Below are 57,671 nucleotides of genomic sequence, written 5' to 3'. Positions count from 1 at the left end.
AGGACCACCACGACCTCGCCCTCCAGGACTGGTACGGCACGGCCGGCTTCGACCGGGAGGACGACGCCTGGCCGCGCCGCTGGGCCGAGGCCTACGTCGACTTCGCGGCCGGCGAGAAGCGGCCCTGGCTGCACGCCCAGGGGGTCCGCTTCTTCCCCGTCGTCGGCTGGGCGGAACGCGGCGGCTACGACGCCAACGGCCACGGCAACTCCGTCCCCCGCTTCCACATCACCTGGGGCACCGGCCCCGGCCTGGTCGAGCCCTTCGAGCGACGGGTCCGCGCCGGCGTCGCCCGCGGCCTGGTCCGGTTGGCGTTCCGCCACAAGGTCACCGGGCTCTCCCGCACCGGCGGCGTCCTGGACACCGTCACGGGGGAGATCCTGGAGCCCTCCGACGCCGTACGGGGCGCCGCGAGCGGCCGCGAGAGCGTCGGCGCGTTCTCCCTGCGGGCCCAGGCGGTCATCGTCACCAGCGGCGGGATCGGAGGCAACCACGACCTCGTGCGCAAGCAGTGGCCGGCCCGCCTCGGCACCCCTCCCGAGCGGCTGCTGTCCGGGGTGCCGGCCCACGTGGACGGTCTGATGCTCGGCATCGTCGAGGACGCGGGCGCCCGCCACATCAACAAGGACCGGATGTGGCACTACACCGAGGGCATCGGGAACTGGGACCCCATCTGGAACAAGCACGGCATCCGCATCCTGCCCGGACCGTCCTCGCTGTGGCTGGACGCGACGGGCAGGCGGCTGCCCGTACCGCTCTTCCCGGGCTTCGACACGCTCGGCACCCTCGACCACATCATGAGGACGGGGCACGACCACACCTGGTTCGTCCTCAACCAGCGGATCATCGGCAAGGAGTTCGGCCTCTCCGGCTCCGAACAGAACCCCGACCTGACCGGCAAGTCCATCCGTCAGGTCATCGACCGCGCCCGACAGGCCGTGCCCGGCCCGGTCAAGGCCTTCATGGACAAGGGTGCCGACTTCGTGGTCGAGCGCGACCTGGCCGCCCTGGTGCGCGGCATGAACGCCGTGACCGGCGAGGACCTGCTCGACGAGGCGACCGTGCGCCGCGAGGTCGTGGCCCGGGACCGCGAGATCCTCAACCCGTTCACCAAGGACCTCCAGGTGATGTCCCTCCACGGAGCGCGCAGGTATCTCGGCGACAAGCTGATCCGCACCGCGGCCCCGCATCGGATCCTGGACCCCAAGGCGGGCCCGCTGGTCGCCGTGCGACTCTCCATCCTGACCCGCAAGTCCCTCGGAGGCCTGGAGACCGACCTCTCCTCCCGTGTCCTGGGCGCCTCCGGCGATCCGCTCCCCGGCGTGTACGCGGCGGGCGAGGCCGCCGGGTTCGGTGGCGGCGGGGTGCACGGCTACCGCGCCCTGGAGGGCACCTTCCTCGGCGGCTGCATCTTCTCCGGCCGCGCGGCGGGCCGCGCGGCCGCCGCGGCGGTGAGCTGACCGGGGCGACGGGGCACACCGTCGGGCGGGCCGACCGGCCGACCCGCCCGACGGCCCCGGGGCGATAGGAACCCCCGACGGCCCCGGGGCGGCAGGGACCCGGGAAGGCGTGGAGGCGCAGCCCTAGGCCGTCGGCAACAACTCCAGCACCCGGAAACGCTCCAGCACCACCCGGGTGTCGTCGTCCACCGTGAACCCCGGGTCGCCGATCGCCTCCCGGATCGGCGCGCCGTGCCAGAACCGCTCGTGCGAGGAACGCCATTCGGCCACCGACGCGTACCCCTCGCCCTCGTCCAGCGCGTGTCCCAGGTCCACCTCGGCGAGCGCCACCACCCGCACCTCGGTCACCTCCACCAGCGCGACCGGGCGCTCCAGCGAATCCACCAACACCGAGCGGTCACCCGGCGCCGGCAAGGGTTCCCCTTCGGCCTCGTACTGGGGCAGCAGCCCGGTGGTCGTGGTCTTCGCCCCGCTGAGGACCGCGGCCACCAGGCTGTCCCGCAGCGGCCCCGGGAAACCCAGGAGGCAGGGAGGGAGATCGTCGTACGTCGTCATGCGTCCCACCCTATGCGCGGCACCCTCGACCCCGAACCGGGACCGACCCTTCAACTCCAGCCACCGTCAAACCAGTTGAAACCCGCCACCCGCCGGCCCGGACCTTGACGCGGAGCTGTGCGTACCGCTTTGCTGTGCGTGATCATCCGGCAACACACCGGTTCGATCCCCCCACCCACCCGCTCCCGTGTCCTGGAGGGAACCCGCGGATGTCCCCTCCGCCACCCCTCGGCCGCGCCCGCAAACGGGACGCCCAACTCTTCGACCCCGCCCTCTGTGACACGGAACTCGTCGAAGTCCGCGGCCAGTTCGGCCAGGGCCGGTGGGCCAAGGTGCGCACCCTCCTCGTCGACACCGCCGACGACTGGGACCGCCGGGGCCACCGCGTCGTCGTCCTCGCCGAGACGCCGACGGCCACCGCCTGGGCCCGCGAATGGCTGCTCGCCGAACCCGACAGCGCGGACGCGGCCACGCTCCTCGCCTGCGCCACCGTCTTCACCGCCCTGCGCCACAAAGGGACACCCGAGGCGGCGGAGGAGGCCTGCCGACGCGCGGCCTCACTGCTCCCCGCCGACCCGACCCCCTGGCTCGGGCTGCTCCTGCTCACCCGGGCCTTCGGCACCGACGAGGAGTTCAGCCGCCACTTCGACCAGGTCCGGGCCCGCCACCTGGAGCACCACCACGCCCACCACCTGATGGTCGCCAAGCTCGCCGAGCGCACGCCCGGCGGCGGCTCCGACCCGCTCCACGAGGTGTACGACTTCGCCGCCTGGGCGGCCGAGGAGTCCCCGGCCGACTCCCCGCTCGCCGTGCTCCCCGTCATCGCCCACGCGGAGCGCTACCGGGTGCTCGCCGCCCACGGCGGACCCGACGGGGCCGTCACCCACTGGTCCGGCCGCCGCGCCCGCCAGGTCCTGCGCTCCGCCTTCGACTGGTGGCTCGAATGGGAGCGGGACGACCACCCCCGCAATCGGGTGGACCTCAACTTCCTCGCCCACGCCAAGCTCTCCGAGGGGCGCTCCGCCGAGGCCGCCGCCCTCTTCCACCGGATCGGCCGCCACGCGACCCCCGCGCCCTGGTCGTATCCGGACCTCGATCCGCACAAGGCGTTCCTCGCCGCGCGCAGTGCGGCGCTGGGCACCGCTTAGCAGCACGACCCCAGTCCCCTCCCCGAAAGGACGCCGCCATGGCGACGGGCAGATCCGCCACGCTCACCGACCCCGCCGAGATACGCACGTACAAGGGCCAGGACCGGGCCCTGCGCGCCGGCCGCCTCGGCACCGCCGGCCTGCTGCTCTCCGTACTCGCCGCCAGCGCCCCCCTGATGGTGGTCGCCGGCGTCATGCCCACGATCTTCGGCGTCATGGGCATCGTCGGCCAGCCGCTGCTGTTCGTCGTGCTCGGCGCGGTCCTCGCGCTGTTCAGCATCGGCTACGCCGAGATGAGCCGGCACGTCCACAACGCCGGCGCCTTCTACGCCTACATCGCGCGCGGCCTCGGCCCCACCGCCGGCGCCTCCGCCTCCTTCGTCGCCCTCATCGCCTACAGCGCCATGCAGGTCGGCGTCTTCGGCATCCTCGGCTTCGAGATCTCCGGCCTCTTCGCCACCTACCTCGACATCGAACTCGCCTGGTGGATACCGGCCCTGATCGCGGTCGCGGCCACCGGCGCGCTCGGCTGGCTCAAGATCGACCTCAACGCCAAGGTGCTCGGCGTCCTGCTCCTCATCGAATGCGCGCTCGTCGTCGTCTTCGACGTCGCCGCCCTCGGCAAGCCCGGCCCCGAAGGCCTCTCGCTGCACGCCTTCGACCCCGAGACCCTCACGGGCGCCGGCCTCGGCACCGCCCTCTGCTTCTGCATCGCCGCCTTCGTCGGCTTCGAGCAGTCCCCGGTCTACGCCGAGGAGACCAGCAAGCCGCACATCGTCGTCTCCCGGGTGATGTTCCTCGCCGTCGGGTTCGTCGCGCTGTTCTTCGCGTTCAGCGCCTGGGCGCTCACCGTCGCCACCGGTCCCGCCGGCGTCGTCAGGACCGCCGCCGACGCCGGCCCCGGCCTGCTCTTCGAGCTCACCGAGAGCCGCCTGGGCGCCGGCTTCACCGACGTCCTGCACGTCCTCTTCGTCACCGGGATGTTCGCGGCGATGCTCAGCTTCCACAACGTGGTCGCCCGCTACGCCTTCGCCATGGGCCGCGAGGGCCTCCTTCCGGCCGCCTTCGGCCGTACCAACGCCGGCACCGGCGCCCCCGGCACCGGCTCGCTGCTGCAGACCGCCATCGCCGCGGTCGTGGTCATCGCCTTCGCCGTCACCGACGACGGACCGGCCGGCGACCCCACGGCCCCCGTGCTGCACCTGTTCACCTGGATGGGCAGCGTGGGCGCCCTCGGTGTGACGCTCCTCATGGCCACGGCCTCCTTCGCCGTGATCGCCTTCTTCGTCCGCCGCGGCACCGCAGGCGCCCAGGTCTGGCGGCTCGTGGCTGCCGGCGCGGCCGGTCTGGCGCTCCTGTTCATCGCCGTCTACACCGTCAAGGACTTCGGTGTCCTCGTCGGCGCCGAGGACGGTTCGGTGCTCAACTGGGCGCTGCCCGGCATCATCGGACTGGCCGCCGCGGGCGGCCTCGTGCACGGGCTGGCGCTCAGGTCCCGCCGCCCCGACGCGCACGCCCGGATCGGTCTCGGCAACGAGGCGTTCCGGCTCGACCAGGCTGCGGACCCCACCCCCGGGGACTGATCTCACCGCCACGCATTCGAGCTCCAAAGGAGCCCCCGACACCCCTTTCCAAGGTCGTCGGGGGCTTCTGCGCACATGGACCGGGTTTTGGCGGGTAGCGGAGCCTCATGGTCTCCTGGGGCGACCACACACGGACCGCGGCGCCGGCGACACCACAGAACGTCCCCGCGCGGCGGTTCTGACCTGCCTGTCCCACCCACGAAGGCGAAGTCAGTACATGAGTGACCGCACCTTGGCCGAGGCTCCCGCCGCCGCGCCCTCCCCGCATGTCGACGCCGGTGACGAGGGCTACAGCAAGGACCTCAAGTCCCGCCACATCAACATGATCGCCATCGGCGGGGCGATAGGCACCGGCCTGTTCCTCGGTGCGGGTGGCCGGCTGGCCGGCGCCGGGCCCTCCCTGGCCATCGCCTACGCGGTGTGCGGCGTCTTCGCCTTCTTCGTGGTGCGCGCCCTCGGTGAGCTCGTCCTGTACCGCCCCTCCTCCGGTGCCTTCGTCTCGTACGCGCGCGAGTTCATGGGGGAGAAGGGCGCCTACACCGCGGGCTGGCTCTACTTCCTCAACTGGTCGACGACCACCGTCGCCGACATCACCGCCGCCGCGACCTACGCGCACTTCTGGGCGATGTTCACCGACGTCCCCCAGTGGGTCCTCGCCTTCGTCGCCCTCGCCGTCGTCCTCACCGCGAACCTGATCTCGGTGAAGTACTTCGGCGAGATGGAGTTCTGGTTCTCCCTGGTCAAGGTCGCCGCCCTGACGATCTTCCTGCTCGTCGGCATCTACCTCGTCGCCACCAGCCACGAGATCGACGGCCACACCCCCGGCCTGTCCTCCATCACCGACAACGGCGGCCTGTTCCCCGTCGGCATGCTCCCGATGCTCCTGGTGATCCAGGGCGTCGTCTTCGCGTACGCCTCCGTCGAGCTGTGCGGCGTCGCCGCCGGCGAGACCGAGAACCCCGAGAAGATCATGCCGAAGGCGATCAACTCCATCATGTGGCGCGTGGGCATCTTCTACGTCGGCTCGGTCGTCCTGCTCGCCCTGCTGCTCCCCTACACCTCGTACTCCGAGGGCCAGAGCCCCTTCGTCACGGTCTTCGACAAGCTCGGCATCCCGGGCGCCGCGGGCATCATGAACCTGGTCGTGCTGACCGCCGCCCTGTCCAGCCTGAACTCCGGCCTCTACTCCACCGGCCGGATCCTGCGCTCGATGGCGATGTCCGGCTCCGCACCCAAGTTCACCGGCGTCATGAACAAGGGCAAGGTCCCCTACGGCGGCGTCCTGTTCACCGCGGCCTTCGGCGTCGCGGGCGTCGGCCTGAACTACTTCATGCCCAAGGACGCCTTCGAGATCGTCCTGAACTTCGCCTCGCTCGGCATCCTGGGCACCTGGGCCATGGTCATGCTCTGCTCCCTGCACTTCTGGCGCCGCGCCCGGCAGGGACGCGTCGAGCGCCCCGCCTACCGACTGCCCTGGGCCCCGTACACCCAGATCGTCACCCTGGTCTTCCTCGTCACCGTCCTCGTCCTGATGTGGTCCGACGGCGGCGTGGGTCGCACCACGGTCATGTTCGTGCCCGTCATCGGCGCGGCCCTGGTCGGCGGCTGGTTCCTGGTCCGCCGCCGCGTGGCGGAGATCGCCGCCGCCCGCCGCTGACCCGCCCGACCCGCCCGCGCGGCCCCCCGCACCGGAGTTCCGACCCGGCGCGGGGGGCCCGCGCGCTTTCCGGGGGAGCGGCGGCGACTTGCTTCCTCAAACATGGGATGTTCCCATGTTCCAAGCGACGGAATCGAGAGGACCGGACCATGCCGCTGCGCAGCACCCCCCGCGCCACCCTCGTCGACCAGGTCATCACCCAACTGGAGACCCTGATCGCCGACGGCGAGTGGCCGGTCGGGACCCGGATCCCCGCCGAGCCCGTACTGATCGAACAGCTCGGCGTCGGCCGCAACACCGTCCGCGAGGCCGTTCGCGCCCTCGTCCACACCGGACTCCTCGAACCCCTGCGCGGCGACGGCACCTACGTCCGCGCCAGCAGCGACTTCGGAGCCGCAGTCCAGCGCCGCCTGCGCCGCTCCGGGGAACTGGAGGTCTACGAGGTCCGCTCCGCACTGGAGAGGGACGCCGTCCGCCACGCCGCGCTCCGCCGCACCCCCGAGGACGTCGCCGCCCTGCGCGAGGCCATGGCGGAGCGCACCCGGGGCTGGGAGAGCGGCGACACGGACGCCTTCGTCGACGCCGACCTCGCCTTCCACCGCGCCGTCGTCGCCGCCGCCCACAACAGCGTGCTGACCGACCTCTACGAACACTTCGCGAGCGCGCTGCGGGCCGGCGTCCACTCCGTCGTCAACGCCCCGGTCCCCGATTCCGTACGCCACCAGCTCGATGCGCACCAGGCGATCGCCGACGCCATCGAAGCCCGGGACCCCGACGCCGCGGAAGCGGCGGTCACCACCCACCTCGCCGAAGGCGTGGCCGCCCTGACCGGGCGCCGGCCGGACGCGCGGCCGCACACGCAGCACACTTCAGGAGCACCACGTGAGTAACAGCGCCGCCACCCGCGCCGGCCGACCCGCGATCCCCGCACCCCCACCGCCGCCCGTCCCCGTGCCCCCGCCGGGCACCGCGGGCCGCAGGGCCCTCCTCCTCGCCGCGGGGGTCGTCCTGCTGGCGCTCAACCTGCGCCCCGCACTGGTCGCCGTCTCACCCCTCGCCGACACCATCCGGGTGGACAGCGGGATGTCGGCCGCCTCGGTCAGCCTGCTCACCGCGCTCCCGTTGCTCTGCTTCGGCCTGCTCGCGCCCCTCGCCCCCCGGATCGGCCGCCTCCTCGGCACGGAACGAGCCCTCCTCGCCACCATGGCCCTGGTCTGCGCGGGCACGGCCCTGCGCATGCTCGACAGCGTGCTCGCCCTGTTCGCCGGGACGCTCGTCATCGGCGCGGGCATAGCCGTCGCCAACGTCCTGCTCCCCGGACTGATCAAGCGCGACTTCCCCACCCGCACCGGCCTGATGACCGGCCTGTACTCCATGTCCCTCTTCGGCGGCGCCGCCCTCGCCGCCGGCATCACCCTGCCCGTCCGCCAGGCCGGAGACATGAGCTGGCGGACCACCCTCGCCTGCTGGGGCGCGCTCGCCCTGGTCGCGCTCCTCGTCTGGCTCCCACAGACCCGGGCCCGCACCCGGACCGCGGCGGCCACCGCCCGCGCCGCGGCCCACCCGGTACGCGGCCTGTGGCGCTCCCCGCTCGCCTGGCAGGTCACCGCCTACATGGGGCTGCAGTCCCTCGGCTACTACGCGGCCGCCGCCTGGCTGCCCACCCTGCTCACGGACGCCGGGACGAGCCCCGCCAACGCCGGATGGATGCTCTCCTTCTCCTCGCTGCTCGGCATCGCGGGTTCCTTCCTCGCGCCGGTCGTCGCCGGCCGCAGGATCGGTACGGGAACCCTCGCCGTCCTCGGCGCCGTCCTGTGCGCCCTCGGCTTCACCGGGCTCCTCGTCGCCCCGATCGCCGGCGCGTACCTCTGGATGGTCCTGCTCGGCCTCGGCCAGGGCGTCGCGATCAGCCTCGCGCTCCTGTTCATCCTGCACCGCGCGCCCGACGCCCGGCACACGGCCCAGCTCTCCAGCATGGCCCAGTGCCTCGGCTACACCCTGGCCGCCACCGGTCCGGCCGTCCTCGGCGCGATCCACGACGCCTCCCACACCTGGACGCTCCCGCTGATCCTGCTCCTGGTCCTGCTGGTCCCGCAGATCGCCGCCGGTCTCGGCGCCTCCCGCCCCCTGCACGTGGCCGGCCGCCCCTGACCGGAACGCGGGCGACCGCGCCGGACACCACGGCGGTAGCGTGCTCCCATGACGCGATGGCTACCGGCGCCCCCTCCGCGGGACGAGCAACCCCCCTTGTCCGCGCTGGAGATCACGGAGACCGAGTGCCGCAGGTGCGGGACCTTGATCGCGGGGCTCAACGGTCGGTACGCCTGCCCGCTCTGCGGTTGGGTGAACGACCACGCGGACAGCGATGCCGCCCTGCCCACGGCCGAGGACGACTCGGACCACCCTGCCAAGCGCCGTCGAAGGACCCGGCGACCGCGCGGGGACTAGGTGTATTGCCCCGGGAGGTTGTGGATGGGTGATGCAGGTCTCGGCTGGGGCATCTTGAACGGGTGAGGGCCTTCCGGGTTCGGTGTGGATTGCGACGTCTACACCGACCGAAAGGCCCTCGTGTCCCACCGTAATGCACCCCTGACCGAGACCGGACGCCTGCGCCTTGCCCGCTGCGTCGTCGAGGACGGCTGGCCGCTACGCCGGGCGGCCGAACGCTTCCAGGTATCACCCACCACCGCCCAGCGGTGGGCCGCCCGCTACCGCCGACAGGGCGAGGCCGGGATGGCCGACCACTCCTCGCGCCCGCACCACAGCCCGAAGCGGACACCCACCCGCACGGAACGCCGGATCATCAAGATCCGTCTCCTGCGCCGGTGGGGACCCGCCCGCATCGCCCACCACCTGCGGCTGGTCCCCTCCACCGTCCACCGCGTCCTGACCCGCTACCGGATCGCCCGACTGACGCACCTGGACCGGACCACCGGCCGCGTCATACGCCGCTACGAACGCGAACGCCCGGGCGAACTGGTCCACGTCGACATCAAAAAGCTCGGCAACATCCCAGACGGCGGCGGCCACAAAGCCCTCGGCCGGCCGGTGGGCCGCAAGAACAGGTCCGGCGTCGGCTACCAGTACATCCACACCGCCGTCGATGACCACTCCCGCCTCGCCTACAGCGAGATCCACGCCGACGAGAAGAAGGAAACCGCCACCGCCTTCTGGCAGCGCGCCCAGGCCTACTACGCCGGCGCCGGGATCACCGTCGAGCGCGTGCTGACCGACAACGGTTCCTGCTACAAGTCCCACGCCTGGCGCGATGTGCTGGCAGCGGCCGGGATCACCCACAAGCGAACCCGGCCCTACCGGCCCCAGACCAACGGCAAGGTCGAACGACTGAACCGGACCCTGCTCGACGAGTGGGCCTACGCCCGCCCCTACCGCTCCGAGCAGGAACGACGCGACGCCTTCCCCCAGTGGCTACACACCTACAATCACCACCGCGGACACACCGCACTCGCAGGCAAACCACCCGCCAGCCGCGTCCCCAACCTCACAGGGCAATACAACTAGGTCGTCCCTTTCGGGCCCTGCCGTGGTCCACGTGATCCCGCGGCCGGGCCCGCGGCCGGGCCCGCGGCCGGCACCGTGGGCCCGACGCGCGGGCCGCCCTGGAGAATCTCCGGGCCCCTGGACACGTGGTCGGTCACGCCACGGCCCGAAAACGCAAAGAACCCCACACGAAGTGGGGTTCCTGCTGGTGTCCCAGAGGGGACTCAACTTGAACCCTGTTCTCGCCAGGTACGTCCGCGAACACGCAACTCAAGGCTAGAGCGGAGTCCGTGGCTGCGGCCACGGGATCGGCAACTACGGCCAGGGCCACGCGGCCCGGCCACGCCCCGGCGTCCTCACCTGGGCGTCGCGGCACCCCTCAACAACTAAACAGAGAACACACCCATGCAACCACCTACACAGCTAGGAGGTGATCTTCAAAGCGGCCCGCAGTCAGCGGACGCTACGAATCTCCCTCGCAACACGATCCTCATTGGGGATGTCCGCGAGCGTCTGGTCGACCTACCAGCCGCGTCCGTGGACACCATCATCACCAGCCCGCCGTACTACGGCGTCCGTGACTACGGCCATGAGCAGCAGCGCGGAGCCGAATCGGACATAGACGGCTGGGTGAACGGCCTTCGACTCGTCGCCCGTGATCTGGCCCGCGTCCTGCGTCCACACGGTTCGCTCTGGTTGAACCTCGGTGACAGTTACTCCCGCCGCCCCGCCGAGGGTGCCGCGCCAAAGAGCCTACTCCTTGGCCCTGCGCGGGTGGCGTTAGCCCTGGTCCGTGACGGATGGACGCTCCGCAACGAGGTTATCTGGGCCAAGACCAACCCCATGCCCTCGTCGGTCACCGATCGGCTGACGACGACGCACGAGTTGATCTACTTCTTCACTCGTTCGCCGCGCTACTACTTCGATCTCGACCCGATCAGGCGTCCGCTCGTCACCGGCAAGCGCCAGAACCCCAGCACCGCACCGAGCAGCTATCCGCCTGCTGGCATCGGGGCGGTGAACCGCAAGGGCTGGACGCTCAACGACAACCGCGGGCTTTCCCGCCTGAAGACCTCCGGCCTGTCAGGGCATCCGCTCGGCAAGAACCCTGGCGACGTCTGGACGTTGCCGACCGCAGGCTTCCGAGGCGGCCACTTCGCCGCCTTCCCAATGAGCCTGGTGGAGCGTCCACTCCTGGCGACCACGCCAGAGCGGGTCTGCCCGAAGTGCGGCGAGCCGTGGCACCGCGCCCTGGAACGCCGGGACGGCCGTCTACTGGCTGTCGGTGCGTTGGAGCCAACCTGCCTGTGTGGCGTTGACGGCGTGCCGGGTGTCGTACTCGACCCGTTCATGGGGACTGGTACGACCGCGCTGGCCGCCGAGAAGCACGGCCGCGACTGGATCGGCATCGAGCTGAACCCCAAGTACGCCGAGATGGCCGAGGACCGGCTTCGCGCCGAGCGTACGAAGCGTCAACCGCGGAAAGCAGCCTGACACCTCCCCGGTGTCATGCGGCCGTCGTCGTCATCTCGGCTCAGAGATGGCCGGCCGCACCAACACTGAGGAGGCTTCCGTGACCACGGAACCCCGCAACGGCGGCAGCGTGAAGACCCTGGGCATCAAGGTGCCCGACGCCCTTCACGCGCAGTTCGCCCTCGTCGCCCAGCTCGACGGCATCTCCCTGGGAGACGCCGCTATCCGCGCGGTCGAGCTGTACGTCACCACCAAGAAGGCGGAGCCCGACTTCGCCGCCCGCGCCAAGGCCGCGCTCGAAGCGATCGAGCGCGAGGCAGCCGCCCGGCGCGGCGCAATCCAGGGCCTGTTCGGGACGGAAGACCCGACGGCCGAAACCGCCGCCGAGACCACCACGTCAACGCGGCGCCGCAGCCGTGAGGCTTCCAAGTAAGGACGGAAGCCCCTGCTGACCCGGAGCGGAGTGGCGGCCAACCGGCCGCCCTCCGCTCCACACATCACCTGCACATCAGACCGTTTCCCGACTCAACGCGGGCGGCGGCCTGGTGTGGAACGGACCGCCCACCAGGCAACAGCCCAACGGTCCAGAAGCGAGCGGCAATCTTGATTACCGCCATCGTCATACCCGTCGATCCGGGTCAGCCGATCCGGCTCCAGCAGCTCGAAATAAGCGACATCGACGCCTACCAGCAGATCGTGGGAGGCAACCTCCAGATCGTCGGTCTCGAACGGCCGCCGGCCGGGATGTACCTCAACGAGTCCGGCAAGCTGAACCGGATGCGCGTCAACCACCGAGCAACCACGCTCGTGTGGGTTCACAACTCCGCGTTTCGGAATCACGACGTGATCGTGGGACCGGCGCTCATCGTCGGTCCGCCGAATCGCCACGGTGACGACACCTCGGCCCCGCAGGACCTCACCGACCTGCTGTTCAACAGCGAGCGCTACAGGGTCCAGCTGTGGACTGGCGGTGACTCTCGGTGGACGAGCGACCCGGAAGTGTTTACCGACTGGACGGAGGCGTACCGCTACGCCTTGCAGCAGGTCGAGACGCAAGAGGGCGCTCAGGAAATCCGAGTCGTCGCCGAGTTGGCCGATGAACTGCGCGAGCAGTGGTTCAAGCTCGGCATCGAGAACCCGTGGATCAGCTCCGCGGACGACCCGCCGTTCACCCGAAACAGCTTCGCCGGCTGCTACAGCGTCGAGGAGCTGGAGCAGAACATCGGGCACGGCAACTGGGCGATCGGCACCGCGTTCTACTACCGCGACCTGTGCTTCATCAATCAGGTCGAGGGTGGTGACGAGTGGTTGACCATTCGGCATGGGATTGCGTTCGAGTCCATGACGTTGGAACCGAGCATCGAGGAAGGAAAGTTCGCTTCACTCGTACGACGACTGCTGGCTGCCTCTAAAGAGCAGTGCCAGCAGTTGGAGTACTGAACAACATCGTCGCGCTGATCTGAGCGCATAGGATGATGACAAGCCGCCCCGGCTCGCCCTCCTCTTGGAGTGGTCGAGTCGGGGCGACACTGATGTACCCATCCGAGCAGGCGCGCGATACGCTAATCTTATTTTTCGCAGCCGAGTCAGCAACGGCCTTTCAGCCGTCGGTATTGGACCCTAGCCGGGGATGGAAATCTTGGGCAGGATTGCCTCAAGCGCGTCACACAGGACCATGCGCTCGTCCAATTCCTTCACGATGCGGCGTTGCTCAGCCAGGGGTGGCACCGGGATGGGCATCTGCCTAAGCGTCCCTAGATTCAAACCCACGTAGGCGATACCTCGCAGGTTCGCCTGAATGAGCTTCCAGAAGTATCCAGAAGAAAACACGCACACTAGGAAGTCGGGGTCGACCTGATCGCCGACAGGAACCACAGCAACTTCTCGGGCAACATTGTAGCCAGCGATGCTCTCAGGAATTCGGGCGACCCCACCCAACGTGCCTCGCACGTTGATCACAACCTCGCCGCCAACCAGGCGAGTACGCACGAAATCCTTCTCGATCGAAGGGTCAACGCGACGCACAGTTCTAAGTTCAAGCCTGCGAAACTTGACGTCACTGCACCTGAGAGTTGGCACGCCTCCGGTGGTTGGCTCCGGACCAAGTTTGATCACACCATACGAGATATCCCGATCAGGCTCTAGAACCTGCTTGACCGTGGCAGCACACCAGCCTGCCGGAAGACCAAACGGCAGATCCGGGGCACCGGAAGTGTCCAAGCCGGCGGCAGGCGTCTCAGATGGGTCTTGCCGGACGAGGAGCCCCCGGACAGCAAGATCAAGAAGGGCGGTCTTGAGGCGCTTGACGTCCTCGACACTGGTTACAAGGCTGTCCATATTGGACAGTGCAAATTCGGCGTCCCCTTTCGCCATATCGTCGAACGCAACCAACGAGAGCTTATTTCGTACGGCATTAGCCGAGGCCTGTGACTCCAACAATTGGTCCAGGATGGCGAACCGCTCGTGGACCGCGTCGACGATGCGGCGTTGTTCTCCCAGCGGCGGCACTGGCACCGGAATGGAGCTCAGTCGAGTCTGGTTCATTTTCGGCTGGGCGGTCCCGGTGACATAAGGCTTGAGATCGATACTGTTCAGAAACAGAGCCAGGTACGCCATGGTCTCGGGGTGGACTGTGTCCACGACGTGGGCATGGTTGTTAACCCAATACTTCCCAGTGGCTACGAAAGCGATTGGAGTCGACCGGTTCACCAAGTTAGCGCCATCTTCGCTGACAAGGAGCAGGTCGCCATCAAATAGAAAGTCATCTACCGAATCGATCACCCCCGATGCGCCGTAGTAGTCGTATTGGCCGCGTCGACCCTCGCGCTCAGCAACGCTCAAGGGAACTCGCACGCCGTCCAGGTTGAAGACCAGTTCGCCGAATGGAGCCCAGGTCCAATGCTCTGGCACGGGGAAGGGCTCCGGCAACTTGGCAGCTTTTTTACGAGCCGCCTGCCGTTCTCGCTTACGGCGAGAAATGGCGACCTTCGACGGCATCTCCAAAAGGGCCACGGTGACTTCTGTAAGAAAGTCACTCCCCGTCCCCTCTGATCCGTCCCTTTTGGTCAGCAGACCCCTGATGGCCGCATCGGAGATGACCTGACGCAGCCTCTTCATGCCACCTGGCATGGCGATGAAGGCTTCGAGATTGTCCGACATTGCCGCCAGATCAGCGAGAGCCTCAGTCATTATTGAGGGACTCCTCCAGAAGGGCGCGAAGCTCCTTAATGAGCGTCTGCACCATAGATTGCTTTGCTTGGTAGGCGGTGAGCAGGTCCAGAGCGGACTCGTTGTTCGCCTCTACAGCCGACGGGTTCTTAACGTCCAAATTGTAGTTGCGCGCCTTGATGTCTTCGACCGAAACACGCCACGCGTTGGCAGATTCAACACGATCAAACCACCACGCCTTCTCGCTATCGAACTCCTCGATGCGGATCGGCTTGGTCTTGTTATAGCCCTTCGCTCCCTCAGGCAGCGAGTGCTCATAGAACCAGGTCTCCTGTGTCGCCTGGCCCTTCGTAAAAAACAATAGGTTTGTAGCGATGCTGGTGTAAGGCGCAAAAACGGAGGACGGCAGACGCACAATGGTGTGCAAGTTGCACTCATTGAGCAACTGCTCCTTAATTCGTGTCTTCACCCCCTCGCCGAACAGGGAACCGTCAGGCAAGATGATGCCCGCGCGCCCTCCCGGCTTCAGCAGCCGCATGATTAGCACCAGGAACAGGTCGGCGGTCTCCCGTGTGCGGACGTTCTGCGGAAAGTTCTGCTCAACACCAGGCTCCTCGACGCCACCGAAGGGCGGGTTGGTGACGATCACGTCCACGCGATCCGCCGGGCCGTAGTCCCGGAGCGGTCGCGTTAGGGTGTTGGCGCGGCGAACAGCGGTCGGCGCATCGATCCCGTGCAAGATCATGTTCGTCAGACAGAGCAGGTGCGGTAGCTGCTTCTTCTCGATACCCCGCAACGAGGCCTGCAGGAGCGCTTCGCCGTCGGGCGTCTTCACTTGCCCCCGCAGATGGTCGATGGTGTTGGCCAGGAAGCCGCCGGTGCCGCAGGCCGGGTCCAGCACGGTCTCGCCGAGCTGGGGATTCACCATCTCCACGATGAACTGCGTCAGCGCTCTCGGCGTGTAGTACTCACCAGAATTGCCCGCGCCCTGAAGGTCCTTCAGCAGCTTCTCGTAGAGATCGTTGAACTGGTGCTGGTCGGCCCGCACCGTGAAGTCAATCGAGTTGATCTTGTTGATCACCTGGCGGAGCAGCGTGCCGCTCTTCATGTAGTTGTACGAGTCCTCGAAAGCCTCGCGCACGATCAGGGTGCGCGGGTTGGTGCCGCCACTCAGCTTGCGCAGCGCCGGGAAGAGGTCGTTGTTGACGAAGTCGTTGAGGCCATCACCGGTGAGGCCTTCTTCGTCGCCCGCCCAGGCCCGCCACTGGTACTGCGCTGGGATCGCCGGCACGTAGCCGTCGGTCATCAGCTCCAGCTCCTGCTCGGTGTCGTCCAGGATCTTGAGGAAGATCATCCAGACGAGCTGGCTGAGGCGCTGCGCATCGCCGTCCACACCCTGGTCTTGCCGCATGACGTCTTGGATGGACTTGATGAGCGTGGACGAAATCACTGCGCCTCCTGGTACAACTGCTGCTCAAGGTCATGCACGGCCTTGAAATAGGTCTCGCGAGTTCCGAAGGATCGTATGAGCTCCATGGGGCCGCCCATCGAGCGGAAAGGCTCCACCCGCAGCACTCCGATGTCCTCCAACGAGCGCACGCCGGACTCGACGTACTTTTCCAGTAGCGCCTCCAACACGGAGCGCATCTGGCCCTGATACTTGCCAAGGTAGCCGTTCGCGTGGACTGCTGCTGCCCGCTGCCGACGCTCGATCGGCTGACGTTCATAGGCAACATCGAGCGCCATGTCGAATGGATCAAGCGCCAGGCCTGACTGTTCCACCAGGTCCTCCAGCGGCATGCCGGCGTCCACCAGCTCATCGAGCAGGGCTGCTCGCTGATCCGCAGCCGACCAGGCGCTCACGAAGGCATCCGCGGTCGGGTACCGCTTGAGCAGGCCGCTGCGGACGAAATCCTTGAGGCTGGAGGTGAGCGGCTTGCCGTCAGTCCCGAGCATCTGCACCTGTTCGCCGATGATCGTCACGGCCTGGCCACTTACCACGATCCGCTTGCGACGGACGTTGCGCGCTCCCGGCCGTTCGACCCACTGCTCCGGACCTTCGTCGTCCTCGCCTTCGCCCGCGGTCTCGTCGACGTCGTCCAGCTCTTCGACGGCATCGCTCATATCGCCGTCGGGCGGCAGTTCGTAGACCTTGACCGGGTCGCCGTCGAAGCCCTCGTCGGCAAACAGCTTGGTGACGTTCTTGAAGTCCATGATCACGAAGAACCACTTGTCGTAGTCCGTCCGTACCCGGGTACCGCGGCCGATCATCTGCTTGAAGTCGGTCATGCTCTCGACCCGGCTGTTGAGCACGATGAGCTTGCAGGTCTGGGCATCGACGCCGGTCGCGAGGAGCTTGGATGTCGTGGCGATCACGGGGTACGGCATCTCGGGGTCGATGAAGTTGTCGAGTTCCTGCTTGCCCTGCTGGTCGTCGCCGGTGATCTGCATGACGTAGCGGGAGTCCTTGCGGACCTCATCGGCGTTGAGGTTGGCCAGTATCCGGCGCATGCGGTTGGCGTGCGGGATGTCCTGACAGAAGACGATCGCCTTGGCGTAGCGATCCGTGCTCTTCAGGTACTCGGTGATCCGCTCGGCAACCCGCTTGTCGCGCTCCGGGAAGACGATCTCATCATCGATGTCCTCGCCTGTGTAATGCCGGTCGGGGATCAGGTTGCCAGCGTCGTCACGCTGCCCCTCCTCAGGGCGCCAGCCGAAAGTGTCGACGTCCAGCGCCGTGCGGATGACCTTGTACGGTGCCAGGAAGCCGTCGTCGATGCCCTGCTTCAGCGAATAGGTGTAGAGCGGGTCACCGAAGTAGTCGCTGTTGCTGACGGTCTTGGTTTCCTTCGGCGTAGCCGTCATGCCCAGCTGAACGGCGGAGCCGAAGTACTCCAGGATGCCGCGCCAGACGCTGTCTTCGCGGGCGCTGCCACGGTGGCACTCATCGACGATGATCAGGTCGAAGAAGTCCTCCGAGAACTGCTTGTAGACGTTGTCGATCTCCTCAGTACCGGTCACCGCCTGGTACAGCGACAGGTACAGCTCGAAGCTCTTGTCAACGACCTTGCTGCCCCCGCCGTCCGGGTCGTCGGCGTTCGCCACCTTGGAGATGGTGCCGCGCGAGGCGCTGAGCTTGGCCATGCGCCCCTTGAACATGGCGAAGTCGTTCATCATGGTCTGGTCGATCAGGATGTTGCGGTCGGCCAGAAACAGCACGCGGGCCTGGCCCTTGTCCGGGTTGATCGCCCGGAAGGACTCCATGAAGCGCCAGATGATCTGCGCGGCGGTGTAGGTCTTACCCGTCCCCGTGGCCATGACGAGCAACAGCCGCTTCTGCTCCTTGGCGATCGCTTCCATCGTGCGATTGACCGCGATCCGCTGGTAGTAGCGCGGCCGACGTCCCGACCCGTCGTCATGGAACTGACCTGCGATCACCGGCTCGTCGGCGTCCTCGATGCCCTTCCACTGTTTGTACAGCTGGTAGAGGGCTTCAGGAGAGGGGAACTGCTCCAGCGGGATCTCGACTTCGACATCGGGCCGGCTGCCAGTGCGGTCGTGCCACACGAAGGAGTCGCCGTTGCTGGTGAAGACCGAGGGTACGTCAAGCTGCTCGGCGTACTCGATCGCTTGCTGCATCCCGTCGCCCGGCTCGTGGTTGTTGTCCTTGGCCTCGACCACGGCGATCGGGAGGTTGGGACGCCATTCCAGCAGATAGTCGACCTTCTTGGGCTTCTTGCGCACACCCTTCTTGCCGACCACCTGGATGCGTCCAGCCGAGAAGTAGTAGTACTCCTCGCGGAGCGACGTCAGGGGCCAACCGGCGGTACTCAGGGCAGGCGTGATGTACCGGGTACGGATCTCCGTCTCGGTCAGCTGGGACTTGTCTGAATCGCTCACGGGGAGATTCTACGGACCACCACTGACAGTCACGAGGGTGGCGCACGACCCGGCGTCCTGGGTGCGCCGTGGAGCCAGACCGGCGGTGCACATCCCTGGCGGCTGGTGGCCCCCGACCTCCAGCCTTCTCCGTTCCCTCCTTTTACTTGCTCCATCTCCTCTCTTGTCGCTACGCTCTCGTTCGAGAGAGGAGTCCCATGACGGAGACAATCGAAGTGGACCCACAGACCTACCGGTCGCTGGAGTTCGCGGCCCGTATCAGCGGCTGCACGGCGGGCGAAGTGGTGGCACGGCTGGTGGCGGAAGCTAGCATGCCGGCACCCTCGGCCAAGGAGGGTTCGGAGCAACCGGAGGCGGCGAGCGGCGTGACGGTCTACGCCGACTACGAGGGCCACCGCACGCAGGGCAGCTACGACCCGAGGACGACGCGCATCGACATCACGTCGGGGCCGCTCGGTGGGCAGAGCTTCAAGACGCCGACCGGTGCCGCTCGCGCCGTGGTGGCGCACTACAAGCCTGGTGTCAGCCCTAACCGCAACGGCTGGTCGTTCTGGATGCTGGACGACGGCTCTGGGAAGTTCCTCCAGAGCATCCGGGGAGCGTTGTGACCAGCGAGGCGGAGCGGCAGTTCCATCGCGCCATGGTGCTCGGCGTGGCACGCCTCAAGCAGGAGATCAGCTACAACGCGACCCGCTTCATAGAGATGGTCGGCGACTTGGGCGGCGCCGAAGCAGCCCGCCAGTTGCTACGCGGACGGGACGCCTCGGACGGCTTCACCACCCTCTGGGAGCACGGACGACTGGAGATGAGCGTCGAGGCGTTCGTGCTGCTGCCGTGGTACCGGGAGCTGTTCACCGAGGAGCAGCTGGAGACGGCCGAGCGGCGGCTGCGTGAGCACCGCTTCGACGTCGAGCGGTTCCTGCGCGCATCCATACAATCACCCCCGGCGTGGGTCGCGTCGGGCACAACCCAGGCTGGCTGATCCATGCCCGCTACCTGCGTCTTCTGCGGCTCCGCCGATACCCTTACCGGCGAGCATGTGCTTGGAGACTGGCTGAGCAAGATCGGCCTTGACCTTGATCCGGTGCCGCACGGCGCTGGTTGGCTGAACCGCATCGGGCGCGAACTCGGCGTGCGCCCGCCGTTCCGCCAGAAAGTCCGAGACGTCTGCGGCGACTGCAACCACGGCTGGATGAGCCGCCTCGAAGTCGTCGCGCAGCGCGTCCTAACCCCGCTCATCGTCGGCCAGTCCGGCCGCCTCGAGGCGGCGGACCAGGGTGCAATCGCGGCGTGGGTACAGAAGAAGAAGGCCGAACAGCTCGGCGCGGTCATCGTGGCCGAGTTCGTAGACGCGGCCGAGTCCGCCAAGACCGCCGATCGTCCCGAACTGCAAGCGATGCTCGGCTTCATCCGCGAGCTGGGCGTCATCAGCTACGTGATCGTGGACAAGGTTGACCGGCTTGCCCGCAACCGTGAAGACGACGTGCTGATCAACATGGCCGTCCGTAAGGCCGGAGCACAGTTCGTCTCCTCCAAGGAGAACATCGACGAGACGCCCTCGGGCAAGCTCCTGCACGGGATCATGGCGAGCATCGCCGAGTTCTACTCGGCGAACCTGGCCAGCGAACCCAAGAAGGGCACGAGGCAGAAGGCCAAGTCCGGCGGCACTCCAGGTCATGCACCGCTCGGCTACCGCAACGTCCGGGAACGCATCGACGGGCGCGAGATTCGCACGGTCGCTGTCGATCCGGAGCGGGCGCCGCTCATCCAGTGGATGTTCAGTGCCTACGCCACCGGGGACTGGACCATGCGCCAGCTCACCGCCGAGCTCAACCGGCGAGGGCTGCGCATCCCGGCCACCAAGAAGCTCGCGGAACGTCCGCTGCGCTACCAACACGTCGACAAGATGCTCGTCAATCGCTACTACATCGGCTTCGTCAGCTACGAGGGCATCGAGTACGACGGCCGGCATCCGGCGCTCATTGACACGGCTACCTTCGAGCAGGTGCAGGACGTCCGGACCGCTCGCGCTGCGGCGCGGGAGAAGGTCCAGAAGCACCCGCACTACCTCAAGGGCTCGATCTTCTGCGGCCGTTGCCGTGGTCGGTTCGGCGTCATGAACGCCAAGAACCGCTGGGGCACGGTCTACCCGTACTTCTACTGCCTGGGCCGAGCCAAGAAGGAGGACTGCACCCAGTCAACGATCCTGATCGCTGACGTCGAGGTGGCTGTTGCGGACTACTGGTCTCGCATCCAGTTGTCCGAGAGCCGCATCACCGCGATCCGTGAGCAGGTCATGGCCGCGCTCGTCGGCCGCCAGCACAGCAACCGAGCCGAACTCGACAGACAGGAGAAGCGCCGGAAGACACTGCAAAACCAACAGCTCAAGCTGATCGAGATGCGCTACGCCGACGCCATCTCGCTCGAACACCTGAAGTCTGAGCAAGAGCGCATCACCCGCGAGCTTGCCCAGGCACAACAGATGATCGACCAGTGCTCGACTGAGATCGAGGCCGTCATGAAGGTGGTCGAGGAGGCACTGCTGCTCTGCGCCAACGCGCACCGGCTGTACCTCAGCGCACCGCCTGATGTCCGCCGACAGCTCAACCAAGCCGTCTTCGCCCGCTTCTGGATCATGGATGACCAGGTGTAGGGTGCGGACCTGACTGAGGGCTTCGCCCACCTGCTCGACCCTGGGATTGCCGCAGGGCTGACAGAGCCGAGCGAGGACGAAGCCGCGAAGATCGAAAACCGTTCACGCCCCGACAAGGGGCAGGGGCGGTCCACTGGGGCACACCGCGCCAACCTGGAACTGGTGCGGCCCGAGGGCGCCATACAGCGCCCGAACGGCCCACTTCCCGCCGATACGACGAACCCCGGACCCAACTGGGACCGGGGTTCAAACATGACCGTTTTGGTGTCCGAGGGGGGACTTGAACCCCCACGCCCGATAAAGGGCACTAGCACCTCAAGCTAGCGCGTCTGCCATTCCGCCACCCGGACAAGGTGTCTGTCTCGCGTCCCTCGCGGGCCGTTCCGACGTGGAAAACATTACCAAACATTCCGGGGTCCTCGATCACACCCCCCGGTGACCGGGGATCGCCCTTGGGGACGGCGGCCGGTGGGGCGAGGATGGGGGGAGGAAGTCGGCACTGATCAGTGGGAGGAAGCAGCGTGAGCGAATCGAGCGCGGGCAGGACCGTCTCCGGTGAGGACGAGGTCGTCGACCTCTGCCGTGACCTCATCCGGATCGACACCAGCAACTACGGGGACCACTCCGGCCCCGGTGAGCGGAAGGCGGCCGAGTGGGTCGCGGAGCAGCTGGCCGAGGTCGGGCTGGAGCCGCAGATCTTCGAATCGCACAAGGGGCGGGCCTCCACCGTCGCGCGCATCGAGGGCGAGGACCCCTCCCGGCCGGCGCTGCTGATCCACGGCCACACCGACGTCGTCCCCGCCAACGCCGCAGACTGGACGTACGACCCGTTCGCGGGCGAGATCGCCGACGGGTGCCTGTGGGGGCGCGGCGCGGTCGACATGAAGGACATGGACGCGATGACGCTGGCCGTCGTGCGCGACCGGATGCGCAGCGGCCGCAAGCCCCCGCGCGACATCGTGCTCGCCTTCCTCGCCGACGAGGAGGCGGGCGGCGTCTACGGGGCCCGGCACCTCGTCGACAAGCACCCCGGCCTCTTCGAGGGGGTCACCGAGGCGATCGGCGAGGTCGGCGGCTTCTCGTTCACCGTCAACGAGAACCTGCGCCTGTACCTGGTGGAGACCGCCCAGAAGGGCATGCACTGGATGCGGCTCACGGTGGAGGGCACCGCGGGCCACGGCTCCATGACCAACAACGACAACGCCATCACGGAACTGTGCGAGGCCGTGGGTCGGCTGGGTCGCCACCAGTGGCCGGTGCGCGTGACCAAGACCGTGCGGTCCTTCCTGGACGAACTCTCGGACGCGCTCGGCACCCCCCTCGACCCCGACAACATGGACGCGACGCTCGCCAAGCTCGGCGGCATCGCCAAGATGGTCGGGGCCACCCTGCGCAACTCGGCGGCCCCGACGATGCTGGGCGCCGGCTACAAGGTCAACGTCATCCCCGGCCAGGCCACCGCGCACGTGGACGGCCGCTTCCTGCCCGGTTACGAGGACGAGTTCTTCGCGGACCTCGACCGGATCCTCGGCCCGCGCGTGAAGCGGGAGGACGTCCACGCGGACAAGGCCCTGGAGACGGACTTCGACGGAAAGCTCGTCGACGCCATGCAGACCGCGCTGAAGGCGGAGGACCCGATCGCCCGCGCGGTTCCGTACATGCTCTCCGGCGGCACGGACGCCAAGTCGTTCGACGACCTCGGAATCCGCTGCTTCGGCTTCGCCCCGCTCCAACTGCCCCCGGAGCTCGACTTCGCCGGCATGTTCCACGGCGTGGACGAGCGGGTGCCGGTGGACGGGCTGAAGTTCGGTGTTCGGGTGCTCGACCGATTCATCGACAACGCCTGAGGCGCCCAATTCGGGTAGGTGTGCGGACGTCACCGAGAAGAGTGAATGCACTCATACGCTCGTAGCCCCGGTGATCCTTCCTCGTTACAGGTGGTGCGGTCCGCGGCTGGGACCGCACTTGCCTACTAGGAGGAACAATGCTCAAGAAGGTTGTCGCCGCTGCGGCTGCCACTGGTGGTCTCATTCTCGCGGGTGCGGGCATGGCTGCCGCCGACGCGGGTGCCCAGGGTGCGGCCATCGGTTCGCCCGGTGTCCTGTCCGGCAACGTCGTCCAGGTTCCGGTCCACGTGCCGGTCAACGTCTGCGGCAACACGATCAACGTGATCGGTCTGCTGAACCCGGCCTTCGGCAACACCTGCGTCAACGCCTGACGTATCTGAAGTCCCGGGCCCCGGAGCGCTTTCCAGCGCTCCGGGGCCACCGGGCTTTCCGGGCCCGATCTCGATCATGCGGCCCGGCTTCCGACATCTCGGCGCGGCAGGCGGGGGAGCCTGCAGGGCCTGCGCGTCGACCGAAACGTGCACAACAGGGGACGAGTACAGATGCGACGACCGGTAGTACAGGTCACCAGGAAGACCCTGATCACCATGGCGGCCGCGGGAGGTGTTCTCGCGCTGGGTGGAGGTGTCGCCCAGGCGGACGCCGGAGCGTCCGGCCATGCCGCGAACTCCCCGGGCCTGCTGTCCGGGAACAACGTCCAGGCGCCCGTGGACGTACCGGTGAACGCCTGCGGGAACACCGTGAACGTGGTGGGGGGCCTGAACCCCGCCTTCGGCAACCGCTGCGAGAACGCCGGCAAGCCGACACGGCCGAGTCACCCCGGAAACCCCGGTCACCCTGGAAACCCGGGTCACCCCGGTCACCCGGGCCACCCCGGAAACCCCGGTCACCCGGGCCACCCGGATGAACCGTGCGACGACGACGAGCCGGGCAACCCCGGAACACCTGGGAACCCGGGCACGCCCGGAAACCCCGGGACCCCGGGTAACCCCGGGACGCCCGGCAATCCGGGTACGCCCGGCAATCCCGGGACCCCGGGCAACCCCGGCACGCCCGGCAACCCCGGAACGCCCGGCAACCCCGGAACGCCTGGGAACCCCGGAACGCCCGGCAACCCCGGCACTCCAGGTAACCCCGGGACCCCTGGCAACCCGGGCACGCCCGGTACCCCGGGTAACCCCGGCACCCCGAGCACGCCCGGCAACCCCGGGACCCCGGGCAACCCCGGTACTCCCGTGAAGCCCGGCCAGGGCCAAGGGCTTGCCGCCACCGGCGCCGGTGACGTCCTCAGCGCCGGCGTTCCGCTCGCGGGCGGCCTGTTGCTGGCCGGCGCCGTGCTCTACCGGCGCGCCCGCAACGCCGCCTGACGGTCGCTCACGACGCGGGTCCCGCCCCCGGGGCCCGCGTCACCACGTGGCGCGGACCTGACGGATGATCCGGCGGCGCAACCGCACGCGGCGACTGCCGTCCCGGTGCAATGTCAGTCGGTCCAGCTCCCAGTGCCCGTACTCGGCATGGTCGGTCAACAGGCGGGTGGCCTCGTGGCGAGGAACCCCGCGGGGCACGTACACGTCGACAAATTCGTATTCCGGCATCGCATCTATTGTGCGGGCAGAGCCCTGCTACGGATAGCGTCTGCACTATGTCTGATGCCGCTCTGCCCACTGTTGCCGAGGTACGTGCCGCCGCCGAGGCGGTCAAGGCCGCGCTCGACCGTCACCTCGCCGCGGTCGAGAGCAGGATCGGGGACGAGGACCCGGCCGTCTACGCCGCCTTCAACGAACTCGCCGCAGCCGCCGAGGAGTACGACGAGCTCCTGTACGACCGCTACGACGAGGTCACCCCCTTCGAGATCCCGACACCCGAGGACGGTGTCCCGTACACCGGCCCCGCCGAGCCCGCCGCCTTCAGCGTGCTCATCCGCCGCGACTACGCCGTCGTGGAACCCCAGCGACTGATCGCCCAGGCCGAGCGTGTCGCCGCGCACGACCGGGACGCCGAGCTGGTCGACGACGGCGGCACCGCGGCCGCCCTCGGCGTGCTCTTCGGGGAGTACGAGCCCGACGAGATCGCCTCCCGCTACAAGGAGTTCGGCCTGGAGGAAGGGGACTCCACGCTGTGGCTCGCCGCCTCGGAGGAGATCGCCGAACCGGGGGAGTGGTTGGACACCCCCTTCGGGCACACCGACCCACAGGACGTCCTGCACCGGTTCGACGTGAGCGCGGTCTTCGACGAGGAGCCGGACGACTTCGAGGACGACGAGGCCGAGGAGGTCACCGCGCCGGGCCTGACCCCGGCCTGATCCCTCGCCCCGCACGTCGGTGTGCCCCCGCCCGGACCCGGGCGGGGGCACACCGACGTCACCCGCGCTACCGCGGTTGCTCGGCCGAGGCCGCCAGGGCCCGCAGCAGGCCCGTCAGGCGGGTCGTGCGCGGCTTCGGCAGCCCTTGGGCCACCGCCGCCGGCAGTGCCTGGTCGACGCCGTGCACCACGGACAGGTGCCGCTCGGCCCGCCCGAACGCCGTGTACACCCAGTCCCGCGACAGGGCCTCCGCCGCGTCCCCCGGCAGAACCACGACCACCGCGGGCCGGCGCGTGCCCACGGCCTGGTGCGCGGTCACCGCCCAGCCGTGCCGGACCCGCGACTCCACCTGCTCCTGCGGTACGACGATCCGCTCGCCCGAGGCGTCCAGGTGCAGCCCCTCGGCGTCGGCCGACACCACCCGCGCGGGCAGCGCCCGCCCCGGCGAGGGCACGTACACCACCCGGTCGCCGGGGTCGAAGCCGCGGAAACGGCCGGGGCCGGGGTTCAGCCGCTCCTTGAGCGCGATGTTCAGCGCCCTGGTGCCCGCCGAGCCGCCGTGGCCGGGAGTGATGACCTGTACGTCGTCCGCCTGGACGCCGAACGCGCGGGGCACCGACTCCGCCACCAGCTGAACGGTCCGGTGCACGGCCTCCCCGGCGTCGCGCACCGGGACGATCACGACCTCCTTGCCGGGAGCCTCGACCTGGTTCAGCTCCCCGATCCCGATGCCCGAGACCAGCTCGCCGAGCGGACCGGGGTCCGGGACGCGGGAGACCGACTGCGGGCAGGCGCGGGCCGCGAGCACATCCGCGAACACCCGCCCCGGCCCGGCCGAGCCGAGGACGCCGGGATCCCCGGACAGCACCAGTCGGGCGCCGTCCGGCACCGACTCCACCAACGCGGCGGCGGTCTCCACGTCCAGCTGGGGGGAGTCGAGGACGATGAGCAGGTCCAGCGCGAACTGTCCGTCCGCGTCCCGCCCGGGCCCCTCGGCGCCGGCGAGCAGGCCCGCCACGGTAACGGCGCCCTCGTGCGGCGCGTGGGCGGCCAGGCACGCCCGCAGCCCGAATGCCCGTGCGGCCGCGAGCAGGGCCGCCGGTTCGGCGCGGGCCGCCTCGCCACCGGTGTGGGTGACCAGGCCGTGACCGGAGACCGCCCGGATCAGATCGGCGCCCGGTCCGGTGGCGGCCTCCTCCCAATCGGCCGCCCCGCCGAAGGTGTTGGCGAGCCGGGCCAGCCCGTCGGCCAGGCTCTCCTCGGCCAGGGCGCAGCCCTCCAGACCGAAGAGGACGCGCACCGGGGGCTCCTCGCCCTCGGCGTACTCGGTGCCCGGCGGGTCCAGCGGCTCGTTGAACACCAGCACCGCGGCGTCCCCGACGGCCTGCTCCAGCGCCTCCCCGGCGTCCGGGACGCCGTACTGGGACAGCGCCTTCTCCAGGACCGGCGCCTCCAGCGCGGTGTGTCCCTTCAGGGCGGCCTGCTCCAGCAGCCAGCCCACCAGGGCGGCACTGCGGCGCTCGTCGGCCGGGCCCGCCTCCGGGCCCAGCAGGGCCCGGGCGAATCCGTCCGCCTGGGTGGGACGCACCCCGGCCACCGACAACAACGACCAGGGGTCCTCGGCGAGCCGCTCGGCCGCGCCCTCGCCGAGCACGGCGGCGGTCTGAGCCGCCAGGGCCTCGGGAGCCCCACCGCGCAGCAGGACGGCGCGTACGGCGTCGACGTCGCCGACGGCGACCGCCGCGACGGGCGCGGGCGTGCGGGGCTGCGGGGGAGCGGCGGCCGGAGCCGGGCGCGGCGCGGTCGGGGCATCGTCGAAGTACACGGGAGCGGGCTTCTCGCCGCTCTCCACGGCCCGTACGGCGGCCAGCAGGTCGGCGGCCGTGCCGCTGAGCTTCGCGCCGGCCTCGATCGGTGCCTCGCGCTCCGCCTTGCGCCGGGCGATCCGCTCCCGCTCGACCTTCTGCGCGGCCAACTCCGCCGCCGCCTCGCTGAGCCCGGGCTTGGCCCCTTCCTCGTCGCCGGCGGCCGCGTCCCCGGCCGGCGTCGCGTCCGGCTCGGCGTCACCGCCACCGGCATCGTCGGCGTCGGACGCCGGGGCCTGCGGCTCGGCAACATCGTCCTCCGCGTCCTCGGCCGCGTCCTCGGCCGCGTCCGTCACCGGCGTCACCGGCGTCACCGGCGGCACCGGCGGCACCGGGGCGTCGGCCTCGGGCCCGTGGGCGTCCTGTTCGGCATCCGGTGCGGCCTCCGGGTCCGACGGGGGCTCGGACGGTGCCTCGGGGGCCTGATCCGCCTCCGGCGGAGCGACGCCGTCGGAGCCGTCCGTGGGCTCGCCCTCCGGGCCGGGGGCGGCCAGTTCATCCGCGGCGGCGGGCTCGGGGGCGTGACGGTCCGTACTCACAGCGTGCTCCAGTCCTGATCGGGGTAGCGGTGCACGGGCGCCGACACGTCGTCCAGCGCACGGCAGATCTCCTCGGGAAGACTAAGGGCCTCCACCGACAGCGCCGCGCCGAGCTGCTCCGCCGTCCGCGCGCCGACGATCGGCGCGACGACTCCCGGCCGGTCCCGGATCCACGCCAGCGCCACCTGGAGCGGGGTCACCGCCAGCCCCTGCGCCGCCGTCGCCACCGCGTCCACGATCCGGCTCGCGGGATCGTCCAGGTACGGGTCCACGAAGGCCGCCAGGGTGTCCGACGCGGCCCGCGAGTCGGCGGGCGTCCCGTCCCGGTACTTGCCCGTCAGGACCCCGCGCCCCAGCGGCGACGAGGGGAGCAGGCCCACACCCAGGTCCAGCGCCGCCGGCAGCACCTCGCGCTCCACCCCCCGCTGGAGGAGCGAGTACTCCATCTGGGTCGACGCCAGGCGGGTCCGCAGGCCCGGCGCCGCCAGCTGCCAGGTCGCCGCCTTCGCCAACTGCCAGCCGCTGAAGCCGGCCACCCCCGCGTACCGCGCCCGCCCGCTGCTCACGGCCAGGTCCAGGGCCTGGAGGGTCTCCTCCAGCGGGGTTCCCGGGTCGAAGGCGTGCACCTGCCACAGGTCCACGTAGTCGGTGCCCAGGCGGGCCAGCGAATCGTCCAGCGCGGCCAGCAGGTGGCCCCGCGAACAGTCGAAGCGCCGATCCGGGTCCCGTACGGACCCCGACTTGGTCGCGATCACCAGTTCCCGCCGCGGCGCCGCTCCGCTGATCAACTGCCCCAGGAGGTACTCCGCCTCCCCGCCCCCGTACACGTCGGCGGTGTCGACGAAGGTGCCGCCCGCCTCCCAGAAGGTCTTCAACTGCTCGGCCGCGCCCGCCTCGTCGGGTCCTTCGGCGGACCGTCCCCAGGTCAGGGTGCCGAGGCCGATCCGGGAGACGCGCAGTCCGGTGCGGCCGAGATGCCTCTGCTCCATGAGCGCTGAGACTACTGGGGCACTGACGCGGGGCACCGTGGCGCGCTACAGTCCCCCGCAGACCAACGTTACTGATCGGTAAACCGGTAAGGGGACGACACATGCGGCTCGGCATCAATCTCGGTTACTGGGGTGCGGGCATGGACGCCGACAACCTCGCCGTCGCCCAGGAGGCCGACCGCCTCGGGTACGACGTCTGCTGGGCGGCGGAGGCCTACGGCTCGGACGCGGCCACGGTCCTGGCCTGGGTCGCGGCCCAGACCGAGCGGATCGACGTCGGCTCGGCCATCTTCCAGATCCCGGCCCGCCAGCCCGCCATGACGGCCATGACCGCCGCCACCCTGGACTCGCTCACCAAGGGCCGCTTCCGACTCGGCCTCGGGGTCTCCGGACCGCAGGTCTCGGAGGGCTGGTACGGCGTGAAGTTCGACAAGCCGCTCGCCCGGACCCGCGAGTACGTGGAGATCGTCCGCAAGGCGATGAGCCGCGAGCGGCTGAGCTACGAAGGACAGCACTGGACCCTCCCGCTGCCCGGCGGCCCCGGCAAGCCGATCAAGCTCACCGTGCACCCGGAGCGCGAGCACATCCCGCTCTACATCGCCGCGATCGGTCCGAAGAACCTGGAGCAGACGGGCGAGATCGCCGACGGGGCCCTGCTGATCTTCCCGGCGGCGGAGCACCTGGAGGAGACGGCGCTGCGACACATCCGCGCGGGCCGCGAGAAGGCGGGCCTGACGATGGACGGCTTCGACGTCTGTCCGACCGTGCCACTGGCCATCGGCGCCGACGTGGGCGGACTCGCGGACATGTTCCGCCCGTACACCGCGCTGTACGTCGGCGGCATGGGCAGCGCCAAGCAGAACTTCTACAACCAGTTGGCCCAGCGCATGGGCTACGAGAAGGAAGCGGCCGAGATCCAGGAGAAGTACCTGGCCGGCGACAAGGCGGGCGCGGCGGCCGCCGTCCCGCACTCGCTGATCGACTCGACCACCCTGCTGGGCTCCGTGGAGCGGATCGCGGACGGGATGCGGGCCTACGCGGAAGCCGGGGTCACGACCCTGACGCTGGCCCCGGCCGGATTCACGCTGGACGAGCGGATCACCGCCCTGCGCGCCGGGACCGAGGCGCTGGAACTGGCGGGTCTCGCCTGAGGCGAGGAGTCGGAGGTTCTGCGGCCGTGGTGGGGGCTCGGGGGGTCTTCCCCGCCACGGCCGACACCGCCAACAACGCGATCGGCGGCCCCCTGGTTACGCCCTGCGGGCATCGCCTTCGGTTCGTTCATTCGGCCGAGCGGCGCGACGCATCGGTTGCCCGTCCGCTCCATCCGCATTTGACTCGTTACATGCTCTCTGCCCGCAGCCTGTTCCAGGAGATCGTCGACCACGACGACTCCTTCCAGCTGTTCTGCTCCATCGCCGCCAGCGGGGAGTCCCAGGGCGGCTGGGAGAACGCCCGGATCGCGGCGCTCGTGCCGGCCGGCATGCGCGATCTCGCCCCCAAGATCACCCGCCACGGCGCCGACGAGGACAAGCACGGCCGGATCTTCCGGGCACTGCTGCGCAAGCGCGGCCTGCCGGCGGTTCCCGTGCCGCCCGAGACCGACTACACGATGCTGCTGGAGCGGCGCGGCATCGGGCTCGCCCACGACAAGCTGCGCCGCGACGAACCGCTGACCGAGGAGGACATCGTCGTCTACCTCGCGCACAGCCGGGTCACCGAACAGCGCGCCGCGGACCAGATGGTGATGTTGGCCAAGTGCTTCGGGGACCACCCCGAGATCGGCAAGGCCATCCGCATGATCAGCAACGACGAGGACAACCACCTCGCCTACTGCCACGAGGAACTCCTGAGGCTCGCCCGCGAGGGCCACGCCCGGACCATCCAGCGGACCCTGCGCACCAGCGCGCTCGCCGAGATCGGCGTCTACCGCGACGTGAGCCTCGCCGTGATGGCGCACATGGGGCGGATCCTGCGCTGGCCGGCGCCCAAGTCCGCCGCGCTCGCCGCCGGCATCCGCGGCATGTACGCGTACGAGCGCTTCGGCGGCTGGCACCGCATGATCGACCTGCGCCTGCCCGAACGGCGCGACGCGCTGGGCGGCGAACCCGCCACCGCACCCGAGTTCGCCTGAGCGCCCTGGCGCCGCCCCGCGGGAGACGGCCTACAGCCAGCCGCGGCGCTTGAACATCCGGTGCAGGCCCAGGCACAGCACCGTCATGATCACCAGCAGTACCGGATAGCCCCAGCGCTGGTGGAGTTCCCACATGTGGTCGAAGTTCATGCCGTAGACCCCCGCGACCATCGTCGGGACGGCCGCCATCGCCGCCCAGGCGGAGATCTTGCGCATGTCGTCGTTCTGTCGGACACCCATCTGCGCCAGGTGCGCCGCCAGCGCGTCCGACAGCAGCCGGTCCAGGCCCTCGATGTACTCGTTCGCCTTCGTCAGGTGGTCGGCGACGTCACGGAAGAAGGGCTGGGCGTGGTCGTGCACGAACGGCACGCTGCCGAAGGCGAGGCGGTCCATGGGCTGGAGCAGCGGACTCGTCGCCCGACGGAACTCCAGCACCTGCCGCTTGAAGCCGTAGATCCGGGCGGCGGTGTTCTTCGTGTCCGTCACGTTCGGCGCGAACACCTCCGCCTCCAACTCCTCCAGGTCGGACTGGAGCTCGGCCGCCACCTCGATGTAGTGGTCCACCACGGCGTCGGACACCGCGTACAACACCGCCGTCGGCCCGTGCCTGAGCACCTCCGGCTCGTGCTCCAGCCGGTGTCGGACGGCGGCCAGCGCGGCCCCCTCCCCGTGCCGGACGGTGACCACGAACGAGTCACCGATGAAGACCATCAACTCGCCGGTGGTCACGGTGTCCGTCGCCTCGTCGTACATCACCGGCTTGAGGACCACGAAGAGCGAGTCGTCGTACACCTCCAGCTTCGGCCGCTGGTGAGCCCCCAGCGCGTCCTCCACCGCCAGGGGATGCAGGCCGAACTCCTGGCTGACGTGCTCGAATTCCTTCTCCGTCGGCTCGTGCATGCCGACCCAGACGAAGGCGTCGCCGTCGGCCCGGGCCTCGTCCAGGGCATCCGAGAAGTCCTTCGGGGCCTGGGAACGGCGGCCGTCCCGGTACATCGCGCAGTCGACAATCACTCGGGGCATTCTTCCCTGCGCCCACCCCGCCCGCACACACGCGCCACCGCTTAGGCTGGGCGCATGGCCACGCTGATCCTCGTACGACACGGGCGGTCCACCGCCAACACCGCAGGCTTGCTCGCCGGATGGACCCCGGGAGTGGCCCTCGACGAACGCGGCGCCGAACAGGCCGCCGCGCTGCCCGGGCGACTCGCGGGCGTGCCCCTCGCGGCCGTCGTCAGCAGCCCGCTCCAGCGCTGCCGGGAAACGCTGGCCCCGCTGCTCGCCGCACGGCCCGGGCTGACCGAGCACACCGACGACCGGATCGGCGAGTGCCACTACGGCGACTGGTCCGGCCGCAAGCTCTCCGAACTCGCCGACGAACCCCTGATGAAGATCGTCCAGCAGCACCCCTCGGCGGCGTCCTTCCCCGGCGGCGAGTCCATGCGGGCCATGCAGGCCCGCGCCGTGGACGCCGTGCGCGAATGGGACGCGCGGATCGAGGAAGAGCACGGCGGCGACGCCGTCTTCCTCATGTGCTCGCACGGGGACATCATCAAGTCGCTTGTGGCGGACGCCCTCGGCATGCACCTCGACCTCTTCCAACGGATCCACGTCGACCCCTGCTCGGTCACCGCGATCCGCTACACCGCGACCCGACCCTTCGTGTTCCGACTCGGCGACACCGGCGACTTCGGGTCATTGATCCCGCGCGCGTCCGCCGAAACCCCGCAGGATCCCGAAGCCGACGGGAACGCCGTCGTGGGGGGCGGTGCGGGCGCGGCCTGATCGAACGGCGCAGTAGGGTGGACGGGCCAACACAACTGCACAGCACCGCCCCTCCCCCCGCCGCCGAACCTTGGAGACTGGACGTGCCCCGTCAGGTTTTCCTTTACGACCCGCCGGACCGCTTCGTGGCCGGCACGGTCGGTCTGCCTGGACGTCGTACGTTCTTCCTCCAGGCCTCCTCGGGCCCCCGGGTCACGAGCGTGTCCCTGGAGAAGACGCAGGTCGCGGCCCTGGCCGAGCGGATGGACGAACTGCTGGACGAGGTCGTGCGCCGCACCGGCGGCAACGCCCCCGTCCCCGCCGTCGCCTCCACCGAGGCGCCCGACACCGCACCGCTCGACGCCCCCGTCGAGGAGGAGTTCCGCGTCGGGACCATGGCGCTCGCCTGGGACGGCGACGAGCAGCGCATGATCGTCGAGGCCCAGGCGCTGGTGGAACTCGACGCGGACTCGGAAGAGGATCTCGCCGAGGCGGAGGAGCGCCTGCTCCAGGACGAGGAGAACGGGCCCCCGATGCTCCGCGTCCGCCTGTCCGGCAGCCAGGCGCGGGCCTTCGCCAAACGCGCCCTGGACGTCGTCAACGCGGGCCGCCCGCCGTGCCCGCTGTGCAGCCTGCCGCTCGACCCCGAAGGGCACGTGTGTCCGCGCCAGAACGGCTACCGGCGCCAGGCGTGAGCCCCGTGACCCCGATCGAGGAACTGCTCACCCGAGGTGAGCTGACCGTCCGCGCCCGCATCGCCGAGGCCTCCAACGCCGTCCTGTTCTGCACGGTGACGCACGAGGGCGAGAGCGTCGACTGCGTCTACAAGCCGATCAAGGGCGAGCGGCCGCTGTGGGACTTCCCCGACGGCAACCTCGCCCAGCGCGAGCGCGCCGCCTACCTGGTCTCCGAGGCCACCGGTTGGGGACTCGTGCCGACGACCGTGCTGCGCGACGGCCCGTACGGCGAGGGCATGGTCCAGCACTGGATCGATGCCGGGGAATCACCGGAGGCGGAGCTCCTCGCGCTCGTCGAGGGCGAGGAGGCGGGGGAGGGCTGGAAGCCGGTGGCCTTCGCCGAGGTGGGCGAGGGCCGCACCGCGCTGCTCGTCCACGCCGACGACCCCCGGCTGCGCCGGCTCTCCGTTCTCGACGCCGTGATCAACAACGGCGACCGCAAGGGCGGCCACCTGCTGCCCGCCCCCGACGGGCGGCTCTACGGCATCGACCACGGAGTGACCTTCCACACGGAGGACAAGCTGCGCACCCTGCTGTGGGGGTGGGCGGGGGAGTCGCTGACGGACGAGGCACGGTCGGCGCTGGCCTCCCTGGCCGATCAGCTGGCCGACGGAGGCCCGCTCGCCACCCGGCTGGCCGAACTGATCACCGCCGCCGAGTTGGACGCCGTACGGGCCCGTGTGGCCCATCTGGTGCGCACGGGGACCCACCCGAAGCCGTCCGGGCAGTGGCCCGCGATCCCCTGGCCGCCGGTCTGAACAGGCCGGCGCGACATGCATGGAACCGGCCAGATCGCAAGAGTGTCGATCAAGCCAACAGTGCAGGTCCGGTTCGTTTCCGGAACACCAGTCCGGTTAGTCTCGAAGCATGCATGCCTGGCCCGCTTCTGAGGTCCCCGCCCTTCCTGGCAAGGGCCGCGACCTCCAGATCCACGACTCCGCGACCCAAGGGACGATCACCCTCGACCCCGGTCCCGTCGCCCGTATCTACGTCTGCGGAATCACCCCGTACGACGCGACCCACATCGGTCACGCGGCGACCTACAACGCGTTCGACCTCGTCCAGCGCGTGTGGCTCGACAACAAGCGGCAGGTCCACTACGTCCAGAACGTCACCGACGTGGACGACCCGCTGCTGGAGCGGGCGCTGCGGGACGGCCAGGACTGGACCGAACTCGCCGAACGCGAGACGGCCCTCTTCCGCGAGGACATGACCGCCCTGCGGATGCTGCCGCCCCGGCACTACATCGGCGCCGTCGAGGCCATACCCGGCATCGTGCCGCTGGTCGAACGGCTCCGGGAGGCGGGCGCCGCCTACGAACTCGACGGCGACGTCTACTTCTCCGTGGAGTCCGACCCCCACTTCGGGCAGGTCTCCCACCTCGACGCCGAGGCGATGCGGCTGTTGTCCGCCGAGCGCGGCGGCGACCCCGAGCGTCCCGGCAAGAAGAACCCGCTCGACCCGATGCTGTGGATGGCCGCCCGCCCGGGCGACCCGAGCTGGGACGGCGGCTCGCTGGGCCGCGGCCGACCCGGCTGGCACATCGAGTGCGTCGCCATCGCCCTCGACCACCTCGGCATGGGCTTCGACATCCAGGGCGGCGGCTCCGACCTGGCCTTCCCGCACCACGAGATGGGCGCCTCGCACGCACAGGCCCTCACGGGCGAGTTCCCGATGGCCAAGGCGTACGTCCACGCCGGCATGGTCGCCCTCAACGGCGAGAAGATGTCGAAGTCCAAGGGCAACCTGGTCTTCGTCTCCGCGCTGCGCCGCGCCGGCGTCGACCCGGCGGCCATCCGACTCGCGCTGCTGGCCCACCACTACCGGGCCGACTGGGAGTGGACGGACGAGGTCCTCGCCGAGGCCGTCGCCCGCCTCGAACGCTGGCGCGCGGCCGTGTCACGCCCCGACGGCATCCCCGCCGACACCCTCGTCGAGGAGGTCCGCGAGGCCCTCGCCGACGACCTGGACGCCCCCGCCGCGCTGGCCGCGGTGGACCGCTGGGCCGAACTCCAGATCGCCGCGTCCGGCGACGACGAATCGGCCCCCGGTCTGGTCTCCCGCACGGTCGACGCCCTGCTGGGCGTGGCCCTGTAGAACCCGGGGGAGCACCGCTCCCCGACAACGAAGCGCGCCCCGACGCAACCGTCGGGGCGCGCTTCGCTCGTTCACCGCACTCCCGGCGACAGGCGGGTCAGGCCTCGGGGGTGTCCTCGTCCGCGTCCGGTGTGTCGGGCGCCTCGGGCGAGCCCGCCGACTCCTCCGGTCCGGGCCTCGGCTTCGGCTGCGGACGACCGCCTCCCGAGAGGTCGCGGAAGTACGAGCCGGTGTCGCCCGCCGTGCCCGGATCGGCCGCCGGATCACGGCGCCGCAGGTACCGCTCGAACTCCCGGGCGATGGCGTCCCCCGAGGCCTCCGGCAGGTCGGCGGTGTCCCGCGCCTCCTCCAGCGTCTGCACGTACTCGGCCACCTCGCTGTCCTCGGCGGCCAGTTGGTCCACGCCCAACTGCCAGGCCCGCGCGTCCTCGGGCAGTTCGCCGAGCGGGATCCGAATGTCGATCAGATCCTCCAGCCGATTCAGCAACGCCAGCGTCGCCTTCGGGTTCGGCGGCTGCGACACGTAGTGCGGCACCGCCGCCCACAACGACACCGCCGGCACGCCCGCGTGCGTACAGGCCTCCTGGAGCACGCCCACGATCCCGGTCGGACCCTCGTACTTGGTCTCCTCCAGGTCCATCGTGCGCGCCAGGTCGGCGTCGGACGTCACCCCGCTCACCGGGACCGGCCGGGTGTGCGGGGTGTCGCCGAGCAGCGCCCCCAGGATGACGACCATCTCCACGCCCAACTCGTGGGCGAAGCCGAGGATCTCGTTGCAGAACGACCGCCAGCGCATGGACGGTTCGATGCCCCGCACCAACACCAGGTCGCGCGGTTTGGCGCCGCCGATCCTGACCACCGACAGACGCGTCGTGGGCCAGGTGATCTTCCGTACTCCGTTGTCCAGCCAGACCGTCGGCCGGTTGACCTGGAAGTCGTAGTAGTCCTCGGCGTCCAGAGCCGCGAAGACCTCGCCCTTCCACTCCCGGTCAAGGTGCGTCACCGCACCGGAGGCGGCGTCACCCGCGTCGTTCCAGCCCTCGAACGCGGCCACCATGACCGGGTCGATCAGCTCGGGCACGCCCTCAAGCTCGATCACCCAGGTCTCCTTCCGAAGTTCCCTTGCGTACGTGGGTCAGCCTAAGCCTTGAAACGACACCAACCACAGCCCACGACAGAGGGGCGGTTCCCCTCGGAACCGCCCCTCTGCCCACCTGCCGAGCAGGCTAAGCCTTGTCGCCCAGCATCTCCTGGACACGGGCGCGCACCGCGTCGTCGTCCAGGCCGCGGACCGTCACCGTGGTACGGCGACGCAGCACGTCGTCGACCGTCTCGGCCCACTCGTTGTCACGGGCGTACGCGACCTGCGCCCAGATCTCCGGACCGTCCGGGTGGATGCGCTCGGCGAGCGCCGCGTCCTCGTTCGCCAGCCGCGCGATGTCGAAGGCCAGCGAACCGTAGTGCGAGGCCAGGTGCCGGGCGGTCAGCGGGTCCATCCGCGTCCCGGGCTCCCGGTCCACCAGCAGCCGGTGCGCCACCGCGTTCGGGTTGGCGACACCGGGCAGGGCGATCCGGCGCACGAGCGACTTCAGCGGCTCCATGTCCTCGGTCAGCGGGCTGCCCGGGAGCTTCGCCAGCTTCTCCATCACGACACGGCCGATGTGGCGGTAGGTGGTCCACTTGCCGCCGGCCACCGACAGCATGCCGCCCGCGCCCTCGGAGACCACGGTCTCCCGCTTGGCCTTCTCCACCCCGCCGGGGCCGCCGGGCAGCACCCGCAGGCCCGCGAAGGCGTACGTCATCAGGGAACGGTCGAGGTCCGCGTCCTTCACGGAGAACGCCGCCTCGTCGAGGATCTGCTGGATGTCGGCCTCGGTGGCGCGCACGTCCGCGGGGTCGCCCTCGTACACCTCGTCGGTGGTGCCGAGCAGCAGCTGGTCCTCCCACGGCAGGGCGAAGGTGATGCGGTACTTGTCGATCGGGGTGGCCATGGCGGCCTTCCAGGGCGACTTGCGCTTCATCACGATGTGCGCGCCCTTGGACAGACGGATCGACGGCATCGAGTGCTTGTCTTCCATGCGCCGCAGGTGGTCCACCCACGGGCCGGTGGCGTTGAGCACGACGCGCGCGTCGACCCCGAACTCGGTGCCGTCGAGACGGTCCTTGAGTTCGGCGCCGCTGACCCGGCCGCGCGTCATGCGCAGACCGGTGACCTCGGCGTGGTTCAGGACGACCGCGCCCGACTCGACGGCCGCGCGGACCGTCATGACGGCCACGCGGGAGTCGTTCATCTGGTGGTCGTAGTAGACGGCGACGGCCTTCAGGTTGTCCGTCTTCAGACCCGGGTTGTCGGCGACGGCACGGGCCGGGGATATGACCTTGCCGATGCCGTCACCGAAGGCGGACAGCGCCGAGTACGCGAACACGCCCGCGCCCAGCTTCGCGGCGCCGACCGGGCCGCCCTTGTACACCGGGAGGTAGAACGTGAGCGGGTTGACCAGGTGCGGGGCCACGTCCTTGGCCAACACCCGGCGCTCGTGGTGGTTCTCGGCGACCAGCTTGACCGCGCCGGTCTGCAGGTAGCGCAGACCGCCGTGGACGAGCTTGGACGAGGCGGAGGAGGTGGCGCCGGCGAAGTCGCCGGCGTCCACCATGGCGACCCGCAGCCCCGACTGCGCGGCGTGCCAGGCCACCGAGGTGCCCAGGATTCCACCGCCGATGACCAGCAGGTCGTACGTGGCCTTGGCCAACTGCTCGCGGGTCTCGGCGCGGCTCGGGTTCGAACCGGCGGTCGGGTGCGTACCCAGGGCGGGAACGCTCTGCGGGCTGCTCATATCGCTTGACTCCTACTTACTCGTCGATTGCGCCGGCTGAGCGGTCAGCTGGCGTCTTCGTCGTCGACCCAGCCCATGGACCGCTCGACGGCCTTGAGCCAGCTCTTGTACTCGCGGTCCCGCTGTTCGGCGGGCATCCGCGGGGTCCACTCCGCCGCGCGGCGCCAGTTGGCGCGCAGGGCGTCGGTGTCGGGCCAGAAGCCGACGGCGAGGCCGGCGGCGTAGGCGGCGCCGAGGCAGGTGGTCTCGGCGACCATGGGGCGCACCACCGGTGCGTCCAGGAAGTCCGAGAGCGTCTGCATCAGCAGGTTGTTGGAGGTCATGCCGCCGTCGACCTTGAGGGCGGCGAGCTCGACGCCCGAGTCCTTGGTCATGGCGTCGGTGATCTCACGGGTCTGCCAGGCGGTGGCCTCCAGGACGGCACGGGCGATGTGCGCCTTGGTGACGTACCGGGTGAGGCCGGCGATCACACCGCGGGCGTCGGAGCGCCAGTACGGGGCGAAGAGGCCGGAGAAGGCGGGCACGAAGTAGGCGCCGCCGTTGTCCTCGACGGAGGAGGCCAGGGTCTCGATCTCGGCGGCGGACTTGATCAGGCCCATCTGGTCGCGCATCCACTGGACGAGCGAGCCGGTGACGGCGATGGAGCCCTCCAGCGCGTAGACCGGCTTCTGGTCGCCGATCCGGTAGCCGACCGTGGTCAGCAGGCCGCTGTAGGAGTTGATGATCTGGTCGCCGGTGTTCATCAGCATGAACGTGCCGGTGCCGTAGGTCGACTTGGCCTCGCCCTCGGCGAAACAGGTCTGCCCGAACAGGGCGGCCTGCTGGTCGCCGAGCGCCGAGGCGACCGGGACGCCGGCGAGGACGCCCTCCTTGACGTGGCCGTAGACCTCGGCGGAGGACCTGATCTCGGGGAGGACGTTGGTCGGGACCCCCATCGACTCCGCGATCTTCGGGTCCCACTCCAGGGAGTGCAGGTTCATCAGCATGGTGCGCGAGGCGTTGGTGACGTCGGTGACGTGCACACCGCCCTGGGCGCCACCCGTGAGGTTCCAGATGACCCACGAGTCCATGGTGCCGAAGAGGATGTCGCCTGCCTCGGCGCGCTCGCGCAGGCCCTCGACGTTGTCGAGCAGCCAGCGGACCTTGGGGCCGGCGAAGTACGAGGCGAGCGGGAGGCCCGTCTCGCGGCGGAAGCGGTCCTGGCCGACGTTGCGGCCGAGCTCCTTGCACAGGGCGTCGGTGCGGGTGTCCTGCCAGACCAGCGCGTTGTGCACCGGCTCACCGGTGTTCTTGTCCCACAGCAGGGTGGTCTCGCGCTGGTTGGTGATGCCGACGGCCTTGACGTCCGCGGCGGTGATCTCGGCCTTGGCGATGGCTCCGGCGACGACCTCCTGGACGTTGGTCCAGATCTCGGCGGCGTCGTGCTCGACCCAGCCCGGCTTCGGGAAGATCTGCTCGTGCTCCTTCTGGTCGACCGCGACGATGCGGCCGTCGCGGTCGAACACGATGCAGCGGGAGGAGGTGGTGCCCTGGTCGATCGCGGCGATGAAGGGGCCGGTGCTGCTGGTCATGGTGGGTGCTCCTGGCAGGTCTCTGGGTTGGCGGAATCAGGGGGCGGTGCGGATCTTGCGATACGTGCCGATGCTGATCAGGCGAACGCGATGTTGTACAGACCACCGGCGGCGGCGGCACCGACGAGCGGGCCGACCACCGGGATCCAGGAGTATGCCCAGTCGGAGCCGCCCTTGTTGGGAAGCGGCAGCAGGGCGTGGACGATGCGCGGACCGAGGTCGCGGACCGGGTTGATGGCGTAGCCGGTCGGACCGCCGAGCGAGAGGCCGATGCCGACGACCACGAAAGAGGTGATCAGGACGCCGATGACGCCGAGGCCCTTGCCGTCGTCCTGGAGACCCTGGGTCAGGATGGCCAGGACCAGGACGGCGGTGCCGATTATCTCGGTCGCCAGGTTCTGGACGATGTTGCGGATCTCCGGACCGGTGGAGAAGATCCCGAGGACCGGGCCCGCCACGTCGTGCGGGTGCGGGTCCTCCGGGCCGAGCTTCGCGTCCCGGATGTGCTCCGGGTCCGCCAGGTGCACACGGAACTGGCCGTAGTACGTGACCCACATCAGCACCGCGCCGAGCATCGCGCCCAGGAGCTGGCCGGCGAAGTACACCGGGACGTTGCCCCAGTCACCGTCCTTGATCGCGAGGCCGACGGTGACCGCCGGGTTGAGGTGGGCGCCGGAGAGGGGCGCGGAGACGTAGGCGGCGATCAGTACGGCGAATCCCCAGCCGAACGTGATGGCGAGCCAACCCGCGTTGCGGGCCTTGGAGCTCTTCAGCGTGACGGCGGCGCAGACGCCGCCACCGAGCAGTGTGAGCAGGGCGGTACCGATGGTCTCGCCGATGAAGATGTCGGAGCTGGACACCCGCGACTCCTTTGTCTTACGTCCAGGGGTACGTGGACACCGGGTCCCTCCGGTGGCCCACGCACTCGGTGAGTGCTGCACCGGTCCTTGGCCTTGTCACACCCTAACGCGTATTGCCGGTAGGTGTTCGACAATGCCGACCGATGAACGGCAGTTTTCCGCCCTGGTGAAGAAGGCGTCAAGGGTTGACCAGGTCAAAGAGTCGGATCGTTACCGGCCGGTGCGATCGACCAAATTCAGCCATTTGATGATCAAAAAAAGGCGCAAGGCATCCGGATAGCGGAGAAAGTGCCTCCGGATGCGATCAATGCAAGGTCAGAACCGGCCCGCGCCAAGGTCGCGCGAAACCGACCTCGCGCAGTCCCGGACCGACGCGACCAGCGTCGCGCGCGGCTCGCCGGCCTCCGTGCACACCCGTTCCACGGCGCCCACGACCGCCACCGCACCCACCGGCATCCGGCGCCGGTCGTGGATCGGCGCCGCCACCGAGGCCAGCCCCTCCCAGGTCTCCTCGATGTCCGAGGCCCAGCCGCGGGCCCGCGTCAGGTCGAGGATCTCCTCGAAACCGGCGCCGTCCGTGACGGTGCGGGGAGTGAACACCTCCCGCTCGACCTCCACGGCCTCGGTGTGCGCCACCGGGTCGTACGCGGACAGCACCTTGCCCAGGGCCGTGGAGTGCAGTGGCTGCATGGCCCCCACCTCCAGCACTTGACGGCTGTCGTCCGGGCGGAACACGTGATGCATGATCAGCACCCCGCTGTTGTGGAGCACCCCCACGTACACGCTCTCGCCGCTCGCCCGGGCCAGGTCGTCCGTCCAGACCAGGGCGCGGGCACGCAGCTCGTGCACGTCCAGATAGCTGTTCCCCAGGCGGAGCAGCTCGGCGCCCAGCTGGTAGCGGCCCGAAGCGGAGTCCTGCTCCACGAAGCCCTCGGCCTGCAGAGTGCGCAGGATCCCGTGCGCGGTCCCCTTGGCCAGGCCGAGGGACGTCGCCACGTCCGACAGTCCCAGCCGGCGCTCGCCGCCCGCCAGGAGCCGCAGCATCGCAGCGGCTCGTTCGAGCGACTGGATGTTCCGTGCCATCGCGCAGCCTCCTGCTGACGTAGTTCGACAATGCTGAACAGTATCGGTCGATGTCGACCTCGCGCATGGTCGGGGGAATCTTCAGGACAGCACCGATCCGGACAGCCGGGACAGACCCCCGCGCACAGAATGCAGTCCGCCACGTGGGACGGCCCCACCGGGGTTGCCACCGCGCGGTTACCCTGACCGCGTGCACCCTTGACACAGAGGGGGTGCAAAGCCGACAGCCGTCGCATCCCAGGGAGCTCATCCATGGCCTCGTTGCCGAACCCGCCCGCAGACACCCAGACCCGGGCCGATGCCCTCCGGGAGGCGCTCGCCACCCGCGTGGTCGTCGCCGACGGAGCCATGGGAACGATGCTCCAGGCACAAGACCCCTCCCTGGAGGACTTCCAGCAGCTCGAAGGCTGCAACGAGGTCCTGAACGTCACGCGCCCCGACATCGTGCGCAACGTGCACCAGGAGTACTTCGCCGTCGGCGTGGACTGCGTCGAGACGAACACCTTCGGCGCGAACTTCGCCGCCCTCGCCGAGTACGACATCGCCGAGCGCAACCACGAGCTGTCCGAATCCGGCGCCCGCATCGCCCGCGAGGTCGCCGACGAGTTCACCGCCTCCACCGGACGCCAGCGCTGGGTCCTGGGCTCCATGGGCCCCGGCACCAAGCTGCCCACGCTGGGCCACATCGACTACGCGACGATCCGCGACGCCTACCAGATCAACGCCGAGGGCCTGATCACCGGCGGCGCCGACGCCCTCCTCGTCGAGACCACCCAGGACCTCCTCCAGACCAAGTCCTCCGTCATCGGCGCCCGCCGCGCCATGGAGGCCCTCGGCGTGTCCGTGCCGCTGATCTGTTCCGTGACCGTGGAGACCACCGGCACGATGCTGCTCGGCTCGGAGATCGGCGCCGCGCTCACCGCGCTGGAGCCCCTGGGCATCGACATGATCGGCCTCAACTGCGCGACCGGCCCCGCCGAGATGAGCGAGCACCTGCGCTACCTCGCGCGCAACTCCCGCATCCCCCTCTCCTGCATGCCCAACGCCGGCCTGCCCGTCCTGGGCAAGAACGGGGCGCACTACCCGCTCTCCGCGAGCGAGCTGGCCGACGCCCAGGAGACCTTCGTCCGCGAGTACGGCCTCTCCCTCGTCGGAGGCTGCTGCGGCACCACCCCCGAACACCTGCGCCAGGTCGTCGAGCGGGTCCACGCCCTCAGCCCGGCCCCCCGCGAGCCCCGGCCCGAGGCGGGCGCCTCCTCCCTCTACCAGACGGTCCCGTTCCGCCAGGACACCTCGTACATGGCGATCGGGGAGCGCACCAACGCCAACGGCTCGAAGAAGTTCCGCGACGCCATGCTGGAGGCGCGCTGGGACGACTGCGTGGAGATGGCGCGCGATCAGATCCGCGAAGGCGCGCACATGCTGGACCTGTGCATCGACTACGTGGGCCGTGACGGCGTCGCCGACATGAAGGAACTGGCCGGCCGTTTCGCCACCGCCTCCACGCTGCCGATCGTGCTGGACTCCACCGAGGTCCCCGTCATCCAGGCCGGCCTGGAGAAGCTCGGCGGTCGCGCCGTCATCAACTCGGTCAACTACGAGGACGGCGACGGACCGGAGTCCCGCTTCGCGAAGGTCACCGGCCTCGCCCGGGAGCACGGCGCCGCGCTGATCGCGCTGACCATCGACGAGGAGGGCCAGGCCCGCACCGTCGAACACAAGGTCGCCATCGCGCAGCGGCTCATCGCGGACCTCACGGGCAACTGGGGGATCCACGAGTCGGACATCCTCATCGACACCCTCACCTTCACCATCTGCACCGGCCAGGAGGAGTCCCGCAAGGACGGCATCGCCACCATCGAGGCGATCCGCGAGCTGAAGCGCCGTCACCCGGACGTGCAGACCACGCTGGGCCTGTCGAACATCTCCTTCGGCCTCAACCCGGCCGCCCGCGTCCTGCTCAACTCCGTATTCCTCGACGAGTGCGTCAAGGCCGGCCTGGACTCCGCGATCGTCCACGCCAGCAAGATCCTGCCCATCGCCCGGTTCGACGACGAGCAGGTCGGCACCGCCCTCGACCTGATCTACGACCGGCGCGCCGAGGGCTACGACCCGCTGCAGAAGCTGATGGCACTGTTCGAGGGCGTCAACACCAAGTCCCTCAAGGCCGGCCGCGCCGAGGAACTGATGGCGCTCCCGCTCGACGAGCGGCTCCAGCGCCGCATCATCGACGGCGAGAAGAACGGCCTGGAAGCCGACCTCGACGAGGCGCTCCGGACCCGCCCGGCCCTCGACATCGTCAACGACACCCTCCTGGAGGGCATGAAGGTCGTCGGCGAGCTCTTCGGCTCCGGCCAGATGCAGCTGCCGTTCGTCCTCCAGTCGGCGGAGGTCATGAAGACCGCGGTGGCCTTCCTGGAACCGCACATGGAGAAGACCGACGCCGAGGGCAAGGGCACCATCGTGCTCGCCACCGTCCGCGGCGACGTCCACGACATCGGCAAGAACCTCGTGGACATCATCCTGTCCAACAACGGCTACAACGTCGTGAACATCGGCATCAAGCAGCCGGTCTCCGCGATCCTCGAAGCCGCGCAGGAACACAAGGCCGACGTCATCGGCATGTCCGGTCTCCTCGTGAAGTCGACCGTGATCATGAAGGAGAACCTGGAGGAGCTCAACCAGCGCAAGCTGGCGGCCGACTACCCGGTGATCCTCGGCGGCGCCGCCCTCACCCGCGCCTACGTCGAGCAGGACCTCCACGAGATCTACGAGGGCGAGGTCCGCTACGCCCGCGACGCCTTCGAGGGCCTGCGCCTCATGGACGCCCTCATCGCCGTGAAGCGTGGCGTCCCCGGAGCCACCCTGCCCGAACTCAAGCAGCGCCGCGTCGCCAAGCGCACCGCGCCCCTGCCCGAGCCGGCGGAGACCGAGGAGCCGGGCGGCCGCTCCGACACCTCCACCGACAACCCGATCCCCACCCCACCGTTCTGGGGCACCCGCGTGGTCAAGGGCATCCCGCTCAAGGACTACGCCTCCTGGCTGGACGAGGGCGCCCTGTTCAAGGGCCAGTGGGGCCTCAAGCAGGCCCGCGCCGGCGGGGCGACGTACGAGGAGCTGGTGGAGTCCGAGGGCCGGCCGCGGCTGCGCGGCCTCCTCGACAAGCTGCACACCGAGAACCTGCTGGAAGCGGCCGTCGTCTACGGCTACTTCCCCTGCGTGTCCAAGGGCGAGGACCTGATCATCCTCGACGAGCAGGGCAACGAGCGGACCCGCTTCACCTTCCCGCGCCAGCGCCGCGGCCGTCGCCTGTGCCTCGCGGACTTCTTCCGCCCGGAGGAGTCCGGGGAGACCGACGTCGTCGGTCTCCAGGTGGTCACCGTCGGGTCGAGGATCGGCGAGGCCACCGCCAAGCTGTTCGAGTCCGACTCCTACCGGGAGTACCTGGAGCTGCACGGACTGTCCGTCCAGCTCGCCGAGGCCATGGCCGAGTACTGGCACGCCCGCGTCCGCGCCGAGCTCGGCTTCGGCGGCGAGGACCCGGCGAAGGTCGAGGACATGTTCGACCTCAAGTACCGGGGCGCCCGCTTCTCGCTGGGCTACGGAGCCTGCCCCGACCTGGAGGACCGTGCCAAGATCGCCGACCTCCTCCGGCCCGAGCGCATCGGCGTCCACCTCTCCGAGGAGTTCCAGCTCCACCCGGAGCAATCCACCGACGCGATCGTGATTCACCACCCCGAAGCGAAGTATTTCAACGCACGCTGACGCGGATCGACGTACACTTGTCGGTCCCATACAGGCCGGTCGCCTGCTCCCCGGGGTACGCCCCGAGGAGAGAGGTGGCCGGCCTTGTCGTCCCTTCAGAGAGGTGTGCGCATGACGAGTACCGTCCCCGCCCCCGTCGCCCGTACGGCCGACGACTCAGCCCTCCAGGCGGTGCTGCTCGACATGGACGGCACGCTGGTCGACACCGAGGGCTTCTGGTGGGAGATCGAGGCGGAGATCTTCCGCGAGCTCGGCCACCTGCTGGAGGACTCGTGGCGCGACATCGTCGTCGGCGGTCCCATGAGCCGCAGCGCGGCCTTCCTCATCGAGTCCACCGGCGCGGCCATCGGCATCGCCGAGCTGAGCGTCCTCCTCAACGAGCGCTTCGAGGCCCGGATCGCCGACCAGGTGCCCATGATGCCCGGAGCCGAGCGGCTGTTGGCCGAGCTGGCCCGGCACAACGTGCCCACCGCCCTCGTGTCCGCCTCCCACCGACGGGTCATCGACCAGGTGCTGCTCACCCTCGGCCGGGACCGCTTCACGATGACGGTCGCCGGTGACGAGGTGCCCCGCACCAAGCCGCACCCCGACCCGTACCTGTTCGCCGCCCGCTCCCTGGGCGCGCACCCCTCGCGCTGCGCGGTCATCGAGGACACCGCCACGGGCGTCGCCGCCGCCGAGGCCGCCGGCTGCCGGGTCGTGGCGATCCCCTCCGTCGGCGTGATCGCGCCGGCCCCCGGCCGCACGATCGTCCGCTCCCTGGAGGAAGTCGATCTTCCGTTCCTGCGGTCCCTCATCACTCCGATGAACTGATCGCGTACGCTGCGTGCCGAACAGAACGCGGGTGTGACGCAGGTCCCACAAGAGGATCTCTCGCCTCCTGGACCGGAGGCCGAAATTCCATCCCCCTTGGCGTAGTTGCGGCGGGTGACCTTGGTCACCCACGAAGCCCCCGAGAAGCCCCCACGGGCCCTCCGGGGGCTTCCTTTGTGTCCGGATTGATCAGCTCCTGACCGCATCTGCGGAGACTCCGGCAGATGCGGTCAGTCCGCTCCGATCACCGTCCGATTACGCCCCAACTCCTGCCAGTTCCAGCCATCCCGTCCCAGGCCACTAATGTCGATCCGGGCACCGCGCCGCACCTCAGCCGTACCGGACACACACCCTTGTGCCGGTACCGCGTGGACCGATCGTCACACCACCGGCCCGATCGTTCCGCCCTGAACGGGCGACCGTCGCGAAGTGCCTTTCACGCCGCTTTGAGCAAGTGCCGGGTCGAGGGAGTACTTCCAGCATGAACCGCAAGACCATGGTGCTGACGGCCGTCGCAGGCCTGCTCGCCCCCGCGCTGTCCGCATGCGGCAGCGCGAGCGGCGGAGGAGCAGGAACCGGGGCGATCGTCGTCGGAACCACCGACCGGTTCGAGGCCGCCGACTACGCCCCCGCCCCCTTCGACCCCGCCTACGCCTACGACGCCGGCGCCTGGAACGTACTGCGCCAGACCGTCCAGACGCTGATGCACACCCCGCGCGGCGGCGGCCGGCCCGTCCCCGAGGCGGCCTCCGACTGCCGCTTCACCGACACCGGCAACGAGAGCTACCGCTGCACCCTGCGCCCCGGGCTGAAGTTCGCGAGCGGTGACCCGCTCACCGCCCAGGACGTCAAGTTCTCCATCGACCGCGTCCTCGCGATCAAGGACGAGAACGGCCCCTCCTCGCTGCTCTCCACCCTCGACACCGTCGAGGCCAAGGGCGAGGACACCGTCGTCTTCCACCTCAAGACGGCCGACGCGACCTTCCCGTACAAGCTCTCCACCCCCGCCGCGGGCATCGTCAGCGCCAAGAACTACGACGCCAAGAAGCTCCGCACCGGCTTCGCCGTCGACGGCTCCGGCCCGTACACCATGAAGGCCGAAGTCAAGGACGACCACCTCGTCCGCGCCGTCTTCACCAAGAACCCGAACTACCAGGGCGACATCAAGCTCCGGAACGACAAGGTCGAACTGCGCACCTTCGCCGACTCCGAGAGCATGGGCAACGCCCTCGCCGACGGCGCCATCCACATGGTCTCCCGCACCCTGTCGCCCGCCCAGATCACCGAGCTCTCCGACAAGCCCCCCAAGGGCGTCAAGCTCGTCCCGATGCCCGGCCTGGAGATCCGCTACCTCGGCTTCAACACCGAGGCCCCGGTCGTCAAGGACAAGGCCGTGCGCCAGGCCCTCGCCGCCGCCGTCGACCGCAACCAGCTCATCTCCAAGGTCTACGGCAAGGCCGCGCAGCCCCTGTACTCCCTGGTCCCCACCACCGTCACCGGCCACGTCAACTCGTTCTTCAACAAGTACGGCGAGGCCAACACCGCCAAGGCCGCCGACATCCTGAAGGCCGCCGGCATCAAGACCCCGGTCAAGCTGACCCTGAACTACACCGCCGACCACTACGGCGACGGCACGGCAGCCGAGTTCGAGACGCTCAAGACCCAGCTGAACTCCACGCGACTGTTCGACATCACCGTCCAGGGCAACGAGTGGAACGACTTCCGGCCCGCGCAGAAGAAGGGCGACTACGCCGCCTACGGGCTCGGCTGGTTCCCCGACTACCCCGACGCCGACAACTTCCTCGCCCCGTTCCTGGAGCAGGACAACTTCCTGGGCACGCCGTACGCCAACGCCGCCGTACGCACCCGTCTCATCCCCGAGTCCCGGCGGGCGGCCGACCGCAACGTCGCCGCCCCCGCGATCACGGAGATGCAGGAAATCGTCGCCGAGGACGTACCGGTCCTGCCCCTGTGGCAGGGCAAGCAGTACGTCGCCGCACGCGACGGCATCACCGGAGTGGAGTGGTCCGTCAACGCCATCTCCGACCTCCAGCTGTGGGAACTCGGCCGGGGCGTCAGCGGCTGAGCAAGGCAGGAACCGGCAGCGGGAGTCGCAGGCCGGCGCAACGAAACAGTTCGACTGTGAAGGACGTTCGCGTGATGAGACGTAACCAGTGGCTGGCAGCCCCGCTCGGCGCCGCCACCGCCGCCGCGCTGCTCAGCGGTTGCGGTGCGCAGGATGGATCCGCCGCCGGAGACGGCAAGGGCGTGGTCATGGGCATATCCGACAAGGTCAAGGCCACCGACCCCGCCTCGGGCTACGACCCGGGCTCCTGGCTGCTCTTCAACAACGTCTTCCAGTCGCTGCTGACCTTCCCCAAGGGCGGCACGACCCCGGAGCCCGACGCCGCGCAGAACTGCGACTTCCAGGGCAGCGACAGCAAGGTCTACAAGTGCGTCCTGCGCACCGGCCTGAAGTTCAGCAACGGCAACAAGCTGACCTCCCAGGACGTCAAGTACTCCTTCGAGCGCACCCTGAAGATCAATGACGAGAACGGCCCGGCCGTCATGCTCTCGTCGATCGCCGGCATCGACGCCCCCGACGAGCGGACCGTCGTCTTCCGCCTGAAGACCTCCGACGCGACCTTCCCCAGCAAGATCGCGGCCGGCGCGGGCTCCATCGTCGACCACACCGAATACCCCGCCGACAAGATCCGCACCGACGGCAAGGCCTTCGGCTCCGGCGTCTACAAGCTGGACTCCATCAACGAGAAGGCAGCCAACTTCTCCGTCAACGAGTCCTACAGCGGCAAGGCCAAGCCGAAGAACACCGGCGTCACCATGAAGTTCTTCAACGAGGACCAGGCCGCCCTCAAGAAGGTCCTCGAAAGCGGCGACGTCGACTTCGCCTTCCGCGGCCTCGCCGCCAAGGACATCGCGGGCCTCGCCGGCAACACCGGCAACCAGAAGGTCGAGGTCGTCCAGGGCGCCGGCGCCGAGGTCGAGCACCTCGTCTTCAACATGAACGACCCGGTCGCCGGCAAGCTCCCCATCCGCAAGGCCATCGCCTACCTCGTCGACCGCGAAGCGCTCGTCAAGGAGGTCTACAACGGGACCGCCGTCCCGCTGTACTCGATCGTCCCGGCCGGCATCGGATCCCACACCACCCCGTTCTTCGACCGCTACGGCGGCAGCCCCCAGGTCGACAAGGCGAAGGCCGTCCTGCGCGCGGCCAACATCAAGGACAAGGTGAAGATCACCCTGTACTCGACGCCCTCCCGGTTCGGCCCGTCCACCGACCAGGAATTCCAGCTGATCGCCAAGCAGCTCAACGACAGCGGCCTGTTCGACGCCGACGTCAAGTCCGTCGAGTTCGAGCAGTACGACAAGGACATCCAGGCCGGCAAGTACGGCGTCTACGTGAAGGGCTGGGTGCCCGACTACCCGGACGCCGACAACTTCACGCAGCCCTTCTTCGGCCCGGACAACGTCCTGCGCAACAACTACGACAACAAGGAGATCAGCGGGACCATCATCCCGTCGACCTCCGCGAAGTCCGACCGCACCGCGGCCAACACCGACTTCACCCGCCTCCAGGACATCGTCGCCGACGAGGTCCCGATCCTCCCGCTCTGGCAGAGCAAGCAGTACGCCGTCACCCGCCCCAACGTGACCGGCCTCCAGTGGTCCCTCGACGCCTCGACCGTCTTCCGCTTCTGGGAGATAGCCAAGGGCTAGACCCCGCTCCGGGACACCCCGGACGCGCGACGGCCCCCCACCCTCACGGGCGGGGGGCCGTCGCGCGTCCCGAAGGAACTACTGACCCGCGCCCGGACGCACCAGACCGCTCTCGTACGCGTACACGGCCGCCTGCACGCGGTCGCGCAGACCCAACTTCGTCAACACGTGCCCCACATGCGTCTTGACCGTGGTCTCGCTCACGAACAGGTCCGCCGCGATCTCCGCGTTCGACAGACCCCGGGCCACCAGCTTCAACACCTCGACCTCACGCTCCGTCAACGTGCCCAACGCGTCCGGCACGTTGTCCTCACCCGACGGCAGATGCCCCGCGTACTTGTCCAACAACCGCCGCGTGATGCTCGGCGCCAACATCGCCTCACCCGCCGCGACCACCCGGATCGCCTGCACCAGCTCGACGGCCGGCGCGTCCTTCAACAGGAACCCGCTCGCCCCCGCCCGCAACGCCTCCACCACGTACTCGTCCAGATCGAACGTGGTCAACACCAGCACCTTCGCCGGCCCGTCCCGCCCCGGACCCGTGATCTGACGCGTCGCCTCCACCCCGTCCATCCGCGGCATCCGGATGTCCATCAACACCACATCGGGCTGCAAGGCCCGCACCTGGTCCAGCGCCTGCAGACCGTCCCCGGCCTCACCGACCACCGCCAGGTCCTGCTCCGCCTCCAGGATCATCCGGAAACCGGTGCGCAGCAGCGGTTGGTCATCGACCAGCAGTACGCGGATCGCCACGGGGTCTACCTCGAATTCGTACGACGGCTTCGACGGACGCCGCCCATTCTGCCCTGATCCACCGATCAGGATCCCTCCGGGCGTACCGCCTCGACCTCGACCCGCACCTCGGCCCTCGGCCCGATCACCAGCGGATAGACCGGGGGAGTACCACCGAACTCCGGACACACCGCCTGATGATCACACCAGCCGCACAGCTTCGTCGGACGCGGCCGCCAGTCACCCGTCTCCGTCGCCTCCCTGATCGCCTCCCACAGCGCCAGCAGCTTGCGCTCCACCCGCTCCAGGTCCGCGATCACCGGGTCGTACGTCACCACGTCGCCACTGCCCAGGTACACCAGCTGCAAGCGGCGCGGCACCACCCCCTTCAGCCGCCACACCACCAAGGCGTAGAACTTCATCTGGAACAGCGCGCCCTCGGCGTACTGCGGCCGCGGTGCCTTGCCCGTCTTGTAGTCGACGATCCGGACCTCACCCGACGGCGCCACGTCCACCCGGTCGATGATCCCCCGCAACCGCAGCCCCGACTCCAGCTCCGTCTCCACGAAGAACTCCCGCTCCACCGGCTCCAGCCGCGTCGGGTCCTCCAACGTGAACCAGCGCTCCACCAGCGCCTCGGCCTCCGTCAGCCAGCCGGCCAACCCCGCCCCGTCGTCCCCCTCCGGAAACAGCTCCGTCAGCTCCGGCCTCGCCTCCAGCAGCCGGTCCCACTGCCCCGGAATCAACGCCTTCGCACGCGGCGCCGTCCGCTCCGCCGCCGGATGATCGAAGAGCCGCTCCAGCACGGCGTGCACCAGCGTGCCCCGCGTCGCCGCCGCACTCGGCTTCTCCGGCAACTTGTCGATCACCCGGAACCGGTACAGCAACGGGCACTGCATGAAATCGCTGGCCCGCGAAGGCGACAGCGAAGCGGGCCGCACCGCGCCACCACCCACAGAGGGCGTCGCACCGGCAGCGGCCGTGTCCGGTCCGGGGTCAGGGCTCGTCGTCATGCGTGAAACCCTACGACCCGACGCCGACAGCACACGCATACCATCGACGTCGAGCCCCCTCGCACTGCATGATCGGAGCATCACACCGCGCCACCACACCGCGACGAACCCCCACGAACCGCCGGCACCCCGCACCACGCCGGACAGCACCGAACGAAGGACAGCCGTGGCAGACACCGACGAAACCGGCGAGCGCGCAGCCAAGCGCTCCGACCCGGGCGGCGGACTCCTCATGGGCCGCCCCTTCGGCGTACCCGTCTACGTCTCGCCCAGCTGGTTCCTCGTCGCCGCGCTCATCACCTGGGTCTTCGGCGACCAACTGGACCAAGTGCTCCCCGACCTCGGACTCGTCCGGTACCTCGTCTCCCTCTTCTTCGCCGTGGCCTTCTACGCCTCCGTCCTGGTCCACGAACTCGCGCACACCATCGCCGCACTCCGCTTCAAACTCCCCGTGCGCCGCATCCAGCTCCAGTTCTTCGGCGGAGTCTCCGAGATCGAGAAGGAATCCGAGACCCCCGGCCGCGAATTCGTCCTCGCCTTCGTCGGCCCCCTCCTCTCCCTCCTCCTCGCCGGCGCCTTCTACCTCGGCATGAACGCCGTCGACCCGGCCACCGTCCCCGGCGTCCTCCTCGGCGGCCTGATGATCTCCAACCTCCTCGTCGCCGCCTTCAACCTCCTGCCCGGCCTCCCCCTCGACGGCGGCCGCATGCTCCGCGCCCTCATCTGGGGCATCACCGGCAAACCCATGACCGGCACCGTCGCCGCCGCCTGGGTCGGCCGCGGCCTCGCCGTCGCCGTCCTCATCGGACTGCCCCTGATCACCCACACCGGTGTCATCGGCAACCGCCCCCAGGACATCGGCGGCATGAACACCGTCATGGACGCCCTGCTCGCCGCGATCCTCGCCGCCATCATCTGGACCGGCGCCGGCAACAGCCTGCGCATGGCCCGGCTGCGCGAACACCTCCCCGAACTCCAGGCCCGCACCCTCACCCGCCGCGCCATCCCCGTCGAGAACGCCACCCCCCTCTCCGAGGCCCTGCGCCGCGCCAACGAAGCCGGCGCCCGCGCCCTCGTCGTCGTCGACGGCCACGGCGACCCCATCGCCCTCGTTCGCGAGAGCGCCATCGCCTCCGTCCCCGAACACCGCCGGCCCTGGGTCGCCGTCAGCACCCTCGCCCAAGACCTCACCGCCGGCATGAAGGTTTCCGCGGACCTCGTGGGCGAAGAACTCCTCGACCACCTCCGCACCACCCCCGCCACCGAGTACCTCGTCGTCGAAACCGGCGGCGCGATCTACGGCGTACTCTCCGCCCTGGACGTCGAGAAGGCCTTCGTGAAGGCCATGGCGCGGCCCCAGTCCTAGAGCCAATACACTGGTCACATGTCCGAACCGACCGGTGCCGCCCGCCGACGCGGGCCCTTCGAGGTCGGGGACCAGGTTCAGCTCACCGACCCCAAGGGCCGCCACTACACGTTCACGCTCGAAGCCGGGAAGAATTTCCACACCCACAAGGGTTCCTTCCCGCACGACGAGCTGATCGGTGCTCCCGAGGGCAGTGTTGTCCGTACCACGGGCAACGTCGCGTACCTCGCGCTGCGTCCCCTGCTCCCCGACTATGTCCTGTCCATGCCCCGCGGTGCCGCCGTGGTCTACCCCAAGGACGCCGGCCAGATCCTGGCCTTCGCCGACATCTTCCCCGGCGCCCGCGTCGTCGAGGCAGGCGTCGGATCCGGCTCCCTGAGCAGCTTCCTGCTGCGCGCCATCGGCGACCAGGGCATGCTCCACAGCTACGAGCGCCGCGCGGACTTCGCCGAGATCGCGACCGCCAACGTCGAGCGCTACTTCGGCGGCCCGCACCCCGCGTGGCAGCTGACCGTGGGCGACCTCCAGGACAACCTGTCCGACACCGACGTCGACCGCGTGATCCTCGACATGCTCGCCCCCTGGGAATGCCTGGAGGCCGTCTCCAAGGCCCTCGTCCCCGGCGGCATCCTGTGCTGCTACGTCGCCACCACCACCCAGCTCTCGCGCACCGTCGAGTCCATCCGCGAATTCGGCTGCTACGCCGAACCGCAGCCCTGGGAATCGATGATCCGAAACTGGCACGTCGAGGGCCTGGCCGTCCGCCCGGACCACCGGATGATCGGCCACACCGGCTTCCTCGTCACCGCCCGCCGCCTCGCGGACGGAGTCGAACCGCCCATGCGTCGCCGCCGCCCCTCCAAGGGCGCCTACGGCGAGGACTACGACGGCCCCGGCAGCCAGTCACGCGGCGGCGCCGCCGCCGACCGCGACTGACCCAGGCTCGCCGCCGACCCAACAGCAAGGCGCCGTGGCGTAGTTCCCGAACCGACTCGGGAACTACGCCACGGCGCCTTTTCGTTGTACCGGACATCGTGCGACCCGTCCGGACCCACCCGTTCCACCCCGGTGTGAGGTGTGGCACGATGCTGGCTCCCCGTCACCCTTCGCACAGGAGACACCCCGCGTGCTGCACAGCCCCACCGAGCCGGCCCCCACGCTGGAACTCCTGGCGCACCACCGCACCAGGCCCCTCCACTGGATCGCCACGGCCTCGGCCATGGCCGCCGTCATCGCCGGAGCGGGCCTCCTGCAACCGGACCCCGCCAACGGGGCCTCCGCGGCGCCGTCCGCCGCCGGGAACCCGGGGACCCGCAGCGCGCCCCGGGAGCCCGCCCCCGACGCGCACGCGCTCACGTACCCACTGGACTGCCGCGGCCTCGCACAGGCCGTCACGGCCACCGCCGAGGGCGATCTCGACGGGGACGGACACCCCGAGACCGTCGCCGCCGTACGCTGCGACGCCGGCTCGGGAACCCCGCCCCACGCCCTCTACGTGCTCACCCGGGGCCCGGCCGCCGGTTCCGCCCCCCGCGTCGTCGCCACCCTGCTCGACCCCGCGCGCCGGCAGAACGCCACCGACCTCACCGTGAGCGACGGGCAGGTCACCGCCACGCTCCTCGGCTATTCCTCACGCGAGGTACCGCGCTCCGACCCCGATGTGAGGCAGCTCTCCAAGTGGCGTTGGGTGGGCGGAAAATTCCGCCAGGAGCTGACGGACTCGACCGCCAGAAGTGTTTGAACCGTCACTCGGCGTCGGGACCGTAGACCTCGACCCTGTCCGAAACGCGCCTTACGTGGATGCAGTCACCCGGACATTCCTTCGCCGAGTCGACCACGTCCCGCAGCAGCGTCAGAGGAACCGGAGTGGTCGCCCCCACGTCCTGCAGGAGCTCGTCCTCGGGGCTCTTCACGTACGCCAGACCATCGATGTCCAGCTCGAACACCTCCGGGGCGTACTGCACGCAGATGCCGTCCCCGGTGCAGAGGTCCTGGTCGATCCAGACCTCAAGCGACGCATCCGTCCCACCGGCGCCGCCCGCGGGAGCCTCCTGCTGCACGGTCATATCTCCTGCCGTTCCCTGCACTGAGTGATCCATCCCGGTCGCAACTCGCAGCAAGTCGCGCGAGCCCTGACGGGTGTTGAACACTTCGACCTTACAACCGGCTGCTTTCCGATGTCGCTGGGTGGGTATTTCCTAGGCGTGAGGGAGTACGCAAGGGTGAAGATCGGACACACCCCTACCGTCTTTGTGATCTAGGGGTTTCAATCACCACCAGCCCAGGTAGGGTCAGGAAGCGTCCAGCTCCCCTTGGAGGAGGTGAGGACCGTGGCAGCCCACGACGACGACATCAACCGCGGCATCCGGCCCGGGCGAGGGTCTGATGACCCCGCCGGCCAGGTTGCCTATCTCGAGCAGGAAATCGCCGTCCTGCGACGTAAGCTCGCCGACTCTCCGCGGCACGCGAGGATTCTGGAAGAGCGGATCGTCGAGCTCCAGACGAATCTGGCCGGCGTATCCACGCAGAACGAACGACTGGCGAATACCCTCCGTGAGGCCCGCGACCAGATTGTGGCCCTCAAAGAAGAAGTCGACCGGCTCGCCCAGCCGCCGGCCGGATTCGGTGTCTTCCTTCAGGCGAACGAGGACGGCACCGTCGACATCTTCACCGGAGGCCGGAAGCTTCGCGTGAACGTGAGCCCCAGCGTCGAACCGGAAGACCTCCGGCGCGGCCAGGAGGTCATGCTCAACGAAGCGCTCAACGTGGTCGAGGCCATGGAGTTCGAACGGGCCGGGGACATCGTCACCCTCAAGGAGATCCTCGAGGACGGCGAGCGCGCCCTGGTGGTCGGGCACACCGACGAGGAAAGGGTGGTGAGGCTCGCCGAGCCGCTCCTGGACATCACCATCCGCCCCGGCGACGCCCTCCTGCTCGAACCCCGCTCCGGCTACGTCTACGAAGTGGTGCCGAAGAGCGAGGTCGAGGAACTCGTCCTCGAAGAGGTCCCGGACATCGACTACGACAAGATCGGCGGCCTGGGCGACCAGATCGAGCTGATCCGCGACGCCGTCGAGCTCCCGTACCTCCACCCCGACCTCTTCAAGGAACACGAACTGCGGCCCCCCAAGGGCATCCTGCTCTACGGCCCTCCCGGCTGTGGCAAGACGCTCATCGCCAAGGCCGTCGCCAACTCCCTTGCCAAGAAGGTCGCCGAGGTCACCGGCCAGCCCGCGGGGAAGTCCTACTTCCTCAACATCAAGGGCCCCGAACTCCTCAACAAGTACGTCGGCGAGACCGAGCGGCACATCCGCCTCGTCTTCCAGCGTGCCCGTGAAAAGGCCAGCGAGGGCACCCCCGTCATCGTCTTCTTCGACGAGATGGAATCCCTCTTCCGCACCCGCGGATCCGGTGTCAGCTCGGACGTGGAGAACACCATCGTCCCCCAGCTGCTCGCCGAGATCGACGGCGTGGAAGGCCTGGAGAACGTCATCGTCATCGGCGCCTCCAACCGCGAGGACATGATCGACCCCGCCATCCTGCGCCCCGGCCGTCTCGACGTGAAGATCAAGATCGAGCGTCCCGACGCCGAGGCCGCGAAGGACATCTTCGCGAAGTACCTCAAGGCCACCCTGCCCCTGCACACGGACGACCTGTCCGAACACCAGGACTCCAGGGCCGGCACCGTCCACAGCATGATCCAGACCGTCGTCGAGCAGATGTACGCCGAAACCGAGGAGAACCGCTTCCTCGAGGTCACGTACGCCAACGGCGACAAGGAAGTCCTCTACTTCAAGGACTTCAACTCGGGCGCGATGATCCAGAACATCGTGGACCGTGCGAAGAAGATGGCCATCAAGGCCTTCCTCGAGCACAAGCAGAAGGGCCTCCGGGTCTCCCATCTCCTCCAGGCCTGCGTGGACGAGTTCAAGGAGAACGAGGACCTCCCGAACACCACCAACCCGGACGACTGGGCCCGCATCTCCGGAAAGAAGGGCGAGCGGATCGTATTCATCCGTACGCTCGTCACCGGAAAGCAAGGCGCGGACACAGGACGGTCCATCGACACGGTGGCGAACACCGGTCAGTACCTCTGACAAAGCGGGGCGGCTGCGGGTGCCCGGCCAAGGGCACCCGCAGCCGACTGCTTTATGCCGACTGCTTTTCAGCCGGTGACAAGGCACATTCAATGACTGAAATGATCTCCCCACCAGCGCGGAGTGGTTCTAGGCTCTTCCGTACCGCCGGTCGCGCAGCGCGGGGACGGGCACCGCACGAAACGCACCGGAGCACCAGCGGTACTTGAGCGCCGTTCCCGAGTGGGAGCGCCGCCGGGCAAGGAGGGCCGCATGACCGTACGGCGAGTAATGGGGATCGAGACGGAGTACGGGATCTCCGTCCCGGGGCACCCGAACGCCAATGCCATGCTCACCTCGTCCCAGATCGTCAACGCCTACGCGGCGGCGATGCACCGGGCGCGCCGCGCCCGCTGGGACTTCGAGGAGGAGAATCCGCTGCGGGACGCCC

49 protein-coding genes, 1 tRNA gene and 1 pseudogene (2 of these 51 running past the window's edge) are annotated in these 57,671 nt (G+C 69.2%); 34 read left to right on the top strand and 17 right to left on the bottom strand.

Translation table 11 applies throughout. The annotated features are described in order from the left end of the window. Positions 1-1,460, top strand: the 3' portion of a protein-coding gene (locus tag ACQEVM_RS24785; RefSeq protein WP_433082516.1) for an FAD-binding dehydrogenase. It extends 196 nt beyond the left edge of the window; the window shows 1,460 of its 1,656 coding nt (coding positions 197-1,656); its start codon lies off the left edge, out of view; the stop codon is at positions 1,458-1,460. 123 nt (positions 1,461-1,583) lie between these two features. Here ACQEVM_RS24785 and ACQEVM_RS24780 read toward each other — a convergent pair whose 3' ends face one another. Further along, the gene (locus tag ACQEVM_RS24780; protein WP_433082514.1) at positions 1,584-2,015 is read right to left on the bottom strand and encodes an ASCH domain-containing protein; all 432 of its coding nucleotides are present in this window, start codon (positions 2,013-2,015) and stop codon (positions 1,584-1,586) included. Positions 2,016-2,224: 209 nt separating this feature from the next. Between ACQEVM_RS24780 and ACQEVM_RS24775 the strand changes: the two genes are divergently transcribed. From ACQEVM_RS24775 to ACQEVM_RS24730, 10 genes are all read left to right on the top strand, one after another. After that, positions 2,225-3,163, top strand: a complete 939-nt coding sequence (locus ACQEVM_RS24775; RefSeq protein ID WP_433082512.1) for a hypothetical protein — start codon at positions 2,225-2,227, stop codon at positions 3,161-3,163. A 38-nt stretch (positions 3,164-3,201) separates the two neighbouring features. After that, entirely contained in the window at positions 3,202-4,746 is a 1,545-nt protein-coding gene (locus ACQEVM_RS24770) for an APC family permease (protein WP_433082510.1), read from the top strand. Positions 4,747-4,963: 217 nt separating this feature from the next. Further along, complete coding sequence (locus ACQEVM_RS24765; protein WP_433082508.1) at positions 4,964-6,403, top strand: amino acid permease; 1,440 nt, start codon at positions 4,964-4,966, stop codon at positions 6,401-6,403. A 149-nt stretch (positions 6,404-6,552) separates the two neighbouring features. After that, positions 6,553-7,293: a FadR/GntR family transcriptional regulator gene (locus tag ACQEVM_RS24760; RefSeq protein WP_433082506.1), complete on the top strand. Its 741-nt coding sequence runs from the start codon at positions 6,553-6,555 to the stop codon at positions 7,291-7,293. Further along, a complete protein-coding gene (locus ACQEVM_RS24755) occupies positions 7,286-8,554 on the top strand; it encodes a CynX/NimT family MFS transporter (RefSeq protein ID WP_433082504.1) in 1,269 nt (422 codons plus the stop codon). Before ACQEVM_RS24760 ends, ACQEVM_RS24755 begins: the two co-directional genes overlap by 8 nt. 48 nt (positions 8,555-8,602) lie before the next feature. Continuing rightward, entirely contained in the window at positions 8,603-8,851 is a 249-nt protein-coding gene (locus ACQEVM_RS24750; protein WP_433082502.1) for a hypothetical protein, read from the top strand. Positions 8,852-8,971: 120 nt separating this feature from the next. Continuing rightward, a complete protein-coding gene (locus ACQEVM_RS24745; protein WP_433082500.1) occupies positions 8,972-9,925 on the top strand; it encodes an IS481 family transposase in 954 nt (317 codons plus the stop codon). 516 nt (positions 9,926-10,441) lie between these two features. Then, entirely contained in the window at positions 10,442-11,398 is a 957-nt protein-coding gene (locus ACQEVM_RS24740; RefSeq protein ID WP_433082498.1) for a DNA-methyltransferase, read from the top strand. A 79-nt stretch (positions 11,399-11,477) separates the two neighbouring features. Beyond that, positions 11,478-11,810 (top strand): hypothetical protein, encoded by a 333-nt coding sequence (locus ACQEVM_RS24735; RefSeq protein ID WP_433082496.1) that lies wholly within the window; start codon positions 11,478-11,480, stop codon positions 11,808-11,810. Positions 11,811-11,980: 170 nt separating this feature from the next. After that, a complete protein-coding gene (locus ACQEVM_RS24730) occupies positions 11,981-12,817 on the top strand; it encodes a DUF3846 domain-containing protein (protein WP_433082494.1) in 837 nt (278 codons plus the stop codon). A gap of 180 nt (positions 12,818-12,997) precedes the next feature. Here the strand turns inward: ACQEVM_RS24730 and ACQEVM_RS24725 are convergent, their stop codons facing one another. From ACQEVM_RS24725 to hsdR, 3 genes are read right to left on the bottom strand one after another with little or no spacing between them, the layout of a single operon-like run. Beyond that, positions 12,998-14,566: a restriction endonuclease subunit S gene (locus ACQEVM_RS24725; RefSeq protein WP_433082492.1), complete on the bottom strand. Its 1,569-nt coding sequence runs from the start codon at positions 14,564-14,566 to the stop codon at positions 12,998-13,000. Further along, positions 14,559-15,995, bottom strand: a complete 1,437-nt coding sequence (locus ACQEVM_RS24720; RefSeq protein WP_433082490.1) for an N-6 DNA methylase — start codon at positions 15,993-15,995, stop codon at positions 14,559-14,561. Before ACQEVM_RS24720 ends, ACQEVM_RS24725 begins: the two co-directional genes overlap by 8 nt. Continuing rightward, the gene (gene hsdR / locus ACQEVM_RS24715; RefSeq protein ID WP_433082488.1) at positions 15,992-18,445 is read right to left on the bottom strand and encodes an EcoAI/FtnUII family type I restriction enzme subunit R; all 2,454 of its coding nucleotides are present in this window, start codon (positions 18,443-18,445) and stop codon (positions 15,992-15,994) included. The genes ACQEVM_RS24720 and hsdR overlap by 4 nt, the downstream gene beginning before the upstream one ends. Before the next feature lie 197 nt (positions 18,446-18,642). Between hsdR and ACQEVM_RS24710 the strand changes: the two genes are divergently transcribed. From ACQEVM_RS24710 to ACQEVM_RS24700, 3 genes are read left to right on the top strand one after another with little or no spacing between them, the layout of a single operon-like run. Continuing rightward, positions 18,643-19,053 carry a hypothetical protein gene (locus ACQEVM_RS24710; RefSeq protein WP_433082486.1) on the top strand — a complete coding sequence of 137 codons (411 nt, stop codon included), beginning with the start codon at positions 18,643-18,645 and terminating at the stop codon, positions 19,051-19,053. After that, positions 19,050-19,427 (top strand): hypothetical protein, encoded by a 378-nt coding sequence (locus ACQEVM_RS24705; RefSeq protein WP_433082484.1) that lies wholly within the window; start codon positions 19,050-19,052, stop codon positions 19,425-19,427. Before ACQEVM_RS24710 ends, ACQEVM_RS24705 begins: the two co-directional genes overlap by 4 nt. Positions 19,428-19,430: 3 nt before the next feature. Beyond that, the gene (locus tag ACQEVM_RS24700; RefSeq protein ID WP_433082482.1) at positions 19,431-21,098 is read left to right on the top strand and encodes a recombinase family protein; all 1,668 of its coding nucleotides are present in this window, start codon (positions 19,431-19,433) and stop codon (positions 21,096-21,098) included. Between the two features lie 262 nt (positions 21,099-21,360). Here the strand turns inward: ACQEVM_RS24700 and ACQEVM_RS24695 are convergent. Continuing rightward, positions 21,361-21,448: transfer RNA gene (locus ACQEVM_RS24695), tRNA-Leu, on the bottom strand. Positions 21,449-21,619: 171 nt separating this feature from the next. On the opposite strand from ACQEVM_RS24695, the gene ACQEVM_RS24690 reads away from it, so the two are divergent. The 4 genes and pseudogenes from ACQEVM_RS24690 (at position 21,620) to ACQEVM_RS24675 (ending at position 24,312) form a co-directional block, all read left to right on the top strand. Next, positions 21,620-22,945: a M20/M25/M40 family metallo-hydrolase gene (locus ACQEVM_RS24690; RefSeq protein ID WP_266951209.1), complete on the top strand. Its 1,326-nt coding sequence runs from the start codon at positions 21,620-21,622 to the stop codon at positions 22,943-22,945. A 137-nt stretch (positions 22,946-23,082) separates the two neighbouring features. Beyond that, positions 23,083-23,316, top strand: a complete 234-nt coding sequence (gene chpH / locus ACQEVM_RS24685; RefSeq protein WP_053678804.1) for a chaplin ChpH — start codon at positions 23,083-23,085, stop codon at positions 23,314-23,316. Positions 23,317-23,487: 171 nt separating this feature from the next. Next, positions 23,488-23,676 (top strand): annotated as a pseudogene (locus ACQEVM_RS24680) (chaplin); the annotation flags it as partial. 504 nt (positions 23,677-24,180) lie between these two features. Continuing rightward, positions 24,181-24,312: a hypothetical protein gene (locus ACQEVM_RS24675; RefSeq protein WP_433085535.1), complete on the top strand. Its 132-nt coding sequence runs from the start codon at positions 24,181-24,183 to the stop codon at positions 24,310-24,312. 39 nt (positions 24,313-24,351) lie between these two features. On the opposite strand, the gene ACQEVM_RS24670 is transcribed toward ACQEVM_RS24675, so the two are convergent. Then, entirely contained in the window at positions 24,352-24,540 is a 189-nt protein-coding gene (locus tag ACQEVM_RS24670; RefSeq protein ID WP_053678800.1) for a DUF5703 family protein, read from the bottom strand. A 47-nt stretch (positions 24,541-24,587) separates the two neighbouring features. Between ACQEVM_RS24670 and ACQEVM_RS24665 the strand changes: the two genes are divergently transcribed. Continuing rightward, a complete protein-coding gene (locus ACQEVM_RS24665; protein ID WP_433082479.1) occupies positions 24,588-25,247 on the top strand; it encodes a hypothetical protein in 660 nt (219 codons plus the stop codon). A gap of 67 nt (positions 25,248-25,314) precedes the next feature. Here the strand turns inward: ACQEVM_RS24665 and ACQEVM_RS24660 are convergent, their stop codons facing one another. Together ACQEVM_RS24660 and ACQEVM_RS24655 are read right to left on the bottom strand one after the other, a co-directional pair. Beyond that, complete coding sequence (locus ACQEVM_RS24660) at positions 25,315-27,651, bottom strand: helix-hairpin-helix domain-containing protein (protein WP_433082477.1); 2,337 nt, start codon at positions 27,649-27,651, stop codon at positions 25,315-25,317. Next, positions 27,648-28,640, bottom strand: coding sequence for an aldo/keto reductase (locus ACQEVM_RS24655; protein ID WP_433082475.1), 993 nt, complete (start codon positions 28,638-28,640; stop codon positions 27,648-27,650). The genes ACQEVM_RS24660 and ACQEVM_RS24655 overlap by 4 nt, the downstream gene beginning before the upstream one ends. Positions 28,641-28,741: 101 nt before the next feature. Between ACQEVM_RS24655 and ACQEVM_RS24650 the strand changes: the two genes are divergently transcribed. Continuing rightward, a complete protein-coding gene (locus ACQEVM_RS24650) occupies positions 28,742-29,791 on the top strand; it encodes an LLM class F420-dependent oxidoreductase (RefSeq protein ID WP_433082473.1) in 1,050 nt (349 codons plus the stop codon). Positions 29,792-29,982: 191 nt separating this feature from the next. Further along, on the top strand, positions 29,983-30,771 hold the full coding sequence (locus ACQEVM_RS24645; protein WP_433082471.1) for a ferritin-like domain-containing protein: 789 nt from the start codon (positions 29,983-29,985) through the stop codon (positions 30,769-30,771). A gap of 30 nt (positions 30,772-30,801) precedes the next feature. Here ACQEVM_RS24645 and corA read toward each other — a convergent pair whose 3' ends face one another. Then, positions 30,802-31,794 carry a magnesium/cobalt transporter CorA gene (gene corA, locus ACQEVM_RS24640; RefSeq protein ID WP_433082469.1) on the bottom strand — a complete coding sequence of 331 codons (993 nt, stop codon included), beginning with the start codon at positions 31,792-31,794 and terminating at the stop codon, positions 30,802-30,804. Between the two features lie 54 nt (positions 31,795-31,848). On the opposite strand from corA, the gene ACQEVM_RS24635 reads away from it, so the two are divergent. The 4 genes from ACQEVM_RS24635 to mshC all read left to right on the top strand — a co-directional run bounded on the left by ACQEVM_RS24635 (position 31,849) and on the right by mshC (position 35,369). Beyond that, entirely contained in the window at positions 31,849-32,556 is a 708-nt protein-coding gene (locus ACQEVM_RS24635) for a histidine phosphatase family protein (protein ID WP_433082467.1), read from the top strand. Positions 32,557-32,639: 83 nt separating this feature from the next. Further along, entirely contained in the window at positions 32,640-33,230 is a 591-nt protein-coding gene (locus ACQEVM_RS24630; protein ID WP_433082465.1) for a DUF3090 domain-containing protein, read from the top strand. Continuing rightward, positions 33,194-34,030 (top strand): SCO1664 family protein, encoded by an 837-nt coding sequence (locus ACQEVM_RS24625; protein WP_433082463.1) that lies wholly within the window; start codon positions 33,194-33,196, stop codon positions 34,028-34,030. The genes ACQEVM_RS24630 and ACQEVM_RS24625 overlap by 37 nt, the downstream gene beginning before the upstream one ends. Positions 34,031-34,139: 109 nt before the next feature. Continuing rightward, positions 34,140-35,369: a cysteine--1-D-myo-inosityl 2-amino-2-deoxy-alpha-D-glucopyranoside ligase gene (gene mshC, locus ACQEVM_RS24620; RefSeq protein ID WP_433082461.1), complete on the top strand. Its 1,230-nt coding sequence runs from the start codon at positions 34,140-34,142 to the stop codon at positions 35,367-35,369. A gap of 97 nt (positions 35,370-35,466) precedes the next feature. On the opposite strand, the gene ACQEVM_RS24615 is transcribed toward mshC, so the two are convergent. From ACQEVM_RS24615 to ACQEVM_RS24595, 5 genes are all read right to left on the bottom strand, one after another. Further along, positions 35,467-36,468 (bottom strand): PAC2 family protein, encoded by a 1,002-nt coding sequence (locus tag ACQEVM_RS24615; RefSeq protein ID WP_433082459.1) that lies wholly within the window; start codon positions 36,466-36,468, stop codon positions 35,467-35,469. A 127-nt stretch (positions 36,469-36,595) separates the two neighbouring features. Beyond that, a complete protein-coding gene (locus ACQEVM_RS24610) occupies positions 36,596-38,203 on the bottom strand; it encodes a glycerol-3-phosphate dehydrogenase/oxidase (protein WP_351375589.1) in 1,608 nt (535 codons plus the stop codon). Between the two features lie 44 nt (positions 38,204-38,247). Beyond that, the gene (glpK, locus tag ACQEVM_RS24605; protein WP_433082456.1) at positions 38,248-39,774 is read right to left on the bottom strand and encodes a glycerol kinase GlpK; all 1,527 of its coding nucleotides are present in this window, start codon (positions 39,772-39,774) and stop codon (positions 38,248-38,250) included. Between the two features lie 77 nt (positions 39,775-39,851). After that, positions 39,852-40,634, bottom strand: a complete 783-nt coding sequence (locus tag ACQEVM_RS24600; RefSeq protein ID WP_433082454.1) for an MIP/aquaporin family protein — start codon at positions 40,632-40,634, stop codon at positions 39,852-39,854. A 315-nt stretch (positions 40,635-40,949) separates the two neighbouring features. Then, on the bottom strand, positions 40,950-41,717 hold the full coding sequence (locus tag ACQEVM_RS24595; protein WP_433082452.1) for an IclR family transcriptional regulator: 768 nt from the start codon (positions 41,715-41,717) through the stop codon (positions 40,950-40,952). A gap of 252 nt (positions 41,718-41,969) precedes the next feature. Between ACQEVM_RS24595 and metH the strand changes: the two genes are divergently transcribed. From metH to ACQEVM_RS24575, 4 genes are all read left to right on the top strand, one after another. Further along, a complete protein-coding gene (gene metH, locus ACQEVM_RS24590) occupies positions 41,970-45,482 on the top strand; it encodes a methionine synthase (RefSeq protein ID WP_433082450.1) in 3,513 nt (1,170 codons plus the stop codon). Between the two features lie 111 nt (positions 45,483-45,593). Next, positions 45,594-46,295, top strand: a complete 702-nt coding sequence (locus tag ACQEVM_RS24585; protein ID WP_266951236.1) for an HAD family hydrolase — start codon at positions 45,594-45,596, stop codon at positions 46,293-46,295. Between the two features lie 481 nt (positions 46,296-46,776). Beyond that, positions 46,777-48,381 (top strand): ABC transporter substrate-binding protein, encoded by a 1,605-nt coding sequence (locus ACQEVM_RS24580; protein WP_433082447.1) that lies wholly within the window; start codon positions 46,777-46,779, stop codon positions 48,379-48,381. Between the two features lie 74 nt (positions 48,382-48,455). Further along, complete coding sequence (locus ACQEVM_RS24575; RefSeq protein ID WP_433085349.1) at positions 48,456-50,033, top strand: ABC transporter substrate-binding protein; 1,578 nt, start codon at positions 48,456-48,458, stop codon at positions 50,031-50,033. Between the two features lie 78 nt (positions 50,034-50,111). Here ACQEVM_RS24575 and ACQEVM_RS24570 read toward each other — a convergent pair whose 3' ends face one another. Together ACQEVM_RS24570 and ACQEVM_RS24565 are read right to left on the bottom strand one after the other, a co-directional pair. Beyond that, positions 50,112-50,786 (bottom strand): response regulator, encoded by a 675-nt coding sequence (locus tag ACQEVM_RS24570; RefSeq protein WP_053678766.1) that lies wholly within the window; start codon positions 50,784-50,786, stop codon positions 50,112-50,114. A 65-nt stretch (positions 50,787-50,851) separates the two neighbouring features. Next, complete coding sequence (locus tag ACQEVM_RS24565) at positions 50,852-51,778, bottom strand: RecB family exonuclease (RefSeq protein WP_433082445.1); 927 nt, start codon at positions 51,776-51,778, stop codon at positions 50,852-50,854. On the opposite strand from ACQEVM_RS24565, the gene ACQEVM_RS24560 reads away from it, so the two are divergent. The 3 genes from ACQEVM_RS24560 to ACQEVM_RS24550 all read left to right on the top strand — a co-directional run bounded on the left by ACQEVM_RS24560 (position 51,663) and on the right by ACQEVM_RS24550 (position 54,885). Continuing rightward, entirely contained in the window at positions 51,663-53,144 is a 1,482-nt protein-coding gene (locus tag ACQEVM_RS24560) for a site-2 protease family protein (RefSeq protein ID WP_433082443.1), read from the top strand. The genes ACQEVM_RS24565 and ACQEVM_RS24560 overlap by 116 nt on opposite strands. A gap of 18 nt (positions 53,145-53,162) precedes the next feature. Further along, positions 53,163-54,080 carry a tRNA (adenine-N1)-methyltransferase gene (locus ACQEVM_RS24555; RefSeq protein WP_433082441.1) on the top strand — a complete coding sequence of 306 codons (918 nt, stop codon included), beginning with the start codon at positions 53,163-53,165 and terminating at the stop codon, positions 54,078-54,080. A gap of 190 nt (positions 54,081-54,270) precedes the next feature. Then, the gene (locus ACQEVM_RS24550) at positions 54,271-54,885 is read left to right on the top strand and encodes a hypothetical protein (protein WP_433082439.1); all 615 of its coding nucleotides are present in this window, start codon (positions 54,271-54,273) and stop codon (positions 54,883-54,885) included. 4 nt (positions 54,886-54,889) lie between these two features. Here the strand turns inward: ACQEVM_RS24550 and ACQEVM_RS24545 are convergent, their stop codons facing one another. Beyond that, the gene (locus ACQEVM_RS24545; RefSeq protein WP_433082437.1) at positions 54,890-55,210 is read right to left on the bottom strand and encodes a ferredoxin; all 321 of its coding nucleotides are present in this window, start codon (positions 55,208-55,210) and stop codon (positions 54,890-54,892) included. A gap of 264 nt (positions 55,211-55,474) precedes the next feature. Here ACQEVM_RS24545 and arc point away from each other — a divergent pair, with 264 nt between their 5' ends. Then, on the top strand, positions 55,475-57,241 hold the full coding sequence (gene arc, locus ACQEVM_RS24540; protein WP_351752020.1) for a proteasome ATPase: 1,767 nt from the start codon (positions 55,475-55,477) through the stop codon (positions 57,239-57,241). 252 nt (positions 57,242-57,493) lie between these two features. Further along, positions 57,494-57,671, top strand: partial view of a depupylase/deamidase Dop gene (gene dop / locus ACQEVM_RS24535; protein ID WP_433082434.1) — the start only. It continues 1,334 nt past the right edge of the window; 178 of the gene's 1,512 nt are visible here — the first part of the coding sequence; its start codon is at positions 57,494-57,496; its stop codon lies off the right edge, out of view.

This window comes from Streptomyces sp. CA-243310 (genome assembly GCF_050936775.1).
In the GTDB taxonomy this organism is placed as follows: domain Bacteria; phylum Actinomycetota; class Actinomycetes; order Streptomycetales; family Streptomycetaceae; genus Streptomyces.
This window is presented reverse-complemented; position numbering and strand designations above follow the sequence as displayed.

What these genes read in the sequence shown, in the direction of transcription:
- ACQEVM_RS24650 (WP_433082473.1), top strand. Translation starts at nt 28,742, where the DNA reads ATGCGGCTCGGCATCAATCTCGGTTACTGGGGTGCGGGCATGGACGCC.
- ACQEVM_RS24665 (WP_433082479.1), top strand. Translation starts at nt 24,588, where the DNA reads ATGTCTGATGCCGCTCTGCCCACTGTTGCCGAGGTACGTGCCGCCGCC.
- ACQEVM_RS24710 (WP_433082486.1), top strand. Translation starts at nt 18,643, where the DNA reads ATGACGGAGACAATCGAAGTGGACCCACAGACCTACCGGTCGCTGGAG.
- ACQEVM_RS24700 (WP_433082482.1), top strand. Translation starts at nt 19,431, where the DNA reads ATGCCCGCTACCTGCGTCTTCTGCGGCTCCGCCGATACCCTTACCGGC.
- ACQEVM_RS24545 (WP_433082437.1), bottom strand. Translation starts at nt 55,210, where the DNA reads ATGACCGTGCAGCAGGAGGCTCCCGCGGGCGGCGCCGGTGGGACGGAT.
- chpH (WP_053678804.1), top strand. Translation starts at nt 23,083, where the DNA reads ATGCTCAAGAAGGTTGTCGCCGCTGCGGCTGCCACTGGTGGTCTCATT.
- ACQEVM_RS24585 (WP_266951236.1), top strand. Translation starts at nt 45,594, where the DNA reads ATGACGAGTACCGTCCCCGCCCCCGTCGCCCGTACGGCCGACGACTCA.
- ACQEVM_RS24655 (WP_433082475.1), bottom strand. Translation starts at nt 28,640, where the DNA reads ATGGAGCAGAGGCATCTCGGCCGCACCGGACTGCGCGTCTCCCGGATC.
- ACQEVM_RS24725 (WP_433082492.1), bottom strand. Translation starts at nt 14,566, where the DNA reads ATGACTGAGGCTCTCGCTGATCTGGCGGCAATGTCGGACAATCTCGAA.
- ACQEVM_RS24560 (WP_433082443.1), top strand. Translation starts at nt 51,663, where the DNA reads ATGAAATCGCTGGCCCGCGAAGGCGACAGCGAAGCGGGCCGCACCGCG.
- ACQEVM_RS24770 (WP_433082510.1), top strand. Translation starts at nt 3,202, where the DNA reads ATGGCGACGGGCAGATCCGCCACGCTCACCGACCCCGCCGAGATACGC.
- ACQEVM_RS24775 (WP_433082512.1), top strand. Translation starts at nt 2,225, where the DNA reads ATGTCCCCTCCGCCACCCCTCGGCCGCGCCCGCAAACGGGACGCCCAA.
- ACQEVM_RS24670 (WP_053678800.1), bottom strand. Translation starts at nt 24,540, where the DNA reads ATGCCGGAATACGAATTTGTCGACGTGTACGTGCCCCGCGGGGTTCCT.
- ACQEVM_RS24580 (WP_433082447.1), top strand. Translation starts at nt 46,777, where the DNA reads ATGAACCGCAAGACCATGGTGCTGACGGCCGTCGCAGGCCTGCTCGCC.
- ACQEVM_RS24635 (WP_433082467.1), top strand. Translation starts at nt 31,849, where the DNA reads ATGGCCACGCTGATCCTCGTACGACACGGGCGGTCCACCGCCAACACC.
- ACQEVM_RS24780 (WP_433082514.1), bottom strand. Translation starts at nt 2,015, where the DNA reads ATGACGACGTACGACGATCTCCCTCCCTGCCTCCTGGGTTTCCCGGGG.
- ACQEVM_RS24610 (WP_351375589.1), bottom strand. Translation starts at nt 38,203, where the DNA reads ATGAGCAGCCCGCAGAGCGTTCCCGCCCTGGGTACGCACCCGACCGCC.
- ACQEVM_RS24565 (WP_433082445.1), bottom strand. Translation starts at nt 51,778, where the DNA reads ATGACGACGAGCCCTGACCCCGGACCGGACACGGCCGCTGCCGGTGCG.
- metH (WP_433082450.1), top strand. Translation starts at nt 41,970, where the DNA reads ATGGCCTCGTTGCCGAACCCGCCCGCAGACACCCAGACCCGGGCCGAT.
- ACQEVM_RS24760 (WP_433082506.1), top strand. Translation starts at nt 6,553, where the DNA reads ATGCCGCTGCGCAGCACCCCCCGCGCCACCCTCGTCGACCAGGTCATC.
- ACQEVM_RS24575 (WP_433085349.1), top strand. Translation starts at nt 48,456, where the DNA reads ATGAGACGTAACCAGTGGCTGGCAGCCCCGCTCGGCGCCGCCACCGCC.
- ACQEVM_RS24645 (WP_433082471.1), top strand. Translation starts at nt 29,983, where the DNA reads ATGCTCTCTGCCCGCAGCCTGTTCCAGGAGATCGTCGACCACGACGAC.
- ACQEVM_RS24595 (WP_433082452.1), bottom strand. Translation starts at nt 41,717, where the DNA reads ATGGCACGGAACATCCAGTCGCTCGAACGAGCCGCTGCGATGCTGCGG.
- ACQEVM_RS24750 (WP_433082502.1), top strand. Translation starts at nt 8,603, where the DNA reads ATGACGCGATGGCTACCGGCGCCCCCTCCGCGGGACGAGCAACCCCCC.
- ACQEVM_RS24555 (WP_433082441.1), top strand. Translation starts at nt 53,163, where the DNA reads ATGTCCGAACCGACCGGTGCCGCCCGCCGACGCGGGCCCTTCGAGGTC.
- ACQEVM_RS24765 (WP_433082508.1), top strand. Translation starts at nt 4,964, where the DNA reads ATGAGTGACCGCACCTTGGCCGAGGCTCCCGCCGCCGCGCCCTCCCCG.
- mshC (WP_433082461.1), top strand. Translation starts at nt 34,140, where the DNA reads ATGCATGCCTGGCCCGCTTCTGAGGTCCCCGCCCTTCCTGGCAAGGGC.
- glpK (WP_433082456.1), bottom strand. Translation starts at nt 39,774, where the DNA reads ATGACCAGCAGCACCGGCCCCTTCATCGCCGCGATCGACCAGGGCACC.
- corA (WP_433082469.1), bottom strand. Translation starts at nt 31,794, where the DNA reads ATGCCCCGAGTGATTGTCGACTGCGCGATGTACCGGGACGGCCGCCGT.